Below are 57,671 nucleotides of genomic sequence, written 5' to 3'. Positions count from 1 at the left end.
ATCAAAATTGTATGAAGGAACTACAGCTTTACCAAAAGAAGCTTTATTTGCTTCGATAATACCGCTGTAAGAAACAGCATCGTATTGTACATGATTCGCTGTAGGGAATTTCGTTGCGAAAGCAGCGATAGCTGCCAAAGTTGAAGGACTGTTTACTGTATTAGAAACGATCGTAATTTGTTTACCAGAAGATGCAGCAGCAGTCAATGCTTTAACAACTTCCCCATCCAATTTAGACCACTCAACATCTTGACCTTTCAATTGCGCTTGCTTCAATTTAGATTCATCATATAAATCCAATACCGAAGCAGCAGTCGTTGAATCCAAACCTTGGTTCAAACCAATTGCATTAGGGTTAGGTTCAACATTGATAGGACGACCTTCACGAGTTTTAACTAAGATACTTTGACCATTGAATGTCGACGTATAATAGTTAGGGATACCTGGAGTTACCTCTTCAGGTTTAATCAAATAAGGAACTGCCTTATGCACAGGAGTACGGTTACAAGCCGCTAAAGAAACAGCACCCAAACCAAAACCTAATGCTTTCAAGAAGTCACGGCGAGGAGTTTTAGTACTCAAGCCAGCTTCGTTTAATACATCTTCTACAGGAATAGATTCGGCAAACTCACCCTTGCTTCCCTCAACGAAAGCAGGAGTTTGATTTAACTCTTCCAAACCTTTCCAATATTTTTTATTGCTATCCATTTAAGCTGTATATAAGATTGCGTATTTCAAATAATTATTAATAGTGACATTTACCACACTCAAGACCACCGATCATGGCTGCAGTCATTTTCTCACCTTTCTTAATTCTTTCGTGTGCCTTGATCAAATCTTCATAATATTTATTATCTGATTTGATATCTGTCTTTTTGTGACAATCAACACACCATTTCATCGTCAATGGAGAGTATTGGTACACTTCTTCCATATTTTGGATCGGACCGTGACAAGTCTGACACTCTACTCCTGCTACCACAACGTGTTGTGAGTGATTGAAGTAAGCGAAATCAGGCAAGTTGTGGATACGAACCCATTGAATTGGCTTAGGATTGTTACCGTAAGTACGCGTCTCAGGATTCCAATCCAATGCACGATAGATTTTAGCAATTTCTGGAGAGATCTCACCATCATAGTGCTCTGATGCAGTGACTGTATTGTGACAGTTCATACATACGTTAGCCGATGGAATAGAAGCATTTTTAGATTTAAATGCACCACCGTGACAGTATTGACACTCAATTTTATTTACACCAGCGTGGATTTGGTGTGAGAACTTGATTGGTTGAACAGGTTTGTAGCCTTCGTGAACACCTACGTTCCACATCGTCTTCCAACCACCTACTGCCAATAAAGCAACAAGCATCAACACGGTAAATCCAACCAATTTTTTGTTTTTAACGAATGCTTTCGCAAACTTCACAAAACGTTGATTGTCTTCAGGTTCTTGTTGCGCTGCAATAGCTTCCTGATTCTTAGCAATTACATTTTCTAAGGTACGGATCACACGGTTCAACACCACGATCACAACAACCGCCAAAACAACAACAGCGATCAAGCCCAAGATCATGAACATTGACGCATTATCATCTTTTGCAGCAGCGCCACCAGGAGTATCACCTTTCGGTTTCTCTACTGAGGCATCTTTGATAAACGCAATTACAGATTTAATCTGATCATCAGATAGATCGGTAAAAGAGGTCATCACAGATTTGTTGTACTCTTCGAAGATTTTAACCGCCTCAGCATCACCTGTAGCAATTAAAGCTTGAGAGTTACGGATCCATTTAATCAACCATTCTTCAGATTTAGTATCTGGAACTCCTTTCAAAGCAGGACCAACTACTTTTCTGTCAATGGCGTGACAGGATGTACACTTAGATTTGAAGATTTTTTCACCTTCCTTGACATCTTGCGCATGCAACGTCGTAACGGCAAATAATAGCATCAAACTCGTTGACACCACCCTCGCAAGGCTTCCCAAAACGGATGAGATAGTTCTCATATTTAGCACTTTATACTATTTATTTGTGAATGTAAAAAATTAACTCCCATGGTTAAAGGAGCCACTACCCCCCTAACAATGCCACAAAAGTATGATTTATTAACAAATCGCTGACAATTTTGTGACCTTTAATATCAATTTATAATCATTCTAAACAATTGCGTTTAAACCACATTAAATCCCTATTATGTGAACGAAGTACATCAATTACCTTAACTTTTCATCACGCTACGCCTATCAAATATAAGACATTACTATGACAATTTAAAATACCTGAATATCAAGATCATTCCGGGCTAAAAAAACATTTTCCCATATTAATTTCGTAACTTTATAGGTATGAAAACGCTATTATATAGCTACTGTATCTGCTTGTTCCTAATAGGCTATTCCTGTCAGGGTCAGCAGAACATTAAACAGACTACGAAAATGGAAACGAATAAAAAACACAACCCGTTAAGCAAAGAAGAGGAATATGTGATTGTACATAAAGGGACGGAGCGTCCTTTTACGGGTGCACTTTTGGATAACAAGGTGAAAGGAACTTACATTTGTCGACGTTGCGATAGTCCACTATACCGTTCGGAATCAAAATTTGAATCTGGTTGTGGCTGGCCGAGCTTTGATGATGAGATCCCTGAAGCAATCACGCGGATCACGGATGCAGATGGACGCCGTACAGAAATCCTGTGTACTAAATGCGGTGCGCATTTGGGGCATGTTTTTCTTGGCGAAGGTTTCACGGCAAAAAACACGCGCCATTGCGTCAATTCTATTTCAATGAAATTCGTAGCGGATACTACAAAGTAACCTTTGCTTTCGTCGACTCACGAATTTTCAATTCACAAGGCAACACCATCTTACGTGTTGCTTTTATTTTGCCCTGTAGACGGAGCAAAAGTATATTGATCAGATTTTCTGCTATCTCCTTGATCGGCTGTGAAACGACAGTGATGGAAGGCTCCAGTAATTTAAATACGGTATGATCATCGAAGGCGATCATTGCCGGCATGACAAAATTATATTTCTTCGAAGCTTTTAATCCAGAAATCGCCAGATAATTGGTCGAAAACAAAACAGCATCCAAACGATTTTCACAAATAAAATCTTTTAGTGACTCCATTGCTTCGTCATCTGATGCATCCATCTGCACCTTCTGAATAAAACTCTGCTGCTTATTATTATCCATTGCTTTCAGATATCCCTCCGAACGCTCCTTCATCTGGGTCTGATCCGAGTATAAAGACACAAAGCCGATACGCTTATACGCCTGTTGACATAAATGGCTTGTGGCATCAAAAGCACCCTGAAAATTATCTGCGCCAACATAGTCTGTCTCCAGATCCGGAAAATAGCGGTCAAAAAGTACAACAGGAATATTACTTTGCTGCAATTGTTTGACAGTATCCTCCAAACCATCTGAAGGCGTAATGATAAAACCGTCAACCTGACGATCGTAAAACATTTGGATCAGTTCCTTCGCCTTCTCGACATCATTGTTGGTACTACAATAAATAATGCGGTATCCCTGCTCGTATACTTTGCTTTCGATCAAACGTGCAATATTGCCAAAGAAAGGATTCGAGATGTCTTCGATAATCAAACCTAAAATCTTGGTTTTTCCGGTTCGCAAGCTCTTCGCCAATTCATTTGGCTTATACCCTACTTTCTTGACATAATCCAATACGCGCTTGGTCAACGCCTCGCTGATACGCTTCTCTTTTGCCTTGTCATTCAAAATAAAGGATACTGTAGTTACAGAAATTCCCAACGCCTTTGCGATATCACTGATCAGAATACGTTTCTTCATGTAGAGTAGGTTTGTTAAGTTTTTATTTCGAAGATTACTAAAGTAAAAAATTTAACGACAATTTACTAAAATAATAATAAAATTGCGCTAAAAGGTTTTATTTACTAATTTTAAGCAGTTTCAAATACCCGAACACAAAACCTATGACAGGAAATAAACTCATCACAACAGTGTTGGGCACGCTAATTTTACCATTTTGCGTTCAAGCTCAGCAAAATTTAACACAATATGTCAATCCATTTATTGGATCAGCAGATCACGGACACGTCTTTGTCGGAGCCAATGTACCTCTAGGTGCGGTACAACTTGGGCCAACGCAGATCCCACAGATCTGGGACAAATTCAATGGCTGGGATTGGTGCAGCGGCTACAATTACAAAAGCCAGGAAATATTGGGTTTTACCCACACCCACCTGAGCGGAACAGGCATTGGCGACCTCAATGATCTTATGATCGTTCCGGCGAATGGCAAGCTACAATTGACACCTGCAGAATTCAACAAAATGAATACTGGCTATGGCTCGTCATTCAAAAAGGAAAATGAAGTCGCTAAACCCGGATTTTACAGTGCCTATCTGGATGACTATAAAGTTCAGGCCAATCTCACAGCAACAGAAAGAGTTGGTTACCACCAATACCAATACGAAAAAACAGACAATGCCCATATTTTAGTTGATCTGGGTTATCACATCAATTGGGATAAACCAACTGATACCTATATCAAACAGATCAATGATTCTACATTCGTTGGTTATCGTTTCTCCACAGGCTGGGCCAGTGACCAAAAGCTATACTTTGCTATAAAAACTTCGCAGCCTATCCAAAAGGTTAGATTCTTTGATGGCAAAGACGAAAAATTCGGTCAGACGACCTTCAAAGGACAAGCGATCAAAGCAGCGCTTTTCTTTGATGCAGCTAAAAACAAGAACATTGAACTGAAAGTCGGTATTTCGCCAGTCAGCTCGACCAATGCCTTAAATAATATCAATGCGGAGATTCCAGGCTGGAATTTTGAGAAAGTAAAGCAAGAAGCCGATCAACGTTGGAATAAAACCTTAAACAAAATCCAGTTTGAAGCAGATAAGGATACAAAAACAATCTTCTATACTGCTTTATACCACACCTACTTCGCCCCTACAATTTTCAACGATGCAAGCGGTGATTATTTGGGTACGGATAAACAGGTTTACGAAAAACAGGATTTTGTAAATCATACTGTATTCTCCCTTTGGGATACCTATCGCGGGCTTCATCCACTGATGACCATCCTTGAAGACCGTAAAATCAATCAGGATTTTATCAAAACCATGCTTGCTATATATCAACAACAAGGGAAATTACCGATGTGGCATTTGCAGGGTAATGAAACCAATACCATGGTTGGCTTGCCGGCCATTCCGGTCATCGCAGATGCCTTCTTAAAAGGAATCATCGACGAGAAGGATTATCCGTTGGTATGGGAAGCTGTCAAAACAACCGCTATGGGCAATGACCATGGGTTGAAATTTGCGCGCGACCTGACTTATATTCCTATCGACAGTATGCCGAATGAATCCGTTGCTTGGGCATTGGAATATGCTATCGCCGACTTTGGCGCTTATAAAATTGCCGAGAAATTAGGAAAGACAGAAGATGCTGCTTATTTCAAAAAACGCTATAAATTATATGAGCAATATTTTGATAAAGAAGTAGGTCACTTTGTTGGTAGAAAAGTCAATGGTGACTTCCGCAGACCTTTTGATCCATTAATGGCTAAGCACCGTGAAAATGATTACTGTGAAGGGAATGCATGGCAATACACTTGGTTGGTACCACAAGACGTGACAGGTTTGATTAATCTTTTTGGCGGCGAACAGCAATTTTTAAAGAAACTGGATTACTTCACAACCATGTCTTCGGATCTCGGTGGAGAGGCTTCTCCAGATATCTCAGGACTAATCGGCCAATATGCACAAGGCAACGAGCCCAACCACCATATCCCTTACCTATATGCCTATGCAGGACAGCCGTGGAAAGGTGCCGCATTGGCGCGTAAAGCGATGACCGATTTCTATACAAATACACCGGCAGGACTTTGTGGTAACGATGACGTCGGTCAGATGAGCGCATGGTACGTATTCTCGGCGATGGGATTCTATCCATTGAATGCTATGAGCGGTGTATATGTATTTGGTTCGCCGATGATGGAACATGCCAACATCAATTTGCCAAATGGTAAGACTTTAGCGATAACAGTCAAAAACCAAGGTAAAGCAAACCAATACATCAAATCGATCAAATTGGACGGGAAGCCTTACACCAAGACTTTCATCACACATGCACAATTGCTACAGGGTGGTCAGATGGAAATTGAGATGAGTGCTACGCCGAATAAAAACTTTGGAAAAAACAAAGCAGACAGACCTACAAGCGTTGACAATAATTAACTGAAAAATTGTCAGCAAAACATTCATGGATTAATATTTGTTAACACCTTATTATATAAATTTAAGGAGAACAAAAAATGGCAGATTACAAAAACATCAATATACAAGACATCCCTGATGGTGGCGAGAATCCAAAAGACTTCTATGAAAGCTTCAAAGAAAGATTAGAAGATTTGGAGACCTTTCCAAAAGACTATACCTATAAGTTTATCTTACCAAAGGATCAGGATCATTTCAACCAGATCCAACGTGTATTTGATGATACTGATGCACGGTTTGACTTCAAGGATTCCAAAACAGGGAAATATACCTCAATCACAGTCAACCTGAATGTAAAAGATGCAGATCAGGTCATTTACTTCTACAAAGAAGTCGCCAAGATAAAAGGTGTTATTATGTTATAAAAACTAAAAGAGGCTGTCGAAATGACAGCCTCTTTTGTTTATGGTCCAAGAAGTTCCTGCGTGAACAAATCCCCTCGAACAATCAATTCCTCCATTTTTACCTTATCAAACAATTCTTTCGGAACTTTGAGTTTCAAAAGATAACATATCGGGCGCCCGGATTGAATCCCTGGGCTCCATCTTTTTTGCTTTCTTAGAAAATCAATTAGAACGGGATCTTTAGAATCACTTTTCCTGTCCAATAGTGTCCCGTCTTTTGTGACGATTATCTCAAATATATGATCAGCATATATCGCTTTATCCAACCGACTTTCCCTCATAACTTCTTTTAGATAGTTTAACCAATGGATCTTAAAATTATGCATACCGCCCTTCGGTTCAAGAAAAATTTCCACTGCATTATACATACGGACTGTATCAGTATTTTTTAATACTTGTGCCCCAACAGGACCATATAATAACAATAGGAAGAGAAAACAATATATTCGAACCAAAATTTAAAGAATATCAACAAGTTAATCAAATAAATCCCACAAAAAAGCCCGCTATTAGCGGGCTTTTCTATATGAGTTCAAGATCAAGTTTATTCCTGACCGGCACCAGCTACTGGAGCTTCACCATTCGGGTTATCTTGTTTTGGCTTATCTTCTCTTGGAGGACGAGGCAATAAAGCTTTACGTGAAAGTTTCATTTTACCTTGTTTATCAATATCCAATAATTTAACTGTTACTTTATCACCTTCTTTGAAGATTCCGTCCATTGTTTCAAGACGTTTCCAGTCAATTTCAGAGATGTGCAATAAACCATCTTTACCCGGCATAATCTCAACAAATGCACCAAATGGCATAATTGATTTTACTTTACCTTCGTAAGTTTCACCGATCTCAGGTTTAGAAGCAATCGCTTTGATACGACCTACAGCATCATCAATTGCAGCTTTATTGTCTGCAAACACCTGAACGACACCTTTGTTATCAACCTCCTCGATAGAGATTGTTGCACCAGTCTCACGTTGCATTTCTTGGATGATCTTACCACCTGGACCGATCACAGCACCGATAAATTCTTTATCAATCAACAATTGAACGATACGAGGTGCATGTGGTTTGTAGTCTTCACGTGGAGCAGAAATGGTTTTCTTCATTTCACCTAAGATGTGTAAACGGGCTTCTTTCGCTTGATCCAAAGCCTGTGTCAACACTTCCCATTTCAAACCATTGATTTTTAAGTCCATCTGACAAGCAACGATACCTTTTTCAGTACCAGTTACCTTAAAGTCCATATCACCTAAGTGATCTTCATCCCCTAAGATATCCGATAAAATTGCATATTTACCAGTTTTCTCATCAGAGATCAATCCCATTGCGATACCAGATACAGGGGCTTTCAACTTCACACCAGCATCCAAAAGAGCCAATGTGCCGGCACATACTGTCGCCATGGAAGACGAACCATTGGATTCCAAAATATCAGAAACTACACGGATTGTATATGGGTTTTCATTATCTGCAGGTAATACTTGTTTCAATGAACGCATCGCCAAGTTACCATGACCAACTTCACGACGACCAGGACCTCTATTTGGTCTTACTTCACCTGTAGAAAATGCTGGGAAGTTGTAGTGAAGGATAAATTTGTTATAACCGTTGATAAAAGCACCATCAATCATTTGCTCATCGTCTTTAGCGCCTAAAGTAACCGAAGTCAAAGATTGTGTTTCACCACGTGTGAATACAGCAGAACCGTGTGCTGCTGGCAAGTAATCCACTTCAGACCAGATCGGGCGTACCGTACGTACGTTACGACCATCTAAACGCATACCTTCATCTAAAACTAGATTACGGACAGCATCATACTGAACATCGTGGAAATATTTTTTGAATAAGAATGCAGTGTCATCATCCAATTCTTCAGGCATTGTTGCTCTGTATTCCTCCGCAATTTTTGCAAAGTTTTCAGAACGGTCATGTTTCGCAGAAGCTGATTTTGCAATCGCGTATACTTTATCATAAGTAGCAGCAAAAATAGAATCTCTCAATTCAAGATTTTCAGGCTCGTGATTATACGCACGTTTCACAGTTTTACCAACCAAATTAGCCAATTCTACCTGTGCAGCAACTTGTTTTTTGATAGCCTCGTGAGCAAAAGCAATTGCTTCAACCATTTCAGCTTCTGAAATTTCTTTGGCTTCACCTTCCACCATACCGATATCCTGAGCAGAACCAGCAACGATAAATTCTAAAGTTGCATTTTCAAGTTCAGATAACTTTGGATTGATGACCAATTGACCGTCAATTTTCGCTACACGAACTTCTGAGATAGGACCGTTAAAAGGAATATCAGAAACTGCAATTGCAGCAGATGCTGCCAAACCTGCTAAAGCATCAGGCATGATATCTTTATCAGCAGAGATTAAGCTGATGGCAACTTGTGTATCTGCGTGATAGTTTTCAGGGAATAATGGACGTAATGCGCGATCTACCAAACGAGAAATCAATACTTCATAGTCTGACAATCTAGCCTCACGACGTAAGAAGCCACCCGGAATACGGCCAGTAGCCGCGTATTTCTCTTGATAATCTACTGAAAGGGGTAAAAAATCAACACCAGATTTAGCTTCTTTGGCAGAAACGACAGTTGCAAGCAACATCGTATCACCTTGTTTTAATACTACAGCACCATCAGCTTGTTTCGCTAATTTTCCTGTAGACAATTCGATCTGGGTGCCATTACCCATATCGATGGTTGTTTTAATTTCGTTGTAATTCATTTAATCTTGTTTTTGACACGCTTTTCATCTTGTTGGCAGCGTGCCGATATTTTAAATACGTTAGATTTCAGCACAAAGGTAAATTAAAATATTAAGATTAATGCAATTAACATAATGCTAAATCATCAAAACGACCAAGATACGACAAGCGATTATTCTTGCACCCAGAACAATAAGCATATCAAAGTCCCTTCAAGTCCCCTCAAGTCCGCTTAAGTCCCTTCAAGTGCCAACAGTGTTCGAATCCGCTAGGCACCCGCTTCGGGAAAACTGTGACACTGCCTCGGGAATGCTTCGCCCCTTGTTTGACAGTTGCTCGGTAGCGCGTCGGTTGTTTACCAACAACAAGGCAAACAACAGTCAAAGAACAGCCGAACGAGTCCCAAAGTTGTCCCGACTCAGTCCCGAAGCAATCTCAATGCACTCACGAAGAATCGCCGAACAGCGCCCGAATCCCCGTCGAACGGTTGTTGCTTGGATCAATCAATATGAGCTACCAAATGACCTTTTGCCAAAGTAAAAACCTCCGCGATTCAAAAAGAGCTTGCACAAGCTTTCTGGACTGTTTCCATCGTTAAAAACAAACAATGGGGTAATGAAACGAAGAAAGCCATCCAAAATTTGGATGGCTTTCCTAAAAACCTTTGTACAAAAGCTTATTTGATGATATCACGTAGACCTAGACCTTTGATGATCGCACGGTAACGGTTAATATCAGTTTTGTAAAGATAAGCCAATAATGAACGACGTTTACCTACCAACATTTGTAGGGCACGTTGTGTACCGAAATCTTTTCTGTTCTTTTTCAAATGCTCTGTTAAGTGAGCAATTCTCTTAGTGAATAAAGCAACTTGACCTTCTGTAGATCCAGTGTTAGTAGCTGATCCAGCAAATTCTGCGAAGATTCCAGCTTTGTACTCTTTACTTAAATACATCTCTTGAATAATATTAAAGCGTTAAAAAATTTATTAATTGCGTGCAAAGGTAGTATTTTTTTTTGGATCAGCAAATACACCGTCCTAACCTCTTCGCTTTCACTATACTTTTACGTATATCTTTTTCTTGTCCAGCCAGTAGCAGATTACCCACATCAGCGTTAAAAAACACAGTGAATAGACAAAAGAACCAACTTCAGGGATACCTGGAACTTGGGCACAGACATATTTATAAAACCAGCCAAAAGCGTCAATATATTTTTGTGTTCCATCGTCAGCCAGTCCATCCGGGATCCGGAATAGCCCCAGAAAACGAGGTAAAATTCCGCTCAGTACAAATATAAATAAAGGGTTTTTGCCGAATACATCAAAAAATTGAGTCAACTTATTTTTAACACCTTGCACCTCTATAAACCAAATCATACCTCCAATGGTCATTGTAGCAAGTCCTGTGGTATACAGCACGTAGGAACTGGTCCAGATTTTTTTATTGATCGGAAACCCAAGCGCCCAGATCCATGCCAAAACAACAAGGATAAAACCTGTCACAAACATCCCCGACAACAGCTTAAAATGAGGTTCGTTTGAAGTGGGCACCTTAGACCAAAGCCAGTCCACCTGGCCTTGTTTTTTAATAAATACACCCACCAGATAACCAAACACAACCTGAACTACTGCCGGCAAAGTACTCATCAATCCCTCCGGATCGAATGGAACACCTTCACCTTTATAGATATGCGGCACCCCTAAAATAGCGATATCGTACTTTGTCCCAAACCACCCTTCTAAACTATATGGGTCCGCTCCCCCCATCAATGCACAAACAGCCCAGTACAGCAATAGTATACCAGCAGAAATCCAGATAATTGCCTTTTCTTTAAAATAATAAGCTAATATAGAAGCAAAACAATAAGCGATGGCAATACGTTGCAATACCCCAAGAATACGAATACCTCGACTTGGATCATTTGGATCTACCCATTGTTTAAAAACCAGTTCTGCTCCTTCCCATTTAATAAAAGGCCACCAGTTAATAAAAAGACCAATTGCAAAAATTAACACTGTACGCTTAAGCACTTTTTTCCAGAAAACTGCTGGACCAGCTTCCTGCAAGCGAGGAATCACAAAGGACATCGCATTCCCTACAGCGAATAGAAAAAACGGGAAAACCAGGTCCGTGGGTGAGCATCCATGCCAGGCTGCATGTTTAAGCGGTGCAAACATATGTGCCCATGTCCCAGGATTGTTTACCATAATCATCAGTGCTACAGTAGCCCCACGAAACACATCCAAGGAATAATAACGTTGTTTCATCATAAATTAAGTGATTAGCTAGTAAATATAGGTATTAGCCAATTCATATTTATGCATAAAAAAAATAATAATGGCACAAACAGGATTTCTTTTTATTTTTTTTTAAAAAGTATTTGGAACTTAATAATAAATACCTAATTTTATGTAACGAAATTTATACTAACCATATTTTGTTTTTTAAACATAACGATCCGGAACAATAAGCCAGATCATACGGATTATTAACTAGAGTACCTAAGATTAACATTTAACCAAAAACTATAGCTGATCCCAAGGATTGACATAGTACTAAACAATTTAATTAACCTTAAATAGTAGAAAATGAGTGTCTTTTACAAAAAAAGTGCAGGCTTAGCCCTATGCACACTGTTTAGCGCAACAGCACTTTACGCGCAACAAACGGTTTCTGGCAGTGTGTCAGACAAAACAGGCCCCCTTCCTGGTGCTACTGTATCCGTTAAAGGCTCAATTGCCAAAACACTTACCAATGAGCACGGATCATTCAAAATCAACGCTGAAAAAGGACAAACGATCCGAATTTCTATGATTGGTTACAAACCTCAGGAAATCGTTGTCGGTTCGGCGAGCGCAATTAAAATCTTATTGGAAAGCGACGAATCTTCATTAGATGAAGTTGTTGTAACAGCTTTAGGCATCAAAAGAGATAAAAAATCGTTAGGTTATGCAACAGCAACCGTTACCTCCGACGACCTGCTAAAAGCAGGGGCAACCCAGAACCCTTTTCTAGCAATGTACGGAAAAGCCGCAGGTGTGGGCATCAATATAGGTTCAGGTGGTCCAACAGGTGGCGTCAATATTCGTATTCGCGGAGCCGCAGGATTGGAATCTGGGACTAATACACGACCACTATTTGTTGTAGACGGTGTACCGCTTTATGACGAAAGTACTTCAATGGAATCAAGGGGATATGATCCTTTGAATTCTTTTGATATGGGATCGGGAATAAATGACTTAAATTCTGAAGATATTGAGTCAATCGAGATCCTAAAAGGGGCGAAAGCCACCGTGCTTTATGGTAGCCAAGCTTTAAATGGTGTTGTTTTAGTAACAACAAAAAGTGGACGAAAAACACGCGGGCTAGGAATTCAAGTGAACCAGCAGATAAGTATTGACAAACCATTTACTTATATTGACTTCCAAAATGACTATGGATCTGGAGCATCTACCAATGATATCCAGTATGCAGATATTAATGGTAAAAAAATTAGAAAGTTACCACTGAGTAGATTTAGTTTCGGGCCTAAATTTGATAACTCAGACATTATGCTTTATGATAGCACCATGAGTACGTATCATGCCTATCCGGACAACTTTATCAATTTTTTCAAAACAGGAATTAATAACAGGACTAATATAGCCGTTTCAGGGGGAGGCGAGATTGGTAGCGCCCGTGCATCCTACACCACCAATACCTACAACGATATATTACCTGGGTTTAAACAAAAGCAAAATACATTTAGTTTCAATGGGAATTTTATGCCATCGAAATTTGCCAGTTTCGAATTTGTGAACAATTTGTATAGCGTCAACACAAAAAATAGAAGGCCCAATATTCAACAATGGGTGGCTACAGGCCTAAATCGCGACTATGATTACAATTGGATTAAAGGATTTTATCATGACGCACAAGGATACAGAAAAGATCTTGAGCCCTATGGTTTAGCGGGCGGTTCACCGGGCTTTTGGCCTAATGCCACCTCTAATATTCTTTGGGAACAGAATGATAATCTAGATAAAGACACCAAATTCCACTTAGTCAGCTCAATCAAAACGACATTACAATTTAGTCCACATGTTTCATTTATTGGACAAGCGTCTATTGATTACACCAATACAGATGTTGTTACTGAAAATAAAATAACCAGAATGGTTCCAGATAGAATTGGAGGCGGATATAAATGGACCAAACGCAATACAACCGTACAAAACTATCAAGGACTCATGAAATACGAAAATAGTTTCAACAAAGATTGGAATGTTTTTGGATTTATAGGTGGCGCATATCAAAAGATTACCGACAACAATATGTTTACTTCCACAGGGAATATGGGCTTATTGTATCCAGACTGGTATTCATTAAACAATGCCAATATTGCAAATTGGCCTACTGCAGGAGCCCGAGGTCAGGTGATGGGAAATGGAAGAGGATCTGATGTTTTATATAGCATGCTCGGATCGGCTACAATATCTTATAAAGAAAGTCACTATTTGGAATTGCAGGCCCGAAACGACTGGAATTCTACCTTACAATCACCTAATAACTCCTATTTTTATCCTGGACTTTCCTATACATGGAACTTTTCAAACGACTTTAAAATACCCAAGCTACAGTATGGTAAACTTCGCGTAGCCTGGGCAAATGTCGGTGGAGGTCCATCGACCGCTACCGGAGATCGATATTTTGCAAATAACGTTTTTAGTGTGGGACAGTTACCATACTCTTATGGCCCAGTTACTGTCACTCCACCATCCAGTCTCTTCCTAGAAATGATAAAACCGTTTAGAAAAAGAGAAATAGAGATCGGATTTAATACAAGGTGGTTCCAAAACAGTAGATTAGAAATTGATTATTCGTTTTATAACAACAATACCTACGATCAGATTATTTCTCAGCCCTTATCTTCCTCTACAGGCTACTCGTCTGCCAAAATTAATACCGGAAATTTAAGGAATTGGGGACACGAGATATTTATCAAAGCTGCTCCAATTGCGAACGAAAAATTTAGATGGGATCTAACATTTACAGCTGCTAACCAATTTTCAAAAGTCATCGCATTATACCCAGGAATCACTCAAAAATACATCACTGGAAATAGTGGTTTCCAAGTATTTGCTGAAGAAGGAAAAAGAATTGGCGAGATTAAAGCCTATGACTATAAAAGAGATGATAGCGGAAACAAGATTATTGGCCCAAATGGATTATACCAATTATCTGACGATGTCTCCTACATTGGAAAAAATGTCAATCCCGATATTTTCGGCGGTTTTATGAATGATTTCTTCTTCAAAGGGTTCAATTTCCACCTCGGATTGGATTACAAATTCGGGGGATCTGTATTTTCTTATACCAATAATTATTTAATGGGTACAGGAGTGATCAAGCAAAGCTTACCAGGGCGTGACGAAGAAAATGGAGGTGTTGCTTATTACATCGATAAAAACAACAAATTTATCCAAACGCAACATAACGCAGCTGCTCCATCGGATTCCAAAGATGGGATAATTTATCACGATGGTATAATTTTGGACGGTGTAATGGAATCAAATGGATCATACGTCAAAAACAACCAAATTGTAAGCGCGCCCACCTATTATGGAACTTATATCAATGACCTTGGCACATCTTGGCCGCCAGATCGTTTATTCAAAAACGACTATATCAAATTTCGAGAGATCTCGGTTTCATACACCATTCCGCAACAATGGGCTAATAATTTAAAACTCCAAAAGCTGACTTTGACGGCTGCTGCTAGAAACCTCGGATATCTTTACAAAAGTATACCAAATATTGATGCTGAAGCGGCTCTTGGTGCACAATCCTACATTGAAAATTCGTTTTATCCATCCGTCAGAACATTCACTTTCGGTGTTAACGTTAGTTTTTAACCAATTAGACATTCAATCATGAAAAAAATATCAATAGTAATTGCATCGGTTTTTATCCTATTTACTGGATGTAAAAAGACATTAGATAAGGAATTTACCAATCCGGAAATATATGACAAAACAGGAAATCTTTTTAGTGGATTATTTACGTCTACACTGTACCAATGGAAATTTTATGTTCAAGACTACGGCGAATGGTGGTGGGATATAGCGGGAACAGGTGCCATGGGTGTTTCCGGTTATACACAAGTCTCACAACGCTATATAACGGATCGCTATGCTTGGTTTAGTCTTTATGATGACTTATCAGGTGTTAACGGGTTCGGAAGTGAAAACCAATTATGGCAGAACAGAATGAAGGCGTTTTATGAGCGCGCGAATGCTTGGGCTGTGATCAAAGACAACCTAGCTAATGTATCCGGGCAGGAGCTTGACGATAATATCATATACTATCATTTAGTGACAGTTGTTAAAGATTATGCAGCTCTATTAACTGTTGATTTTTACAATTCGATACCATATTCAGAAGCCTTTCGTGGCAAGGATCGTTTATTTTTTCCAAAATATGATGATCCAAAAGAAATCTATCTAAGTGTATTGGGAGATTTAAAAAAGATCTCAGATGAACTTCCTGCTGCATACGGCAAAATGAGCCCTGCTGCTGTTTCAACATTTAAAAATCAAGATATTGCATTTCGAGGCGACATCAATAAATGGCTTCAGTACATCAATGCTTTGCGCCTAAAATATGCATTAAGGATATCCGGAGTAGACGAAAATACGGCGAAGACGCACATTAATGAAACGTTAGCAAAGAACAATCTACCTACAACAGATATGGTTTGGCAAATGCCTTATGACTTAGATCCAAGAAACGGTGGAGAATGGGTTAGAGGATTATTTGAAGGTTGGGCAGGCACATTCATCCCTAATATAATAATAAAAAGGATGAACTATGGCACTTCTGCGTATGAAAAAGGTGTAGATGACCCTAGACTACCTGTAATTGCCTTTCCAACTAAGCATAGTAATTTTGCCGAATCCATCGGAGACTATCGTGGAGTCAGTATGAATGCAGATGCCCAAAAACCAATTTATGATGGCGGAGAAAAATATTACACAGGTGGACCTAACGGGAATATAAGTGACCATTTCAACCAGAATTCAAAATCTCTTTATAACTTTGCCAACATTACTATGAACAAGAAGTTCCCAGTCTATATGATGTCACAAGCAGAAGTAGACTTGATCTTGGCCGAAATTACTTTAAAAAACTTAGGAAATACCGGTCGTACAGCTGATGCACATATTAAAAATGCAATTTCTAACTCTACTAATTTTTGGTATAATAGAAGTGATGAAAGTGACTTCCAAAAAAGTCAACTGATATTACACCCAGCCAAACCAGCCGCGAGTGATGTCACAAAATATTCTGACTTCATCGCAGCTAAATATAATGCTAAAACCAATGCCGATGATAAACTGGAAATTATTATGCAACAAAAATATATCCATTTAAACATCATGTGCCCATACGAATTATGGACAGAAGTCAGAAGAACAAGACATCCAAAACTGGAACCAATGACTTTTAATGGAAAAGTAATGAAACCGTTCCCTGAAAGATTAAGATACCCTACAGCAGAACAACAAAACAACCCAGATAATTATGCGAAAGTCAAATCGGATGACAATTTCACAAATCCAATCTTTTGGGTACCGCAAAATCTAAGAAATGTAAATCCTTATTGGAGCAATTCCAATTTCGAATAACACTTAGCTCAATATTTACCCGCACAGAAAGCCTAGAATCAAGTCTAGGCTTTCTACTTTTTAAAAATATTTAAAAAGTATTTTGAACTTATACACAAAATACTTTATCTTTATATTACAATTATAACCGATTCTTTCACAAGCCAATTATACCGATGAAAGCCGACATATTAAGATTATTATATTATAATGAGACGCAATCAATTGCGGATATCTCAAAAAATCTTTCAAAAAGCACTCCAATCGTTACAAAAAACATTAACGAGTTGGTTAAACAAGGACTTATTCTTGATAACGGTTTAGGCGAATCAACCGGGGGACGCCGCGCTTCCAAATATGGTCTAAATAATACACTTCCCTACCTTATCATCAGTATCGCCATAGATCAACATTATAGTTCCTTCACGATTTCCAATTTGGCCCATAACATCATTGCCCAACAAAAAGATGTACCTATTAATCTCAAAGAACAGAATGCTGGCGAAATTATCCTCCAAAAGCTAGAAGATATTGTCAAGGAAAGTAAGATAGAAGAAAAGAAAATCATCGGCGTAGGCATCAGTATGCCAGGATTCGTTAATCCCGAAGAAAAAATCAACGATTCTTATCCTAAAAATTCCTCCCTTCACCACCTCTACAAACAAATTGAAGAAAAACTAAACATAACAACTGTCATCGACAATGACTCCCGCTGTATCGCTTGGGCAGAAAAAGAATTCGGCCACGGTGTGGACATCGCGCATACACTCGTTATCAATTTAAACTGGGGTGTTGGTTTAGGAATCATTATAAATGGTGAGATCTTTAAAGGTGCAACAGGTTTTGCTGGCGAATTTAGCCATATCCCGCTATCTGACAAAAATACGCTCTGTTCTTGTGGGAAAAGAGGCTGCCTAGAGGTTGAAGCATCTTTGAACGCTGCAATACAAAACACGGAATCCGATATTGAGAATGGTGAATATTCAATTTATTCAACCTTTGTTAAAGTAAATTCCAACAAAGCAGATGCATTGATCGAAGCAGCAAAATTAGGCGACCAAATTGCAATTAATAACCTCGGGAAGATTGGCTATATGTTAGGGAAAGGTATTTCCACATTACTTCATATTCTCAATCCAAACAAAATAATCATTAGTGGCCGTGGAGCAGAAGTAGGTGACATCATAGCACCCCAAATTCAAGTTGCTATTAATGAATTCAGTATTCCTAAGATAGCAAAAATGACGAAAATAGAAATTTCGTCACTACACAAAGATGCGCAGCAAATGGGAACTGCAGCATTGGTTGCTGATCACTTGATTGATAATATTATTAACTAAACTATTTTCATACAAACACCTACATTATGAGTCTATTTCAAAAACGAGCTGCAGGTTTAGCGTTGTGCACCATATTTAGTGTCACATCGCTATATGCACAGCAGTCCATTACGGGTACAGTAAGGGACGCAAACGGACCAATTGCTGGGGTATCAGTCTCTGTAAAAGGAACAAATCGAGCTACCCAAACCAATGAAAACGGAAGTTTTACGATCCAAGCAAGTCAAGGAGAAACGTTACGTATATCCATAGTCGGATATAAACCTCAGGAAATTCAAGTCAATGCAACAAAGACTATCGATGTAACCCTCTCTAACGATGATTCAAGCCTGGATGAAGTTGTCGTTACAGCATTAGGAATCAAACGTGAAGCCAAATCACTGGGCTATTCAGTACAAAAAGTTGGTGGTCGTGAACTTACCCAAACAAATGCACCAACTGTTGCCACTGGACTAATGGGAAAAGTTTCGGGAATGAACATCAGCATGTCTAATGGTGTTGAAGGGGGATCGCAACGCGTGGTTATACGTGGTGCAGCCTCATTAACCGGAGCAAATCAACCGCTCTATGTCATTGATGGTATGCCCATAGATAACAATCAAATTACAAGTAAAGGAAATGACATTACCAAAGCAAGTGGATCCTATCAGGACTGGGGTTCGATATTAAATTTTATCAACGCGGATGATATTGAAGATGTAAGTGTATTGAAAGGACCAACTGCGGCCGCATTGTACGGCGCACGAGGTGGTAATGGTGTTGTTTTAATAACAACAAAAAAAGGAAAACTGAAAGAAGGACTTGGAATTGACTATAATTATTCATTTCGTTCCAATGACCCCTATCGTTATCAAGAAATGCAAAACAAATACGGATACGGCGGAGCGATCGCGCTATATTCGGCCATTCCAACCTTACCTGTAGACGCTAATGGTCAATTAAGATACCCAGGTGCAGACCCTTGGTCCGGAACAAATATTACTGACCAGAAATGGCTTAGTCACGGTACTGTCCCGGGAGGGAAAAATACCTGGGACTACTTTAGCTGGTACGGAACAGGTGCTTCATGGGGAGCCGAAATGAAGGGTCAAGAAATCCTATGGTGGGATGGCACCAAGAGAAACTACTCACCACAACCGGACAATATTCAATCATTTTACCGTACAGGGAATACACAAACCCATAATGTCGCATTTAGTGGTGCAAATGAACTAGGAAGTGTACGTTTATCTTACACACGCCAAAACAACACCTCTATCATTCCCAATAGCAACTTTAACAATAACACCTTCAATCTAGGAACTAACGTCAAAATATCGAAGAAAGTAACAGCAGACGTCTCGGCTAGTTATATTAACTTTTATCGTCTTAATTCTCCAGATGTCGGTAATAGTGATAACTCCTGGGGTAAATTTTCAACCTACGGTATGTCCCGGGATTATAAAAATCTTGAAAAAGACATTTACAGAAATCCCGATGGCAGTAAAAATTTATTAGATGGCTCTGTCTACAATATGGGGTATCCTTATGGTGGATATGGAAGAAATCAATATTGGAACATTTTCATGAACAATACTGAACTGAACCGTGATCAGCTATTAGGAACCGTAAAGTTAAATGCTGAATTAACAGACTGGTTAACTTTAATGGGGAGAGCCTCAGGAAATTTCTCTTCTGACGAATTCGACAAGAAATCCTACCCAACGGACAAAGAAGGCTTACAAGGGAAATATGGACACGAACTTTATAAAACAACAGACCGAAATCTTGATTTTTTAGCGACTGTGCATAAGGAGAACTTAAATGGATCCAAATTTAGTGGGAGTTTTTCGTTCGGAGCAAGTTCCTGGAAATCCAATTATCGCGGTATACAAGGATTTAATGACGGTCCGTTCAATGATCCATTCTTATTTTATTTAGCAAATATCAATAAAAACGGTTCGGTTTCAGGTTTTATACCTACCGAAGAACGGATGGAACAGCAAATAAATTCTTTGTTTGGAATAGCCAATATCTCGTATGATAACTTCCTGTTCTTTGAGGGAACATTCAGAAATGACTGGGCTTCAACTTTGCCTAGCAAAACAAGGAGCTATAATTATCCAGCAGCTTCCTTAAGCTACGTCTTTACCGAAAAATGGGCAAGCAAACCCAGTTGGTTCGACTATGGAAAATTAAGAGCCGCATTTGCGAAAAGCGCGATTGGAACAAAACCTTACCAGACCTCATATATCTATGGTACCGGAACATTTAATGGCCAACCGATCCGCAAAATTTCAAATAATTTATTGCCTGTAGATTTACTGAAACCACAACGTTCAACTTCCTATGAACTCGGAACAGATCTGAGCTTTTTGAAAAACCGCCTGGGATTGACCTTTACTTACTACAAAGTCAATTCCACTGATCAAATTATCGACCTAAACGTTGCTCCTTCTTCAGGCGTTACTGGTGTACGAACAAATTCAGGAGAACTCCAAAACCAGGGTATTGAATTTACTTTACGGGGAACACCGATTAAAACGCAGGATTTTTCGTGGGATCTGACATTAAATGGCGCGCATAACAGGAACAAGCTTGTTAAATTGGCTCCAGGCATTAACGAATATTACTTAGATGAGATGTTCGGGAGTTATGGAGTCACGATGAAAGTGAAAGTAGGTGACAATTTTGGAACAATCTATGGATCGGACTTCGAATACTATGAAAACAGCGATAGAAGGCTTGTAGAACGTGTATTGGATGGAAAAGGAAATCCTACTGGGACGAGGTATAAAGTAACTGGCGATCAGGTACCAATTGGTAATGCTAATCCAAAATTAACAGGTGGTCTGGGAACCAATCTACGCTATAAAGATTTTTCACTCTATGCATTGGCTGATTTCAAATGGGGGGGTGATATTTGGAGCGGGAGCTATTCCACAGCCATGGGTAATGGTCTTTCACCACAGACCCTATTGGAACGCGATGGCGGAGGCTTGCCATACACCTATCCAGATGGATCAAAAGCAAATCATGGTGTAATTTTGGACGGTGTATTTGCTGATGGAACGGAAAATAAAGATGTCGTTCACTATATGTGGAAATATGCTGGATCTTATGCTGCTTGGTCAGATATCAAAATGCCTAGAAGTTTGGCTGTTTTAGAAAATTCTTGGGCTAAACTACGCGAAGTCAGATTAACCTATCAAATTCCAAAATCTGTGGTTCAAAAAACTAAATTCTTCCAAGGGATGTCCGCATCGCTCATTGGTCGTGATCTATTTTACATTTACACGAGTTTACCAGAGAATTTAAATCCTGAAGCGATCAATGGTATTGGTAATGCACAAGGCATCGAATTTGGCGCCCTTCCGGGTGTCCGTTCCTTCGGATTTAGTATTAGTGCATCATTTTAAAAATTGGAAATCATGAAAAGAAAATATCTAAAAACACTCTTATATAGTTCACTATTTTTGGGGACAGCTATAGCAACATCATGTACCAAAGATTTTGATGAAATGAATGCGCCCTGGAAAGACGCGCAAACAGCAGACATAAAAAGTCTCTTTAATGGGGTTGTGGCCAGCATGGAACTTGGAGCTCAAGAACAAGCGACTTCCAACACTTGGATTTATCCAATCACTCAATTGGCGACTACTGTAGGGAATTCGGCTTATTCGAGACAGAATGCAGCAAACGAGCTATGGGAAAATTACTACCGGGCGCTTATTTCCATTCGATTGACTGAAAAATTGATCAATGAATCTCCGGATAAGGCTAAATATCAAAATTTGCAGGCCATGCTGACGATCCTAAGAGCCTACAAGACATTCAAGATGACCGACATCTTTGGTGACATCCCTTATACAGAGGCGGGGAAAGCTGATCAAGGACCAAATAACTACAGGGCAGCATTTGATAGTCAAAAAAGTATTTATGAAAGCTTATTGAATGACTTAAAAACTGCGGTGGCAAGCCTAACAAGCTCCTCTGATCAAATCTCCATCGGTGCATCCGAATCGCTGCTGAATAGTGATATTGCCTTATGGAAAAAATTTGGCAATTCTTTACGTTTACGCTATGCACTACGCATGAGTGACGCAAATGGAACAGTTGCAGCCACCCATGTGCAAGAGGCTTTGGCCTTACCACTTCTAGAAAATATTGAAAATATAGGATTGACACCCGCTGTCCAAAATTTTACTGGCGAATGGCGTGAATGGTCATTCTACGCCGGAATATATTTACGCATGGGGAGTACCGCATGGGAAATGCTGAGCAACAATAACAACAAAGATGGTTCTGGAATCTTCGATCCAAGAGCCAAAATCTTTTTTGAAACAAATGCTAAAAATGAATGGGTGCCCAAGCCGCAAAACGTCGCCATGTCCGATGGTGGCGAACCTTATAACCGGAGAAGAGATGATGACTGGTCAGATAAGGGTGCCGGCAATTTATTGTCAAACGTTAATTATTATTTTGGCCGTGATAAAAATATCCCGGAATTGATTATTACTGCAGCAGAAGTCTACTTTCTAAAAGCAGAAGCAGCGGCAAAAGGGATTGGATCCTCTGCAAACTTAGCTGCAGCTAAAACAGAATATGAAAATGGCGTCAAGTCATCAATAAATTTTTGGACGACGATGGCAATGAAAAGTGTGGTCTGGAAAGAGAATAAACCCACTTCTTTACCTTCTGGGGCACAACTAAATACCATCTTAGCCAATCCGAAAGTTGCATTTTCAACTTCGGCTAGCACTACGAATGCGTTAAAATTAATTTATGCACAACGTTGGTTGGACAACTTTAGACAACCATATGAGGCCTGGTCGCTTCTAAGACAAACGGATGCCACGCCAAAAGCAACTCTAAGTGACAATCTGTATGAGAATGACTTCGGCATAATAAAAAGATTAAATTATGCAGAAAAGGAATACCAGTACAACTTGGACAATGTAAACGCTGTCACTAAAAAAATGGATATTAATGACTGGCAAAAAACAAGGGTTTGGTGGGATGTAAAATAAAACCATAGATACCTATTCATTCTAAACGCCCCCAAATTTGGGGCGTTTTTTCTTTTATACAAAATAAAATTAGGCACATAAAACAGAATACTTTTTAAAAATATTCAAAAAGTTATTTTCACTTAACACAAAAATAACATATCTTTAGCGCTCACTAAATGGGAAAACACTAACGCATCCCCACATAACGTAATGGAATTGAAGGAGAAAATCCTTGTACATCTGTATTATCTGAAGGAGTTATGTATTGCAGAACTTTGCAAAAGTCTCGCAAAAAGCACCCCTATAGTTACAAAGGCAATTAATGAATTGTTAGATCAGCACATTATTGCAGACAAGGGTTTAGCCGCATCCACTGGCGGCAGAAGAGCTGCATTATATGCATTAAATGATGAGGTCGATCAACTCATTGTAAGCATATCCATTGATCAATTCTATACATCCATCCATATCTGCAATCTGAGACAGGAGATCCTATATGAGCAAGTAGACATTCTAATAGACCTCAACGAGTCCGCTGCTGGCCCTAAGATTATTGAAGCGCTCAAGATGCTTATCAATAGTCACAATGTAAACAAGACCAAAATTATAGGAATAGGAATTAGCATGCCTGGTTTTGTCAATACGACCCTCGGTGTCAATGATTCATTTGCTGATCATGAACCGATCCATCATCTCAAGGATTTAATTGAAAAAGAATTAAATATTCCAACGATAATCGACAATGATTCTCGTTGTGTCGCTTGGGCCGAAAAGGAATTTGGTGGTGGAGTCGACAGTACCCATACCTTAGTCATTAATCTGAATTGGGGAGTAGGTTTAGGGATTATCATTAATGGTGAAATTTTTACTGGTGCTACGGGTTTCGCTGGTGAGTTTAGTCATATCCCGCTTTCGAACACCAACAGTCTATGTTCTTGTGGAAAAAGGGGCTGCCTCGAAGTAGAAGCATCTTTAAAATCTGCCATAGAGCAAACGGAGATAGCCATCCAACAAGGAGAATACTCTATCTACAGTACGCTCATCAAAACCATGAGCAACAAAAATAACGCACTCATTGAGGCTGCAAAAATAGGCGATCAATTGGTTATTTACAATATCGGAAAGATCGGTTTTATGATCGGAAAAGGCATCTCTACCCTGCTTCACATCCTCAATCCGAATAAAGTTATCATCAGTGGTCGAGGGGCCGAGATCGGAAATATATTAGGACCGCAAATCCAGAATGCCATCAATGAATTTAGTATTCCGAGAATAGCTAAAATGACTGAAATAGAAATTTCCGGACTACACAAAACTGCACAACAAAAAGGGACAGCTGCATTAGTTGTCGAACATTATATCAATCGCATTTTAACGAATTAAACTCTTTACTTAATTACCTAAAAAATGAGTCTATTTTACAAAAAAGCAACGGGCCTAGCATTATGCACTATATTTAGTGCTTCAGCCCTCTATGCACAACAAACTATTACGGGTAAAGTATCTGATGACAAGGGACCTGTTTCAGGGGTTACTGTAGCAGTCAAAGGAACTACAAAGGCAACACAAACGAACGCCAGCGGATCATTCAATATCGATGCCGCTCCAGGAGAAACAATCCGTCTATCAATCGTCGGATACAAAACTCAGGAAATCGTTGTTGGCTCGACTAAAACGATTAATGTTACATTGACCGCAGATGCTTCGACATTAGGAGAAGTCGTCGTGACAGCAATGGGTATAAAAAGAGAAAAGAAAACATTAGGTTATTCTTTTCAAGAGGTTAAATCCGAACAACTTACAGATGCCAAAGAAACCAACGTTGCGAATGCTTTAGTTGGTAAAGTTTCTGGACTTCAGGTGATCAAAGGTTCTGCAGGTCCAGCATCTTCGACTAAGATCACGCTTCGTGGTAACAACTCACTTACAGGAGATAATCAGCCATTAATCATTGTTGACGGTGTGCCGATGAATAATTTCCTTGGCGGTATGAAAGGAAATGGTGATAAAAACAATGACATGTGGAATCCAGCAACCGATATGGGTGGCGGATTGGGCGATATCAACCCCGACGATATCGAGAGTATGTCTGTCCTTAAAGGCGGTGCAGCATCAGCGTTATATGGATCAAGAGCTGGTAATGGTGCCATCGTCATCACAACCAAATCAGGTAAAGCACAAAAAGGTGCTGGTATCACATATTCTTCCACCATTGGTCTTGAAACTATATTCATGACACCAAAGCTTCAAAACAGCTATGGTCAAGGAAAAGATGGTGTTTACAATCCAATAAGCACGACAAGCTGGGGCGATAAAGCAACTAAAGTATATGACAATATTGGTGCATACTTTAACACAGGTGTTAATCACACACAAAATCTTGCTTTTCAACAACAGCTGGGTGAAACCAACATCTATTCTTCTGCAACCTATCTAAATGATCAAAGTAAGATCCCGGGTTCTTCATTAGAGAGAATCAATTTGATGACGAAAGTTACCTCATCATTTGGCCCTGACAAACGCTGGACCACTGATGTCAAAGTGCAGTACATGAATATGAATGCCAAAAATAGACCTATTTCGGGCCAAAACAATTCAAATGTTTATAGCACTTTGTTTACCATGCCTCGTTCCATGAATATTCTGGATTTTAAAAACCCATTGAATGCAGTGGGGGATATGGCTTGGTATGGAACAAGTGAAAATAAAACAATGAACCCGTACTGGTTGGAAAAATACCGTTTGAATAACGATATCCGTGACCGTTTTATCATGAATGGAAACATCAAGTACAAATTCAATGATTGGTTGGATGCTGAAGCAAGATTTGGGCGTGATCAGTATACAACCAATTATGAAAACAAAACTTACGGCGGTAGCCCATTGATTACAGGTGGTAGTTATGGAGTTGGTAAAAATACATTCTTTGAGAATAACTTCACTGTAGCTTTAAATGCACGTAAAGATAACTTGATTGGAAAATGGGGTGGATCTGCTTCTGTATTCGGACAAATTATGAAAACGAGATCTACTGGGATAGATGCAAGTACAGGAGAACTTCAGGTTCCAAACTTGTTCTACATCAACAACAGTAAATCTTTTCCTACGATCGAACAGAGTTTACTGCAAAAACAGATCAACTCACTATACGCTACCGCGGAAATCAATTACGACAACTACCTATTCTTTAATGTGACTGGAAGAAATGACTGGTCATCAGCGCTAGGATTGGACAACAGATCTTTCTTCTACCCTTCCGTAAGTGGATCATGGGTAATTTCGGATATGATTAACAAAACTGGGGGTTCATTACCTAGCTGGTTATCTTTTGCGAAATTGAGAGGATCTTATGCTGAAGTTGGTAACGATCTTCCATCTTTCCAATTGTATAATGTTTACAACATTGGAAAAGATCCAAATGGTAATACCACCGCTGGTATGGGGAATACCAAATATAGCCCTAGCATCCTGAGCGAGCTAATCAAAACCATCGAATTTGGTTTCGACACCCGATTATTCAACAACAGATTGGGGTTGGATTTTGCTTGGTATAAAACCAATGCAACCAACCAGTTGATTGATCTTCCGATGAACCCTTATAGTGGTTATGAATATGAAAAAATCAATGCTGGAAATATTCAGAACTCAGGGTTTGAAATTGTATTGGACGGAAGGATATTAACCAATAAAGATCAATTAACCTGGAATTCAAGCCTGAACTTTTCAAGAAACAGAAATAAGATCATCAGTCTTGCTGACGGTGTAGATATGTACCCATTAGGATCTTATGACAACGTTTCTATCCGTGCCCTTGAAGGTGGATTATATGGTGATATTTATGGCACTAAATTTCTAAGAGTTGAAGATCCGAATAGTGAATTTAATGGTCAATTGATCTTAAATGGCAGTGGACTGCCACAGGCTGCAAGCGGCTTGCACAAACTCGGAAACCAAGCCCCTAAAGCATTGGTAGGTTGGAACAATAATTTTGCTTACAAAAACTTTGGGTTGAGCTTCCAAGTAGACGGAAGATTTGGCGGTGAATTCTTCTCCGGAACAAATCTAAATCTACAGGCAAATGGTAATGCTGAAGTCACAGCTCCAAATGGCGAGCGCAATCCGTTTGTCGTAGATGGCGTGATCGCATCTAATGGCTCTTACACAAAAAATACAATTCAAACCACGCAACAATTATATTGGACGCAAGTGACTTCCACTTCAGGAAACTACGGTATTACAGAACAAAATGTGTATGACGCAACCAATATCCGTTTGAGAAATGTGACATTAAGCTATAATTTCCCAAAAAGCATACTGGGCAACAGCATTGTACAACGCGCTAAAGTTAGCTTGACAGGAAATAATCTTTGGATGATTAAAAGTTATGCAAATGGTGTAGATCCAGAATCTGTATTTGCAATCAATTCGAATGCGACAGGCTTTGAGAACTTCTCTACGCCAACATCCAGATCATTCTTCCTTAATGTCACTTTAGGCTTCTAATCAATAAAAACGATAAATCATGAAAAATATCATAGCAAAAATAGGTTTTGCAGTACTTCTGGGAGGAGTAATCAGCTCATGCTCTAAATTTGAAGAGATGAACGTCAACCCTTATAAGGCCAATGACGATCAGGTCAAAATAGAATTCTTTTTTAACAATTCACTTACGGGTGCGCAACAAGATCCCAATATCGCTGAACGTATCTTTGTCCTCGACTGGAAGACCACTGGAAGACAGCATATGACCAACGGTTTAGCTACTGGAACAGTAAATGATGATTGGTCTAAAGAGTATTATAGATATTCAGCTGAATGGATCAAAAATGCAACCAAAGGAATTGAAGTTGCTACCAATGAAATCAACGCTGGATCCGCAAAAGATTATACCAATAATTTATTACAGATTTCCCGTATCTGGAGAGCATACCTGATCAGTGAGGTAACGGATAATTTTGGTCCTACCCCTATTGCATTTGCAGAAGGAGTCAATCCTAAATACAGTTCGGTGAAAGATGTTTACTACTATCTTTTCGAGGAACTTAAAGATGCGACATCCAAAATAAAACCTGGCATTAAGGTTCCTGATGATGTCGTGAAATTTGACCGTGCCTATGGGTTTAACGATGAGAAGTGGATCAAATATGCTAATTCAATGCGGATGCGTTTGGCGATGCGCCTATCTGAGGTTGATGCAAACAAAGCAAAATCAGAGTTTGAAGCCGCTGTCGCTACCAATAAGTACATCAGCAATACAGCGGACAATTTCACTGTTGCCGAGAAAGACGGTTGGGATCCATTGACTGGCGTTATGAGCCGCAGCTGGAACTACCAGGCGCTTTCAGCGACATTAAATAATCTATATCTTGGATTAGGTGGTATTCAAACAGAAAAGCAAGTTGCTCAAGATTTGAAATCTTCAATAAAAGCAGAGAACTACATTGGTAAGCGTTACAGTAACCATTTCACCAGCATGACTAATGATCCTTCTGCTGGTTACTGGCTGGATGGTCTTCCAAATAAAATAGACCCACGCGCATTGAAGGCATTCTTTATTCCTGGAGATTTTAACAATCAAAATTTCTTCGACAATGGAGATGACTCTAAAAAAACGGTAGATACCTTAGTGAATGGTAATACCAAAATTGCGGTAAATACAAAGTATACCTGGAATGCATTTTCATTAGGAGACTGGGCCGCAAAGGGAACAAACAACCGTTTAAGAAGCACATTAGTTGGTAAAGTTCCAGCAATCGCGGTTCAGTTCAGAAGAAGTGCAAATAGTCGCATCTTCTTTGCCAACTGGGAGACCTATTTCCTTTTAGCTGAAGCATCTCTAAAAGGATGGGTAACTGGAACAACAGCACAGGCAGCTTATGAAAATGGTGTCAGAGCTAATTTTGATTACTGGGGAGTAGGTCAGTTTGCTTCGGAATACCTAAGCTCTACAGACTATAACAGAGTGGGTACATCAGTTAGTTTCACACATATTGCGGAACCAGGTGATGCACATACCATGGATTATATCGATGGTTATACCAATGCTGCCGGTACAGTAAGCATTAAATACCCGGTCAACTCACTTTACAAAAATGGTACAGTACGCAATGACTTATTGACGAAGATTATTACTCAAAAATTCATCGCTAATTTACCTTGGTTACCATTAGAGTCCTGGAATGATCAAAGAAGATTGGGTTTACCATTCTATGAAAATCCTGCGATTGAAAATGCTTTACCGAACTTGCCTGATCTTACATCAGCAAACTTTATGACAAGCAATATCAAATTCTTTCCACAACGATTAGCATTCCCTTCTTCATTTAGGGATACTGATCCTGCTGAATACCAAAATGCGGTATCGCTATTGGGTGGTGCTGATAAAGTCTTGACACCACTTTGGTGGGCAAAACAGAAATAATTTTTTTAGACGACAAGTCAAATTTAAAGGAGGTGTATCATAGATACACCTCCTTTTTTTATATAGCCTTTATGCCCGAATTTTTCAATACGACCATTTTGAATTTATCTGAGTCATCAATCTAATCATAATGATGCGAATATCCGATATGTTACCAATTAGATCGTCCTGAAAAAATCACTTGAGCCTACATCTTGGTAATTGTCGTATAAGCCCAATTTGTCCAAACCCCATCTTTATTTTTTACCCGCGCCGAAACTGTATATGTACCGCTATTAGAAAATTGTATCCGTACACCAGTATGGTTTTCCAAGAGACAATCCAATCCCGAATCATATGTAATTGTTGCCGAAGGTGAAACCTGCCATTCCGTATCTACGGCATCAGTGCATCTATTGGGGTATAAAGCAACGAAATTCATAGCCGGCATCGGACCTGAACCTATTGTGGCCGATTCGCTCCATATCCCATTCAGTACCGTTGGCAGAGCTGCCTTAATAACCATTTTCGATTTTGAAGAAGGAGCCGTTAAATAGCGTTCGGCATTGGAATTTAAATCTGCCTTTGTGAAGCCAAAGCTTAGGATAGCTCCTAAGCATAGCAAGCTTTTGAAAATTTGATTTTTTTTCATAATTGTTTATTTATAATTGAAGGTAATCGGCTTGAAATCTGATCAAACCCTATATAAATATAAACAATTTGTTACATATTATATTCTCAATTTCACAATAAGACACAGCCATCTTATGTATTATATGTATAATTTTAACATTTCTTTTTAAAAAATTTAAAAAGAATTTTGAACTTAATAGAAATACTACATATCTTTATCACATCAACATAGTCTGGATCGCAGCTCATTCAGTTATTCGGACTTGGGAAAGACTAACGTTGTGCATACTAACTTAGATATTAGGTAAAATAATATCTGTTTAAACTTACAAACCAAAATCACCACTCACTGAAGTTGAACTAATATGGTTGTCGATATATTAAAAAATTTGTATTACCGGCCGATGCAACCGATTGCGGAAATTGCAAACACCCTATCCAGGAGCATACCTTCCGTTACAAAACAGCTGAATGGTTTGTTGACAAAAGACATCATCGTCGAAAAAGGATATGCCGCATCTACCGGGGGGAGAAAGGCTATTCAATATATGTTAAATGAAGACTTACCTCATATCGTCATCAGTATATCGATTGACCAGTTTTACACTTCAATAGCATCAACGAATTTAAGAGCGGAGGTACTTTGCGCTGAAAATAACATCCCAATTGATCTAAAGGATCCAAAAGCTTCGAACTTAATTATAGACGGCCTGGCTCATTTTCTTTCAACACATCACATAAATACGCAATTGATTATAGGCATCGGAATTAGTATGCCCGGATTTGTCAATTCTGAAACTGGACTAAATGAATCATATAACGAATATTCTCCCTTATACAACATCCGTGAGCAAATTGAGTTTAAATTCAATATTCCCGCTACTATAGACAATGATTCCCGTTGTGTTGCATGGGCAGAGAAAAAATTCGGTGCCGCACAAGCTTCCCAACATTCGCTGGTTATTAATCTTAACTGGGGGGTTGGCCTAGGTATCCTTATCAACGATGATATATTTAAGGGAACTTCAGGATTTGCTGGCGAATTCAGTCATATCCCGCTTTCTGATACATTGACATTGTGTTCTTGTGGAAAAAGAGGATGTCTCGAAGTCGAAGCGTCCATTAGTGCGGCTATTCGCAATATTCAAAATGACATCAAAAAGGGTGAATATTCAATTTATGAAAAACTTGAAGGGGAACATAACAATAAAATTGAAGCACTCATAGAGGCCGTCAAAATCGGAGATCAAGTTGCCATTAATAACACGGGGAAAATCGGTTATTTACTAGGGAAAGGAATATCCACACTAATTCATATCCTCAATCCTCACAAAATAATCATAAGCGGAAGGGGGGCTGAAATAGGTCAAATATTAACACCGCATATCCAAGTTGCTATCAATGAATACAGCATTCCAAAAATTGCAAAAGAAACAATGCTCAGTATCTCCAACTTGCACAAATGCGCTCAACAACTGGGTACAACAGCATTGGTAATCGAAAAATATATAGCACGCATAATAAACTAATAATTTACACAAATACCTAAAACATGAGTCTATTTTACAAAAGAACTGCCGGATTGGCCTTATGTACACTATTTAGTGCCACATCCCTTTACGCGCAGCAAAGCATTACTGGAATTGTTTCAGACGCTAATGGGCCTATCTCTGGGGTGACCGTAACGGTAAAGGGAACGACAAAGGGTACACAGACAATCGCCAATGGATCTTTTACTATTCAAGCCGCCCAAGGTGAAACATTAAGAATTTCGATTGTTGGATACAAAACACAAGAAATTGTCGTTGGATCAAATAAAGCGATCAATGTTACATTGACCTCCGATGCAGCGGCACTCGATGAAGTCGTTGTAACGGCGATGGGTATAAAACGCGAATCTAAAGCCCTGGGATACGCGGTAAGCAACATTAAGGCTGATGAAATTACAAAAGCAGGAAATACCAACTTCGGTTCCGCATTATATGGTAAAGCACCTGGCGTAAAAATTACCACCGCACCCGGTGGTTCAGCCAGTGCTGTAAATGTGCAGATTCGTGGTATCAATTCATTAAACTACCAACGCCAGCCGCTTTACGTTGTGGACGGAATTATTATCCGAAACGATCAACAAAATGGTGCCGCCGGGGCCAACAACAACAACTTCGATCGCGATCAAAGAATCCGAGGAAACGGGATGCTGGATATCAATCCTGCAGATATTGATAACATCTCCATTTTAAAAGGTGCAGCAGCCAGTGCATTATATGGTTCAGATGCTGCAAGTGGGGTGATTGTGATTACAACAAAAAAGGGAACAAAAGGACGTGGTCTAGGAGTCGATTTTAATTATACTGGATCATTGGAACGCGCAGCGTTTTTACCGAAATTTCAAAATGAATATGGCCCAGGCTATGATGCTGGTATCAACGTGACCAATGGCGCTACTGCAGAAGGTTGGATTCTTGATCCTAAATCCCCGAGCGGCCGGAGGCCTTACTTTAGATCCTACGCAAGTTTTGGCCCAAAATTTACGGGAGAAGACGTCCTATGGTGGGATGGTCAGGTTAGACCTTATGTCGCACGCAAAAACAATTACTATGATGTCTTCGACAAAGGATACAACTCCACCGCAAACGTTGGAATATCAAATCAGACTGAAAAACTCAATTATCGTTTGAGTGCGACCCGTATGGATTACAAAAGTACCAGTCCTGGAAGCAAACAAACAAAAAACACGTTTAATTTAAATAGTTCTCTAAAGCTAAGTAACCGTTTATCCACTGATATCGTAGCGAATTATATCAACACCAATACACATAATAGAACGTATTTATTGGGTCAGGTACTTGGTAGTTTTGACGGCTTCTTCAGTCGAACTGAAGATATGGCCGCTATGAAAAAAGCGTATCAAACATCAGATGGTTATAAGTATTCTAAATTAGGAACAGGACGACCAGAAGATTTTATCTACACGATGCGTGCATCAAATCTATTGGATTATTTCTGGAATCAATATAAGAACAGTTATGATGAAGTTGAAAACCGTATCTTAACCAGTGCTACGTTAAACTGGGATGTGGTTGATCACCTCAAATTCAGAGGTAGAATAGGAAATGACTTTACATCAGCCACCAGTACAAATAAGCAGTATACTGAGAATGCAACAAAGTACAATTCGCCATCAAGCAGCACGGGAGGTTATTCAACAACCAAAGGAGCCTACTCAATTTTATATGGCGATTTAATGATGACATATAGCAATAAGATCAATGAGAATTTCGACTATTCTGCTAGTGTTGGTTTTCAATCTCGATCAGAAAATTATGATGATCAATCGTCAAGCACCGCTTCCGGACTTGTTACTGAGAATTGGTTTAGTTTAAGTAATAGCTTAGCACAGGCAACAACGACGAATGCTCGAAAAGAAATGCTTAAATACGCTTACTTTGGTTCATTAAACATTGGCTACAAAGGCTTTGCTTATCTAGACGGAACATACCGTTCAGAATATTCATCAACTCTTCCTACACAAAACAATAACTATCAATATGGTTCCCTTAGCGGTAGCTTTATTTTTAGTGATGCATTTAATATCAAATCCGACAAGTTTACCTATGGTAAGTTACGTGCTTCGTATGGTATCGTAGGTAATGATGCGGCTATTTATGAAGCAAATATCGCCTACACTCAAGCTCCTTTATTAACTGTGAATGGAGCTATACCAGCATTAACCTACAAAAATCGATACGGTAATCTAGATCTCAGACCAGAGAGGAAATACGAAATGGAATTCGGTTTGGAATTGAAATTTCTAAAAAATAGATTAGGACTAGATGCGAGTTATTACAACAACTACATCGAAGATCAAATTCTTGGGTTGACAACACCTGCATCAACAGGAGCGACATCTCAACTCCTCAATATTGGAAAAATAGCCAACCACGGTTTAGAACTATCTATTAACGGAACACCTATTCAAAACGAAAATTTCACTTGGACTTCTAGACTAAATTATTCTTTCAACCGCTCTAAAGTCAAAGAACTATTGTCTGGTGTTGACGAATTGGTTTTTTATTCGGCTGATGCCAATTCATTAAAAATTACGGCAAAAGCAGGAGAAACTTTGGGAAATATCTATGTATACGATATCGCTAAAGACGCCAATGGCAATAATCTTATTTCGGATGAAGGGTTCTATGTAATGGATAAATCCAAATACAAAATGGTCGGTAATATTATGCCTAAAGCGATTGGTGGATGGACGAATACCTTCAATTATAAAAACTTTAGCTTAGATTTTACAGCTGATTACCGTTTTGGTGGTAAAATGGTCTCTGAAAACCTTAAATATGGAATGGCTTCTGGGCTTTATGAGAATACGCTTCCATACAGAGAAAGTGGCATTACACTCCCAGGTGTTAATGCGAACACAGGAAAAACCAACGATGTACATTTAAGCGGGGCAGAATACTACTTCAATACGTTTAACTGGGGCGATGATTCTTGGTCTGAAAAAGGTGCGGTCTATGACAATAACTTTATCAAATTAAGAGAACTCTCCATTGGCTACCAGATACCGGACAGTTTTACAAAGCGTATCAAAATGAACAATCTTAGATTTTCATTAATTGGAAGAAATCTATTCTATTTCTATAGAACATTGAAAAATCTCGATCCGGAAGCTCCAGTAGGAAATGCATGGTGGGCTCAAGGTGTTGACGTAGGTTCTTCTGCCGCTACAAGAAGCTTTGGATTTTCATTACACGCTAATTTTTAATCACTTTTTACTGAAATCATGAAAAAAATATTTTTTACCATATTTACACTGGCAACTGCATTGACCTCTTTGGTGGGTTGTAAAAAGCAATTGGATGAAAAATTTCAAAATCCAGATGCTACTGAAAAAGCCAGTATTTCAGCGTTCTTTGCTGAATTGTTAAATAATGACCGAGTGAGACCTTCCTATTGGCATTATAGAACCTTCATTTTATCAAATCAGGCAATCTATACACAAACCGCATCATTTATCCCTTCCAACTCAATGTATCAGCCAAATGATGGTTATTCATACGATTACTGGGTAGATTTCTATTCGCCGGGTGTATTGGGTATTTACAGAGCGATGGAAAAAGCCTATGCCGCACTTCCTACAGAAGAACAAGCCAATGCCAAAATTATCTTACAAGCAGCAAAAGTAGTTGTCGTAGACGAAGCTTCGAAGCTAGTAGACAACTATGGCGATATTCCGTTCAGTGAAGCTGGTAGCCTGCCTGCAACAAATGTGATCAAACTTCCAAAATTTGATGAGCAAAAAGAGTTGTATTATCAATTTATATCAGATTTAAAAGAGATAAACAATTATTTCGGAACCGTAGAATCTAATCCAGAATTTGCAAAATATGACATACTAAACAGCGGTAATGTTAGCAAATGGAGAAAATACACAAACTCCTTGAGACTTCGTTTATTAATGCGAATCTCCAATGTTGATGAAGCCAAAGCTCGCACAGAGATTTTAGAGATCCTAAATAATCCAAGCCAATTCCCGTTAGCAGATGGAAATAATGTCGGCAGTTACGATCCAAAAACAGAAGATATCCTTTTAGCGCCGTTGACAAACTATACGGGTACATTAAGACAAGGGCTGATAGAGGGGCCTAATCACTATGCTACTGATCATATGTTAAACAAGGTGATGTTACCATCAAAAGACCCTCGTATTCCAGTATTCTATGACAAATTTGGGGTAACCGTAAATAACAAATTTATACCGAACAAGGAGTATAAAGCGATGCCGATTACCTTCACGTCTACTGAGATGGAAAAGAACTATCAAAGTTATTCTGTTTTGGACTCCACAACATTTGCTGACAATAAAGAACTTCCTGGCATTGTATTTTCCGCCAGTGAAACCAACTTTATTAAAGCTGAAGCTCAATTAAGATGGGGGTCAAGTGCAACAGCAAAAGAGGCTTATAACACTGCCTTAAAACAGTCCATATCTTTCTACTACTATTTGAACAATATAAATAAGTCTGGTTTAAAAACCGAAACTAAACCTGCTGAAACTATAATCAATGATTTCATTGACAAATCCACGGTAACATTCACAGGTGATAAAAATAAAGACCTTGAGTTAGTCTATACACAAAAATGGCTACACTATGGTTTTCTACAGGCACAGCAAGCTTGGTCCGAATTAAGACGGACAGGCTATCCAGTTTTAACCTTTCCGGTAGCCGGACTTGTGAACTTTGCAAATCCACCTATGAGGTTGAATTATCCTTCTTCTGAAGTCTCAAACAACAGTAAAAATTATGAGGCTGTGAGGGCAAAAGACACAAGAACAACCAAAATTTTCTGGGACGTCAATTAATCGACACTACATCTACCAAATAGAAAGCCACTCTCGGGTGGCTTTCTTATGTTCATTTTCATTATATTTATACATGCAAAAACTGACAACCATTATATCAACCGCATTGCTGGCAACAACTTCTACATTGACCTTTGGGCAAGCACACAATGTATCGGGTGGCTACCAAAAACCCACAGACCCCTTAGTGATCGAAAACCTCGAACAATGGCAGGACATGAAATTCGGTCTTTTCATGCACTGGGGAACCTACAGTCAATGGGGAATTGTTGAAAGCTGGAGTATCTGTCCCGAAGATGAAGGCTGGACACAACGCAAACCAGAGCATGGCAAAACCTATTTTGAATACCTCAAGAATTACGAAAATCTGCAGACAACATTCAACCCGACAGATTTCAATCCTCAAAAATGGGCCGACGCAGCAAAAGCAGCCGGAATGAAATATGTGGTCTTTACAACCAAACATCATGATGGATTTGCAATGTTCGACACCAAAGAATCGGATTATAAAATTACTTCTACCAAAACACCTTTCTCCTCCAATCCCAAGGCAAATGTGACCAAAGAAATCTTTAATACATTTCGCAACGACGGGTTCAAAATCGGAGCCTACTTCTCCAAACCAGATTGGCACTCCGAATACTATTGGTGGCCCTATTTCCCACCAAAGGACAGAAATGTAAATTATGACCCGAAAAAATATCCTGAACGTTGGCAGAAATTTAAAGATTTCACCTACAACCAGATCAATGAACTAACGTCGGAATATGGTAAAGTGGATATTCTATGGTTGGATGGTGGACAAGTACGTCCCCTAGAAACTGTAGACAAGTCAGTAGACTGGCAGCAGACGATCAAGGTGGATCAAAATATTGACATGGACCGTATCGGTGGTATGGCCCGAAAAAATCAACCAGGTCTTATCGTGGTAGACCGTACTGTTCCCGGAAACTGGGAAAATTATGTGACACCCGAACAGGCAGTCCCTGAGCATCCATTGGATATTCCTTGGGAAAGCTGTATTACTATGGGAGACTCCTTTAGCTATGTTCCCAATGACAATTACAAACCAACAAAGAAAATCGTCGAAACGCTTGTCAAGATTATTTCCCGTGGTGGCAACTATTTACTTAACATCGCCCCAGGCCCCAAAGGTGACTATGACCAAGCAGCATATGATCGTCTAAATGAACTATCAGCTTGGATGAAAATCAATCAAAGCGCAGTATATGCAACACGTACCGTTGCCCCTTATCATCAAGGCGACTACTATTACACCAGAAGTAAGGACAGCAAGATCGTCAATGTATTTCACCTTTCAGCGGGAGACGCTTATCAACAGCCTAATGAATATGTCTTTCAGGTTCCAGCGGATTTTAAAGTGAAAAAAATCACAATTTTGGGCCATAAAGGTCGCTTGGATTGGTCACAACATGATAATCAGATCACCCTGAGAAGTCCGGGCACCAGATTCAATTATGCTACCGCGATTCAATTGCAAAGCAAATAATAAAAAAGCAGCTGAATTACATCAGCTGCTTTTTTATTATCCGATAACGATGATCGACTTCAGGTATTTTCAAAGACTTTCATTTGCCTATTGAAAAACAGCAAATACAAATCATCCCGATCTCCATCCTCCATTAATACCCGAATAACTAAAAACACTAGCTATAAAAAAACAGCACTTGTGAACTTAGCAGCACATACTAACAGAATGAAACAAATAACCTTATTTTTAGCATTATTACTCCTAACATTTTATTCATGTAAAAGCTATAAGCCCCAGATAATCTCGTCTCAGCAGATCTTCCAAGAGGGACAGGTCCGCTTCAAACAATGCCATGCATCAACTATACAATCCATCGGCAAAGACAGCCTCCTGGCCTGCTGGTTTGGTGGTACACATGAATCCAATCCCGATGTGGTGATATGGAGTTCTCATTATACAAACGGCAAATGGCAACCAGCAGTCCAAATCGCAGATGGGATTCTTGCTGATAAGCGTTATCCAACCTGGAACCCTGTACTCTATCAACAGCCAAAGAACGATACCCTCTATTTGTTTTATAAAATTGGTCCTAATCCACGCGAATGGAAAGGCTACGTCAAATATTCCATAGACAAAGGTCATCACTGGTCAGCAGCACGGGCATTACCCGATGGTATTTTAGGTCCAATCAAAAACAAACCATTTACATTATCTAATGGGGATATATTATCCCCTTCCAGTACTGAATCAAAAGACGAAATCTGGAAAGCACATATGGAAATCAGTCACGACCACGGCAAAACCTGGTCTGTTCATACAATTCGGCCTGACACAAGTATTCAAGTCATTCAGCCGAGTATTGTTCAACATAAAGATGGCCGCCTCCAGGTACTCTGTCGCAGTAAAGAAAATAAGGTAATGAGTGCTTTTTCCTCTGACCAAGGCAACAGTTGGGGACCTTGGAAGGCGACCAACCTGCTCAACCCCAACTCGGCTACTGATGCCATTCGATTGAAAAATGGACTATTTATGATCGTTTACAATCCAGCAATCGCTGGAAATGACTGGTGGGAAGGACGCACAAAACTCCATGTCGCAACGTCTCATGATGGTCTTCACTGGCATGATACACTAACTTTGGAAGATGGGGTCAAAGGAGATGAATATTCTTATCCGACCATTATACAGGATAAAAGTGGTCTAGTACATATCACCTATACCTGGAATAGAAAGAGTATCAAGTATATCCGATTAAAATAAGTCATCAGTCTGTAGCAAATTAGGCTTCATTACGTTATGCTATAAAAAACTAATTATGAACCCATTAAAAAACTTCTTTTTCTTTGTGGCTTCGCTCGTTTTTATCAGCTGCTCAAAGGAAAAATCCGAAAACAGAACAGTCCTAGAGGGAAGTTATTCAGGAATATTTACTACCTATAACAAAACTAATGGCGAAGAATTTACTGGAGATGTCATCGTAAAATTTAAAGCGGATAGTTTCTTTTCCTCTGCAAATAAAAACAGACATCCAGCTGGTGGCTCAGGAACCTATGAAATTCTTGGAAACAAGATTATTTTCAAGGATCAAAATGCCTGGACGGCGGAGTTCGATTGGGGATTGATATTGGCTCACGAATACAGCTATATCTTGAAGAGTAAAGAGCTTACTTTGACAAAATCGAACAAGTACACGACCTATACCTATAAGTTGAAGAAGGATTAATTAATAATCCTTCTTTAGCTCCATCTCCCCTTTTAGTCGAATATCATCGGATGATGTACCTACTAGCAATTTGAATTTCCCTTTTTCTGTTTTCCAGGCATTAGTTGCATTCCACAATTTGAGGTCTTCTTTGCTCAACTGGAAAGTGTACCGCTCTTTCTTTCCTGCTGGAATAGCTCTACGTTCAAATTGTTTTAACTGCATAATGGGTGTTACTACCGAACTGACTTCATCGACAACATATAATTGTGCTACCTCATCGCCAGTCACACTACCCTTATTTTCGACATCAAAGGATACTGTACATACAAAATCATCTGCGCCTTCGGTCAGTCCTACCTGTAGGTTGCTGTATTCAAACTTACTGTAACTTAACCCATAGCCAAAAGCATACAAAGGTTTGGCGGACATCTCCACATAATCATGATGTTTAGGTTTTGTATGATTATAATGTACCGGAAGTTGACCCACAGATCGTGGTACAGAAATCGGTAACCGGCCGGCTGGATTATAATCGCCAAACAAGACATCAGCAATGGCTAATCCTCCCTCCTGTCCGGGATACCAGGCATTCACAATTGCAGGAATATGCTCCGCGGCCCAATTTAGATTAAGCGGTCTTCCCATAATGGTCACCAGCACCACAGGCTTACCTGTTGCCTGGATCGCTTTCATAAGTTTTAATTGATCACCCATCATATCCAACGAAACACGGTCAAACCCTTCACCACTTTCCATATCACTGACTGTATTGGGATCTACATTCGCCGCTCCTGTTGCCTGGTAGGAAGTTTTAAAATCCCGTGCACTGGAACCGCCGAGAATCAAAACCACAGCATCGGCTTGCTGTGCTGCTGCCACCGCTGCCGCAATATCAGAATTTGTCGTGTCACGGATAGCGCAACCTTTTACATAATCAACTTGCGTACCTTTACCTACCGCTGCGCGAATGCCTGTCAATACCGTCTGTATCTTACCATCAGCCTGTGGAGCCGTATAGTCCCCCAGTTGATTGTAAGCATTGTCGGCATTCGGTCCGATAACCGCAATGCGTTTCAACGATTTGCTTAATGGTAAGATATTTTTTTCATTTTTTAGCAAGATAATAGATTCTCTAGCAACCGCTCTGGCAACAGATTTATTCTGCGCTGTGGCAACTTTCTGGATCACCTGCTTCTCGTCTACATAGGGACGATCAAATAGCCCAAGATTGAACTTCATCCGTAATACACGGGCTACTGCGGTATCCAATACAGCAGGCTCCACTAGACCTTGTTGCACAGCTTTTAAAAGATTCGGACCATATCCCGATCCGCTCAGGTCAACATCCAATCCCACATGTATACTTTGTGAAGCAGCTTCCTCCGCTGTAGCGGCTGTCGCATGTCCCCCATTAAGGCCGGAAATGCTCAATAAATCGGATACCACAAATCCAGTAAAGCCCCAATCTTTACGGAGAACATCTTTTAACAACCAGGGATTTGCAGAGCATGGAATTCCATCAATACTATTATAAGCTGTCATGACCGAGCCTGCGCCAGATTTAACGGCCTTTTCGAAAGGTGGTAAAAAATAGTGTCTTAGACTCCGTTCACCAAATGATACCGATTCACCGTTGTGCCCACCATCTGGTGCAGCATAAGCGACAAAGTGTTTTAATGTACCAATGATTTTATCCTGTTGTCCAAGTTTCTCACCTTGAAAACCACGGATCATTGCAGTTCCCATCTTGCCTGTTAAATAAGGATCTTCGCCATAAGTTTCTTCTGTCCGCGACCAGCGTGGGTCGCGCGCGAGATCCAGGACCGGCCCATAGCCATTTTTTCCACCCACAGCGTAGGTTTCCAGCGCTATTGTTGATGCCATACGTTGAATCAGATTTGGATTCCAGGTACTCGCTTGCCCTATTGCCGTCGGAAATACCGTAGCACCGATAGCCATATGTCCATGTGGAGCCTCTTCCGACAGCAGCAATGGGATTCCCAAACGGGTACTGTCCAGCATATACCGCTGAATGGCGTTGGTCGCACGTGCAGCCTCAATCGGATTAAGACCATTCAAGAGTGTTTTTTGCGTCCAGGGATCAGCACGCAATGTTGCCCACAACAACCCGATGTGCTGCTCTTTGACCGCTTTCTTTAATTTGTCGCTCACCCCTACATACTTCTCCTTCTTTTCATACATTTCCCATCCAAGCAATTTGCTCAGCTGCCCCACCTTCTCTTCCACGGTCATTCGCCCCAAAAGATCATTGACACGTTGTTCGGTAGTGAGACGGCTATCCTTATAAGGCAATTGTTGCGCTTGGAGTTGTGGATAAAGCAATGTTGACATCGCTGTCAAAAGTAATATTCGGAGTTTCATTTAGTTTAAAGTTAACGGGGTTATGCAACCGGTTTCCAAAAGACTAAAATAAGGATTTAAAGATAATAATCAAGATAATTTTTCTGTTATAGAAATTTAAGTAATAGCGTCAATAGAACCAATCAACTGCCAACACTTATGCAGTAATTAAAAATGATTTTCAATATGAATATTCAATATTATGGTGAATATGGTTAAGAGATCAGTAGCAAACATGTACAATTCATAGTATGTAAAAAAAAATTGTTTACATCCCTAAATAAAAAAAGACGGCAAGCCGTCTTTCCATTCATGTGTTATAGGAATGCTACTTATTTTTTTCTTTACTTTTTCCCTTAAAATAATATGCCCTGGGAATAACAAAAGCAAGGGGATCGTTATTTCGATAGGTTAAGACCAAATAATCTCCGTCCACAAGGACACCATAGCTTTCGTACTGATCGCTATCAGCAAACTTAATGCTCTTTTTCTCTTTGTCATAGGTAAAAGATCGTTCAGACTTTCCATCTAAAATAGACTGTTCAAAGGTTTCCTTATTGGCTCCACAAAGCTCTTTTCCTGGCTGCAGCTTTAATTTTTGAAAATCATTGCCAAAAGAAAAAGAATAATTATTATCCTTTTCGCAATCTTCCGGTTTATAATGATACAGCTCATCTTTCGTATCACTCGTAGAAAATGCGGGAATCCAATCATAGGCTTCCAATTGTTTTTTCACATCCTCTGGTGCTATTTTTTCTGGACTAATGGTATCCTTACTGCAACTGCAAAACAAAATCAATACTAGAATTCCGCTAAATAATTTACTCATCTTGGTTCTCATTTAGTTATAATTTCATAACGTTTCAATATAGCTGGCCGCTACAGCGCACAGATACTTTTTAACCAAATAGATAAAAAATAGTTATTTTTTTAATAAGCTCGTCCTGTAGACAGTCCACAGGCAGCATACAAATCTAAACGGAGTAATATATGGCTAAGAAATCACCAATTACCCTCCGTCTTTTTCAAAAAAATCATCTCATCAAAAACAGGATAAAAATGTTAATAACAATGTTAATTAACTGGATATAAGAATCATTTTTGTTAATAACATTCCAGCAATTTGAAGTTTTTGACGAGGAAAAGAAACCAGTTTAAAAAAATTATACTGATCACTAAGGGTAAAGTGAAAGTTAGCTGTCATAGAGATAAAGCTTAATCAATATGAAACTAACATCAATCTTAATAATTGCGCTGGCGACTCAGGCCACGCAATCACTTGCCCAGGCACAAGATTCGACGAAGACAAACCGACGGGTCGTGACCGAGACTGTTAAAGGTACTATCCTGGACAAAAATACAAGACTTCCAATTATTGGTGCCACTATTGTACTGTCCTCCAATGGCAATACAAAATCTGTGAGTACAGATCAGCAAGGCGAATTTAGGCTGCTGCAAGTTCCTGTAGGACGCCAGGTCCTACAAATACGCATGGCAGGCTACAGGCAGGAAGAATTATCAGAGTTGCTTATTACCTCAGGGCGCGAGAATGTACTCAACATTGAAATGGAACCACAGGCAAACACGTTGAACGAAGCTGTCGTCTACGCCAATACGGGAAAACAACCTTTAAATCAAATGGCCATGACCAGTGGACGCTCATTTTCACCTGAGGAGACCAATCGATATGCTGGCGCTTTTTTTGACCCCGCAAGAATGGCACAGAGTTTTCCCGGAGTCGTTGCTGGAGGTGATGACAATGAGATAATTGTGCGTGGAAATTCGCCTAAAAGCCTACAGTGGCGATTGGAAGGGATCGAAATTGTAAATCCCAACCACTTTGGAGCCGAAGGAGCCGCTGGTGGGGGGATCAGTATGCTCAATACCATGGTTTTGGGAAAATCTGACTTCTATACCGGTGGACTTGCCGCTGAATACAACAACGCGATATCGGGGGTGTTTGACCTTAGATTTAGAAAAGGAAATACCGATAAACGCGAATACACATTCAATGTCGGCGTGTTGGGAGTAGGTGCAACTTTAGAAGGTCCTTTCAAAAAAGGGAGCGATGCATCGTATTTAATCAGCTACCGGTACTCCTCATTGAGTCTATTAGAAAAAGTAGGTGTAAAAGTCTCGGATACCGGTATCCCAAAATATCAGGATCTCTCCTTTAATTTTGTATTTCCAACCAAGAAAGCTGGAACATTTTCACTGTTTGGGATTGGCGGCCTCGGAAAAATAAAGGAAACTGCCAAACGCAATTTCCAAGAATGGGAGGAACGAACAGACGCGCAGGACATGAACTTGGGATTTAACGCTGGTAGTGCCGGGCTAAAACATCAATATATCGCCAATGATCGATTGTATTTCACAAATATTATTTCGGCATCGGTCAGCCGCAATTCCAATAAAACAGATACCCTGACACAGGATTATGTCACTAGCCTATATCACAAAGATAAATTTACAAATACCGCAATCCGTTATGCTGGAAGCCTCAATTATAGAGCCAGCAGCAAAAATACGATCCGTGCGGGTATCAATGCCAGCCTGCTTCGCTATGATCTCTATGCGCTAACCTACGATACCAAACTCGCGGCATTAAAAGAAAGGATCAATGAAAATGGAAGTACCAGTACGTATGACGCCTTTGCACAACTCAAAACTGAGCTGTCCGACCGTCTGACATTAAACACGGGTGTACATGCCAACTATTTTTCCTTAAGTAAAAGCTGGACTGCAGAGCCCCGATTGGGATTAAACTGGAAGGTCGCTCCAGACCAGACGGTATCCTTTGGTACCGGACTTTACAATCGTTTAGAACCCCTCAGCTATTATTTTGCCAAGAGCGGAACCGGACAAAATACAACAGATAATACCGCGCTATCTCCTACCAAATCTGCTCAAGCTGTCATTGGATATGAAAAGAATCTGAGTCGTACACTCCGGGTTAAGACCGAAGTCTATTATCAACATTTATATAATGTCCCGGTTTCTTCAGATCCAGCAATGAATTTCTCCCTGCTGAATGTGTCAGATATTTCGGCAATTGGTACATCGACCTATCGTCAACTCGTCAATAAAGGTACAGGCAGAAATTATGGCGTTGAGTTAACGGTTGAAAAATCACTTAGCAAAGGCTATTATTTTATGGCTACCACTTCGGTATTTGATTCCAAATTCAAAGCACTCAATGGGAAAGAATACAATACAACATTCAATACACGCTATGTCGGTAATCTATTATTGGGAAAAGAATGGACAGTAGGAAAGAATAAAAATAACCTATTTGGTATGAATGCCAAACTGATCTATGCCGGCGGAAGAAAATACTCTCCGGTATTGGAAGATGAATCCTTGCGTTTAGATGAGGAAATCATCGATCAAAGCCAGATTAATACCTTAACTGCCGATCCTTATATTCGACTTGATTTTTCATCCACCTATCGAATAAATCGTAAAAAGGTGAGTCATCTCCTTATTCTGGATATTCAAAATATCCTCAATAGAGAGAACACTGTCGGGATGCATTACAATTTCAGCAAACGTATCATCGAGCCGCAAAAATGGACTGGTATCATACCAACCATTAACTATAGGATCGAATTCTAAACGCTGTATATAATAGGACTTACAAAGAATTGATACGAGAGCCCATTCCCAACTGGGCTCTTTATATTTACCCCTATAGTCCATTCTCTGAACGAAAAATATTTCCTTTAAAATCATAAGCCTTTTCGCATTGTAATTCCTAGAGAATACTTCATTATTGAAGGCTATTGTTACGAAAACGATTGCGAGGAAATGACAGAATCGTTCATACTGAATGCTGTAAATTCACAGTACAGAAAATTCATTTTTTCATCCAATTAAATCTAACAAAGCCTATGATCAAGATCCAAAACGCATCCGTTGCGAAAAATCGCTGGGTGCACGCGGCAATCCCATTATCCTGCCTGTTGGTCGTATCCAATCTGGCAACTTCCCACGCCGCCCCGTTGACCCCTAAATTTACACATAGCAAGCTTTCGCTAGCCATACAACAGAGTTCCATCCAAGGTAAAGTCGTAGATAGTGAAGGTAAGGCCATTGCAAACGTGACGATCCAAATCAAAGGGACCAATCAAGCTACTTCAACTAATGCAACCGGTTTATTTGAACTCAATAGTCAACAGAAAGATGTCACTTTAGTGGTAAGAAGTATTGGTTACAAAACCATCGAAACTGTTGCTCATGCCGGTTCACCCTTAACAATCACCCTGGATAAAGAATCTAAAGGGCTTGAAGAGGTTGTTGTCGTTGGTTTCGGTACGCAGAAGAAGGAGAATGTGACAGGTTCGGTCTCCACTGTTCAAATGTCTGAAGTGCTGGAAAGCAGGCCCGTTACCTCCCTGTCTGCAGGTTTAGCAGGTCAGGCACCAGGACTATATGTCAATCAAGGTTCAGGTAGACCAGGTAGCGATGGCGGTACTCTGCGGGTGCGTGGTCAGGGTACATTAAACAATGCGAATCCACTTGTTGTGATCGACGGCGTGATCGGTGATATGAACCTGATCAACCCGCAGGACGTCGAAAGTATGTCGGTATTGAAAGATGCTGCTTCGGCTTCCATCTATGGTTCACGCGCAGCCAATGGTGTCATTCTCATCACGACGAAAAAGGGAAAGATCGAACAGTTTAAGGTTACCTATAATAATTATTTCTCCAGCCAGAAACCATCCAATACCATCCAAATGGTTTCCAACTACGCCAATTATATGGAGCTGATTAATGAAGGCTACAAAAATGGCGATCCAAATGCAAAACCTACATTTTCACAGGAGAAAATAGATCTTTGGAGACAAAATGCTGGCCAGGATCCACTGAAGTATCCCAATACAGATTGGGTTTCTGATCTCTTCCAAAACAAGATCAGCCAAAACCACAATTTGTCCTTTACAGGCGGAAGTGAAAAAATTAAATTTTTCGGTTCCTATGGCCTATTGGACAATCCCGGCATTATTGAACAAGCTACCTACAAACGTCATACGGGTCGCATTAACCTAGAAGCTGATGTAAAACCCTGGCTTACGCTGGGAGCAAATATCAATGGAGTCGTGTCAAAGACCGATATCGGCACCAATATTATCAATGATGTATTTACCTTTGCAGGCGCTAGTACACCAGGTATGGTGCTAAGGGCTCCAGATGGCCGATTTGGTTCGCCCAACAATCCAGAGGACGACCCGCAATCCAACAATGTGCTTCATCGCCTGTATGGACAAAAAGGGAACATTAACAAAAATCGCTTTGTATCCCGCTTTTATGGAAAATTAAAACCTATCGAAGGTCTTTCCATTGAGGGATCATATACCTACACCTATGATGATGATTTTATCTATTCGCAGCCTGTTTTTAATGACCGTTGGAATTTCTTGACAAATACCGTCGCCACTGCAGGTACTGGCCGTTCCTCAGTAACCAACGAATCTGTTAAATCGTACCGTTATTATATGGACGGAGTTGCCAAATACAAAAACAAGTTATTTGAGAAATTAAATTATGAGGTGATGGTGGGTGCCAGCCAGGAATATTTTAAAGATGGTTGGTTTGCGGCATCCAAGTTGGATCTCGTCGATCCTTCACTGACGGTGTTAAATGCGGCGACAATGGATGCTTCGGCCTCTGGCAACATCACGGATTGGGCCATGCGCTCTTTCTTTGGGCGACTTAACCTCTCCTGGGATGATAAATACCTATTGGAAGCCAATCTCCGTACCGACGGTTCATCACGCTTTATGACCGGAAAAAGCAGATGGGGTACCTTCCCTTCAGCATCCTTCGGTTGGAAGATTTCTTCCGAAGAGTTCTACGACGTCAAATGGATGCCAAGTCTTAAGTTTCGTGCCTCCTATGGTGCTTTGGGCAACAATGGTACTTCGGATGTATCCTTCCGCAGGGATGATCAGCTCACAGGGGCAGATAAGATCAACAACTACGAATATTTGACACTGTACAATCCAGCCAACTACATCCTGAACAATCAACTGTATGTCGGATTTGCACAGACGGTGTTAAGCAACCCCTTTTTGACCTGGGAAAACACCTATATCCTGAATGCAGGCCTAGATTTTGACCTCTTCAACTATAAATTGAATGGTTCAATTGATGTTTTCAATAAAGTAACAGACAATATTCTGATCAATCTTCCCGCACCTTTAGTTGTCGGAAATGCCACCATACCACGTACGAATGCGGCAAAAGTCCGCAATAATGGTATTGAGCTTAACCTCAACTACCGCGACAAAATTGGCGATGACTTCAAATTCAATATCGGTGGTAACTTCACCTTCATTGACAATAAGGTGGTCAAATTTAAAGGCAACGACAAATCTATTTCAGGAGCAAATCTTCTACAGGAGGGTTATGCCATCAACACGCAGTATATTTTGTTGACCGATCGCATCTTGCAGACAGACGCAGACATGCAACTTGTACAGCAAATGATTGACAATGCGCCTACTGATCCAAATACGAATCAAAAAGTAAATCCATTTGCGTCCTATGGGACACCAAAAAAAGGTGATTTACTATATAAGGACGCCAATGGCGATGGTATCATTAACGACAATGATCGGGTGCCTGTCGGACATGGTACTGCACCAAGGATCACCTATGGTTTTAATATGGGATTTGATTATAAGGGTTTTGACTTTTCAGTTTTCCTGCAAGGCAATGCAGGCAATAAGGCTATTTGGATAGATAATTACTACACACCAACCGTACGTTGGGGCTACCAGATCAACCAGGAAATCGCGGATGGCAGATGGACAGAGGGAACTACCGATGCCAAATTCCCTAGACTATTACCATATACAGATACCAGAAACACAAAAAACAGTGATTTCTGGCTACAGAACAAAGCTTTTATCCGAGTAAAAAATATTCAGCTCGGTTACACGATCCCGAATGAAATTACCAAACGGATACAGGTACAGAATCTACGTGTTTTTGGTTCACTGGAAAATTTCTGGACGATTACCAGTTACAAAGGATTCGACCCTGAGGTGAGTGGCACCAATTACCCAACAATGAAACAGGCCGTCTTCGGTCTTAGTTTAACATTTTAAGTTGTCAAATATCATGAAAAAGATTTCACTACTCATAGCTGGATGCATTGCATTATCATCTTGTTATAAGCTCGATACAACACCTTACAGTCAGGTCAGTGCCGATACATTCTGGCAAAATGAAGACCAGGCACTCGCAGGCATATTAGGTTGTTATAATGATCTCAAGAAGGAAGCGACCTTCGGTTTACAATTTTCTTATGACGGACTCAGTGACAATGGATTAGGCTATGATAATCAAGGCCTAGGCGAAGTCATCAGCGGTACATTTACAGACCGCTCACCCATTATTGTGGATAGGTGGCAGGCCGGATATGACCTGATCCAACGCTGTAACCATGCCATCGCTCATATTCAGCCGATGACCATAGATAAAGCCAAACAGGAAGGTTTTATTGCCGAAGCAAAATTTCTCCGTGCGCTGATGTATTTTCAATTGACAAACCTCTATGGAGCTTTGCCTATATATGACGAGACAGTTGATCTGAACAAAGATTTTAGTTCACTCAAAAATAGCCGTTCTTCCGTTGAAGATGTCAAGAAATTCATCCTTACGGACCTCAACTACGCTGTCGATAAATTACCTGTAACCTATGAAGCAAAACACTATGGCCGAATCACAAAGGGTGCAGCCTATGCTTTAAGAGGCAAAGTGGCCCTATACAATAAAGATTGGACTTCGGCAATCCGGGATTTTGAAGAAATTGTTTATAACAAAACCAACAACTACGGTTATAACCTCAGTGCTAATTATGCAGCATTGTTTACCATGGAAGGGGACCAGGCCCCTGAGATGATCTTTGCCATACAGAACATGGGTGGAACAGGATTTCCTTATGGGATGCCTATGGCTTGGTATATGGGGACAAGATCAACTTTTGGTAGTGATTGGAACAACTGTATGCCGAGTACACGGCTTGCAGACCGTTATGAAAACCGGGACGGAAGTCCTTTCAACTGGAATGACCATTTCCCAAATTATAACACAGACAATGCCGTTAAAAAGCAATCAATGGAATCCACACAATCCGGTGGTGTGCTGACGAAAGTACCTGATACAGCCAAACTACGTCAGATCTATGCAAACCGGGATCCACGGCTGAATCAGACACTTATTGTCCCTTATTCACACTATTTGGGCTGGAACGCCAACAAAGAGCGTGATATGCAATTTATTCTTGCAACAGGGGTAAATGAAAATTTCGGGCAGATCCGTAATAATCGAGGCTGGTATACCTACCTATGGCGCAAATTTGTACCTGAAGGTAACCTCAAAGGAGCGATTACTGATCGTACCCATACACCAATTAACTTCCCGATCCTTCGTTTGGCAGATGTGTTACTGATGCTCTCCGAAGCCTATAATGAAACCAATCAGCTGGACAAGGCAATCACGGAACTCAATAAGGTACGTGCACGTTCAAAAATGCCGGGGCTAAACAGCGGCAGTTCATTCCTGGTCGTGAACAGTAAAGCGGAAATGAGCAAACGTATCCAACACGAACGCGCAATAGAACTCGCGGGTGAGGGTTGGCGTTATTTTGATCTCAAGCGTTGGAATTTATTGGAAGATGTGTCAAAGGGCGTTATTGAAAAAGGTATTACAGGTGATAATCTCGTGACAAGAGGGTATCAACCCCGACATAAGCTTTGGCCAGTACCGGGACAAGAAATAGAGATGAATGCGGCTCTTCTGCCACAAAATCAAGATTGGTAAACATGAGAATATATCTAATCCTATTCTTCTTTCTCAGTAGTCTCTCTTTTCAGGGGCTACTGGGAAAAGAATTAAAGCTACTCACAGGGACTTTTAAACAGGAAGATCTCAAGCTCAACCTGAGTCGGGACAAGTCCTGGGTTCCCTATCCAAGTTATTCCGATCGCAAAGCATGGGATCAGCTGATAGCCCCCTTCCGTGAGGAGGTTATTGCGAAAGGTGACAAAGCACTCGACTATCAATGGCAGGTAGTCAAGGCAACTGATTATCTGGAATATGAACGCTCAGGCAATCGCGGCATGATGGAAAAGCCGATGAACGAAAACTGTACAGCGCTCACAAACCTGCTCTTAGCTGAATTAGCAGAAGGAAAAGGACGCTATATCGATCAGATTCTAAACGGCACCTGGCACATGACCGAGATGTCTACCTGGTCATTATCGGCCCACTTACCCGCTTTCCAATCCAGCAAAAGATCCCTACCACAAGAAAGGACACATGTCATTGACCTCATGGCTGGTGATGTAGGATCCTTACTTTCGTGGATACACTATTTCTTTCGGGACAGCTTCAATACCATCAATCCGGAAATTAGCTTACGCTTGAAACAGCACATCCAACAACGCATTATACAACCTTATCTCGATCGCAACGATATGTGGTGGCAGGGCTTTGAACTCAAAGGAAACCAATTGGTCAACAACTGGAATCCCTGGTGCAATTTTAATGTGCTCACCTGCCTGCTACTGATAGAAGACAATCCGGATGTTCAACTGGCTGGCATCTATAAAACAATGACTTCGGTCGATCGCTTTATCGATTATATCAAAAAAGATGGTGCCTGTGAGGAAGGTCCTTCCTATTGGGGGCACGCCGCCGGTAAGTTGTACGATTATCTCAAGATACTTGCCCTTGCAACACAGAACAAGGTCAGTATCTTTGACAAACCTCTTATCCGCGATATGGGTGAATATATCGCACAATCTTATATTGGTGGTGACAGATGGGTGGTCAATTTTGCCGATGCCTCAGCCAAAGGTGGTGGAGACCCGCTTCTCATCTATCGTTATGGGCAAGATGTACACAGTACCGAAATGATGCAATTTGCGCGATATATGACAGATCTTGGCGGTAAAGGTGCGGACTTCAAACCCTCACGGGATATCTTCCGTGCATTTGAAGACTTACGCTGTTTTCCGCAGCTTCAGCACACACAGGCAGCACTTCCCCAAAATGCATTTAAGTGGTATCCGGAAACGCAGTTTCTCTACCTGAAAAAAGGAGGTTTTTTCTTCGCCGCCAAAGGTGGTTTTAATAATGAGAGCCACAATCATAACGATGTCGGGAGTTTTATTCTATACCAGGATCAGCAGCCACTTTTTATTGATGCGGGTGTGGGAACCTACACGAAGAAAACATTTAGCGACGATCGCTATAGTATCTGGACCATGCAGGGTGCCTACCACAACCTGCCGCAGATCAATGGTACTGATCAGGCTTTCGGTAAAGAATTCAAAGCCGAAAATGTTTTATTCTTACCTGAGCAGAATAAATTCCAGCTCGATATCGGGAATGCCTATCCAAAGACAGCCAATATTGAACATTGGAATAGAAGCTACCGCCTCACAGCCGATGGTCTGACCATAGAAGACGAGTTCAAGATCAAAAACCCGAACCAGTCCAATATGGTACATTTTTTAGTTTCAAAAGAACCTCAGATCAACAAGGGAGTGATTGCCATGGGCGACGGTCTGGCCGCATTGCATTTTAATCCTGCACAGTTCGTTGCTTCCTACGAGGCCATCCCACAGGATGACCCTCGTCTGAGCCAGGTATGGGGCGAGCGGCTTTACCGCATCAGCCTCAAAGCCAAAAGCATCAAATCGACAGGAAAATATAGTTTTATCATTAAAAAAGCCAAATGAAAAGAAGAAATTGGATTCAAGCCGTAACATTAACTACCGCAGGAGCGCTAATGAACAGTCCCCTACTTGGTCGCAGTCAATCCAGGGGTTCAGCGGCGCAACCTTCTACTGACGACCGTGCGTACTGGGTGTCTATTTTAACAAAAATGGCCAGTCCTATTCTCGATCGTATCAGCAAAGAGCGTTTTCGCGCAGAGATGCCAATTGTTAAAAGTAAAACTTATGACTATATAGATCCCAGTGTGGGTTATCTGGAAGCATTTGGTCGATTATTGGCCGGTATGGCTCCATGGTTGGCTCTGCCAGACGATAAAACCGCAGAAGGAAAATTGCGTGCTAAATTTAAACAACAAGCCTTACTGGGCATACAGCATGGTGTAAATCCTGCTTCGGCAGATTATTTCTCCTGGCGTAGCAAGTCCAAGCAGCCTCTGGTTGATGCAGCACATTTAGCCCAGGCATTTATGCGTGCCCCAAAAGCATTATGGGATCCATTACCGCAGGTGACAAAGCAACAGGTTATTACCGAATTTAAACACTTACGCTGGATCAAACCCAACGAAAGCAACTGGCTATTATTTGCCGCAATGACTGAAACTTTTCTCTACAGTATCGGTGAAGACTGTGTCCGTGAGAAAATAGACTATGCGGTAAACAAATTTGATCAGGAATGGTATGTCGGCGACGGATGGTATAGTGACGGTGCGCGATTTAGTTTTGATCATTACAATGGATATGTCATCCATTGCATGCAGGTAGAAACTTTAAAAAACAATCTTAGTGCCGATGCGAAGTACCAACCCATGTATGACCGCGCTTATAAACGTATGCAACGCTATGCACATCATCTGGAGCGCATGATTTCACCCGAAGGCACCTACCCTGTTGTTGGGCGGAGTGCAACGTATAGAAATGCAGCATTTCAACCGCTCGCTTCGGTCGCACTCGATGGAAAGCTCCCCACGGATCTCTCCAATGGGCAAGTGCGCGCAGCATTGACAGCAGTCCTCAAGCATATCTATGCTGATCGCATTTTTCATGAGGATGGCTGGATGGCCTTAGGGTTTCTCAATGCCGATCAGGGAAATATAGCAGACAGTTATACCAACTCGGGTTCGCTCTATACTGCTTCCCTCTCATTTCTACCCTTAGGGCTTCCACCAACGCATGCTTTTTGGTCCGACGCTGCTGCACAGTGGAGCTCACAAAAAGCTTTTGCAGGTTTACCCTTTCCAAAAGATTATTATGTAACTTACTAAGAATATACGCTGTTAGGAAACCTTAGGTGGTCGTATGAGCCGGGTGAAACGAACGATTGAGCTCACGAATACCTTAAAATACCAATTTAATGAGTAAACGAGTTTATTTATACCGACGAGGCTAACACATATACCGTCGAAGGCAGCGTGAAACGAGTGAACCAAACGACGAGAGTTCATGAATACCCTAATCCTAAAATAATAGATGAACAAATAATTTATGCAGATGAAAAAAAGAAAAACCAGTTTAAAAACAATCCTTCTTATCGCTTCGGGACTTTTTGCGCTCAGCTTTATTGACCAAAAGGCAAAATTTATCGACGCTAGCTTCAACGCTGCGGAGAAACAATATCAATTTTTGGCCAAGGAAGCTGACAAAGACCATAAGTTCCCACGTACATTGACTCCTTCCGGACAATTGCGCGGAACCGATGAATGGGATTGGACAGGAGGTTTTTTCCCTGGCTCACTATGGTATATCTACAACCACACACACAATAAAGAAACGGAGAAAGAAGCGATAAAATGGACCGAAGCGCTCGAAAAAGCGAAGGACCTGGATCAACATCACGATATTGGTTTTGTTATGTACTGTTCCTATGGAACAGCAATAAAATACCTCAAGGATCAGAAAAAAATTGCCGATTATAAAGCCATCCTTGTCCATTCGGCCAATACCGCATTAAAGCGCTTTAACCCGCAGGTTGGTGTCATCAAGTCATGGAATGAGAAAAAGTCATGGGATGGCAAAACACTTTGGAAATATCCGGTCATCATTGACAATATGATGAACCTTGAAATGCTTTGTTACGTTTCCGATCTGACAGGTGATCCTAAATATAAGGATGTTGCTATCAGTCACGCAACGCAAACCATGAAAAACCATTTCCGCACAGACTATAGTACTTACCATGTTGTAGACTATGATGCCAGCGGTAAAGCAATCCATCAACAGACAAACCAGGGCTATGCCGATAATTCAACCTGGGCACGTGGACAGGCTTGGGCTATCTATGGATTTACCATGATGTATCGGGAGACAAAAAAACCAGAGTTTCTCAAAACAGCACAGGCAGCAGCTAAATTTTACATGACCCACAAAAATCTTCCAAAAGATAAAATCCCTTACTGGGATTTCAATGCTGGACAACAGGGATATAAATCAGATGCTGATTTTTCAACGTTAAAACTCAATTACATCCCTCGTGATGCCTCCGCAGCAGCAATTGTCGCTTCGGCACTCGTTGAACTATCGACCTTAACTTCAGGAGCAGAAAGCAAATCCTATTTAGCTTTTGCTAAAGAAAGTCTACAGACACTTTCAGGAGCAGGTTATTTTGCCAAATATGCAAGCAACGGTGGTTTCTTGCTCAAACATAGTGTTGGCAGTCTGCCACATCACTCTGAAATTGATGTCCCTTTGACCTATGCAGATTATTATTATCTCGAAGGTTTAACACGCTTGGAACAACTCAAAAAATAATAAAAACAGGCTGTATCAAAAGCTAAATTCTGGCAAACAACGCCAACTAATCTTTAGAAACCTCAGTCGAACGAATGAATAAGGTCCAAGTTCCTTACAGATCCTGGACCTTATTTTTTAATATTCAAGGCAATTCGAAAGAATTAAAACCTTATTTATTATCGGTCGGGATTGTTGCTGATACAGTACTACCCGCGTACTCAGCCTGTGGAAGCTTTATCTCGACAGTTTGATTTACTTGTGCACGTTTATTGATGAGATGAATACGTACGGCTTTTTCCTGTTGCAGTGGATCTGCTACATCCAGCTTGAAGGCTTTATCTCCCTTTGTGATTTGCAGAATGACCGGCTTATCCACCTGAATAGACCAAGCCCCAATTTGATAGGTGCCTGACTGATGAAACACCGCCTGAATAGTGAGCAGCCCCTGATGTTCTACAGCTTGAATCGCAGGCGTATTGTACCAGATTTTTAGCTGCTGCATAGCCCGCTTATCGATCTGATCCACACCAGGTACCACGATATAAGCATAACCTCCATTTACAGGTTTCGCTGCGTGCTCTAACCATAGCTTAAAGACCTTACCATGGACAGCATCTTTTGATCGGGAACGATTGATGCGGTACCAAGAGCCCGATTGTTCTTTTGCCGTCAGAGCGACTTTCATCGCTTCCGGAAAATAATAGCCGACCTGATTGTGCATCACATATTCACCTTGTTTTACATTTCGAACCAGTGAATCGGTTGAAATCTTCTCTTTTCCATTCCATACGACAGGGCCATTCAACCAAGTCTGATTCAATGTTGTGACGACCGGTTCAGTAGCACTACTGCTAATTCCACTGCCCAGGCAAACAATCTCCTTATCAAAAAAGAACCATGCTTTTTGCGCAGCCAGGCCATCGTATTGAACAGACATGGCCGATGCGCCGATTGTACCATTGCTGACCCCACCAGAGAAACTATTGGCAGCCAGTACACCCCACTGTTCTTTGAGTTCCTGATCACCCTGATAATCTCGGGTTGTTGTCCCTGGAATTTTGTCCCACTCCCATACCGGCATGATATTATAATATTCCGGACCAAATACCTGAATATTGGTTACACCATCTGTCATATTTTTACCAAGCATATTTTCACCGTTTCCTGATTCCGACTTGTTGGTTCGCTTGCTTGCCAGACGCAGGTTGAAATGAAATTGTTTTCTGAGGTGTGTTGTATAATCTCCTTTCCAATAATGTCGATGCAGAGATTGATCTTCCGCATTAAAAGCCTGTACACTATCTAATTTTGCCAATCCTTTCTTCCAGATCTCATTTTTAGCCGGATCGATCAACTGCATTTGCTGCAGTATGGCGACTTCCTGATCCTTGCGCAATATATCTGGTCGCGATATCCCACGTCCATGCACATTAAAATCAATATAACGTGAGCGTATGATCGGCAAGTAGGTTTCCAAAAGAAATTTTTCAAAGAGATCCAATTTCTCTTTATTAACGGCATAAGGCGTCTCGCGGACATAGGCCATTACCTTAGAAATTCCCTTTAAAAACTCTTCGCCATAACCCGCAATATACAATTGTGGCCCGTGCTGTAAGTAGGAGAAATCATATTGCAAACCCTCTTTCCCATCCACCAACTGGATGGGAAAAAGCAGCTGTTCCATAGCGGCAGCCAGTAGAGCGGTATCTTCCAAGATCAGTGCACGATAGAAATAATGCATAGCAATATCACTTTTGTTCGCGCCCGTTTTCTTATAGGGGTCCCCTCTTTCCATCAACTTGACGAGTGCTGTTTCCACTGCAGCCGGGATTTTCTCCTGACCAAATTT

The 57,671-nt window shown here is 40.4% G+C and carries 34 protein-coding genes (2 of these 34 running past the window's edge); 23 read left to right on the top strand and 11 right to left on the bottom strand.

Features of this window, described 5'->3' with window-relative positions; all coding sequences use genetic code 11:
• Both DFQ12_RS23420 and DFQ12_RS23415 read right to left on the bottom strand, forming a co-directional pair.
• On the bottom strand, positions 1 to 708 hold the beginning of the coding sequence (locus DFQ12_RS23420; protein WP_120261483.1) for a TAT-variant-translocated molybdopterin oxidoreductase. The gene continues 2,307 nt to the left of window position 1, outside the view; 708 of the gene's 3,015 nt are visible here — the first part of the coding sequence; its start codon is at positions 706 to 708; the stop codon falls past the left edge of the window.
• A 37-nt stretch (positions 709 to 745) separates the two neighbouring features.
• A complete protein-coding gene (locus DFQ12_RS23415; RefSeq protein WP_120261482.1) occupies positions 746 to 2,008 on the bottom strand; it encodes a cytochrome c3 family protein in 1,263 nt (420 codons plus the stop codon).
• A gap of 339 nt (positions 2,009 to 2,347) precedes the next feature.
• Between DFQ12_RS23415 and DFQ12_RS23410 the strand changes: the two genes are divergently transcribed.
• Entirely contained in the window at positions 2,348 to 2,818 is a 471-nt protein-coding gene (locus DFQ12_RS23410) for a methionine-R-sulfoxide reductase (RefSeq protein WP_120261481.1), read from the top strand.
• Here the strand turns inward: DFQ12_RS23410 and DFQ12_RS23405 are convergent.
• Positions 2,808 to 3,818: a LacI family DNA-binding transcriptional regulator gene (locus DFQ12_RS23405; RefSeq protein ID WP_120261480.1), complete on the bottom strand. Its 1,011-nt coding sequence runs from the start codon at positions 3,816 to 3,818 to the stop codon at positions 2,808 to 2,810. The two genes, DFQ12_RS23410 and DFQ12_RS23405, sit on opposite strands and share 11 nt — an antisense overlap.
• 143 nt (positions 3,819 to 3,961) lie before the next feature.
• On the opposite strand from DFQ12_RS23405, the gene DFQ12_RS23400 reads away from it, so the two are divergent.
• Complete coding sequence (locus DFQ12_RS23400; RefSeq protein ID WP_120261479.1) at positions 3,962 to 6,244, top strand: GH92 family glycosyl hydrolase; 2,283 nt, start codon at positions 3,962 to 3,964, stop codon at positions 6,242 to 6,244.
• Between the two features lie 77 nt (positions 6,245 to 6,321).
• Entirely contained in the window at positions 6,322 to 6,648 is a 327-nt protein-coding gene (locus tag DFQ12_RS23395) for a DUF493 domain-containing protein (protein WP_120261478.1), read from the top strand.
• A gap of 38 nt (positions 6,649 to 6,686) precedes the next feature.
• Here DFQ12_RS23395 and DFQ12_RS23390 read toward each other — a convergent pair whose 3' ends face one another.
• The 4 genes from DFQ12_RS23390 to DFQ12_RS23375 form a co-directional block, all read right to left on the bottom strand.
• Positions 6,687 to 7,055: a hypothetical protein gene (locus tag DFQ12_RS23390; protein ID WP_120261477.1), complete on the bottom strand. Its 369-nt coding sequence runs from the start codon at positions 7,053 to 7,055 to the stop codon at positions 6,687 to 6,689.
• Positions 7,056 to 7,231: 176 nt separating this feature from the next.
• On the bottom strand, positions 7,232 to 9,418 hold the full coding sequence (gene pnp, locus DFQ12_RS23385; RefSeq protein WP_120261476.1) for a polyribonucleotide nucleotidyltransferase: 2,187 nt from the start codon (positions 9,416 to 9,418) through the stop codon (positions 7,232 to 7,234).
• A gap of 656 nt (positions 9,419 to 10,074) precedes the next feature.
• Entirely contained in the window at positions 10,075 to 10,353 is a 279-nt protein-coding gene (rpsO, locus tag DFQ12_RS23380) for a 30S ribosomal protein S15 (protein WP_120261475.1), read from the bottom strand.
• 102 nt (positions 10,354 to 10,455) lie between these two features.
• The gene (locus DFQ12_RS23375; protein WP_244211832.1) at positions 10,456 to 11,670 is read right to left on the bottom strand and encodes an acyltransferase family protein; all 1,215 of its coding nucleotides are present in this window, start codon (positions 11,668 to 11,670) and stop codon (positions 10,456 to 10,458) included.
• 318 nt (positions 11,671 to 11,988) lie between these two features.
• Here DFQ12_RS23375 and DFQ12_RS23370 point away from each other — a divergent pair, with 318 nt between their 5' ends.
• From DFQ12_RS23370 to DFQ12_RS23335, 8 genes are all read left to right on the top strand, one after another.
• On the top strand, positions 11,989 to 15,294 hold the full coding sequence (locus tag DFQ12_RS23370; protein WP_120261473.1) for a SusC/RagA family TonB-linked outer membrane protein: 3,306 nt from the start codon (positions 11,989 to 11,991) through the stop codon (positions 15,292 to 15,294).
• Positions 15,295 to 15,312: 18 nt separating this feature from the next.
• The gene (locus DFQ12_RS23365; RefSeq protein WP_120261472.1) at positions 15,313 to 17,067 is read left to right on the top strand and encodes a SusD/RagB family nutrient-binding outer membrane lipoprotein; all 1,755 of its coding nucleotides are present in this window, start codon (positions 15,313 to 15,315) and stop codon (positions 17,065 to 17,067) included.
• A gap of 155 nt (positions 17,068 to 17,222) precedes the next feature.
• On the top strand, positions 17,223 to 18,386 hold the full coding sequence (locus tag DFQ12_RS23360) for an ROK family transcriptional regulator (RefSeq protein ID WP_120261471.1): 1,164 nt from the start codon (positions 17,223 to 17,225) through the stop codon (positions 18,384 to 18,386).
• 26 nt (positions 18,387 to 18,412) lie between these two features.
• The gene (locus tag DFQ12_RS23355; RefSeq protein WP_120261470.1) at positions 18,413 to 21,784 is read left to right on the top strand and encodes a SusC/RagA family TonB-linked outer membrane protein; all 3,372 of its coding nucleotides are present in this window, start codon (positions 18,413 to 18,415) and stop codon (positions 21,782 to 21,784) included.
• Positions 21,785 to 21,796: 12 nt separating this feature from the next.
• Complete coding sequence (locus tag DFQ12_RS23350) at positions 21,797 to 23,395, top strand: SusD/RagB family nutrient-binding outer membrane lipoprotein (protein WP_120261469.1); 1,599 nt, start codon at positions 21,797 to 21,799, stop codon at positions 23,393 to 23,395.
• 198 nt (positions 23,396 to 23,593) lie between these two features.
• Positions 23,594 to 24,760: an ROK family protein gene (locus DFQ12_RS23345; protein ID WP_167457343.1), complete on the top strand. Its 1,167-nt coding sequence runs from the start codon at positions 23,594 to 23,596 to the stop codon at positions 24,758 to 24,760.
• A 24-nt stretch (positions 24,761 to 24,784) separates the two neighbouring features.
• Positions 24,785 to 27,880, top strand: a complete 3,096-nt coding sequence (locus tag DFQ12_RS23340) for a SusC/RagA family TonB-linked outer membrane protein (protein WP_120261467.1) — start codon at positions 24,785 to 24,787, stop codon at positions 27,878 to 27,880.
• Between the two features lie 19 nt (positions 27,881 to 27,899).
• Positions 27,900 to 29,798: a SusD/RagB family nutrient-binding outer membrane lipoprotein gene (locus tag DFQ12_RS23335; protein ID WP_120261466.1), complete on the top strand. Its 1,899-nt coding sequence runs from the start codon at positions 27,900 to 27,902 to the stop codon at positions 29,796 to 29,798.
• A 187-nt stretch (positions 29,799 to 29,985) separates the two neighbouring features.
• On the opposite strand, the gene DFQ12_RS23330 is transcribed toward DFQ12_RS23335, so the two are convergent.
• Complete coding sequence (locus DFQ12_RS23330) at positions 29,986 to 30,429, bottom strand: hypothetical protein (RefSeq protein ID WP_120261465.1); 444 nt, start codon at positions 30,427 to 30,429, stop codon at positions 29,986 to 29,988.
• 385 nt (positions 30,430 to 30,814) lie between these two features.
• Between DFQ12_RS23330 and DFQ12_RS23325 the strand changes: the two genes are divergently transcribed.
• The 6 genes from DFQ12_RS23325 to DFQ12_RS23300 all read left to right on the top strand — a co-directional run bounded on the left by DFQ12_RS23325 (position 30,815) and on the right by DFQ12_RS23300 (position 40,001).
• Positions 30,815 to 31,939: an ROK family protein gene (locus DFQ12_RS23325; protein ID WP_167457342.1), complete on the top strand. Its 1,125-nt coding sequence runs from the start codon at positions 30,815 to 30,817 to the stop codon at positions 31,937 to 31,939.
• Positions 31,940 to 31,962: 23 nt separating this feature from the next.
• Positions 31,963 to 35,187: a SusC/RagA family TonB-linked outer membrane protein gene (locus tag DFQ12_RS23320; protein ID WP_120261463.1), complete on the top strand. Its 3,225-nt coding sequence runs from the start codon at positions 31,963 to 31,965 to the stop codon at positions 35,185 to 35,187.
• A gap of 18 nt (positions 35,188 to 35,205) precedes the next feature.
• The gene (locus DFQ12_RS23315; protein ID WP_120261462.1) at positions 35,206 to 36,786 is read left to right on the top strand and encodes a SusD/RagB family nutrient-binding outer membrane lipoprotein; all 1,581 of its coding nucleotides are present in this window, start codon (positions 35,206 to 35,208) and stop codon (positions 36,784 to 36,786) included.
• A 73-nt stretch (positions 36,787 to 36,859) separates the two neighbouring features.
• Positions 36,860 to 38,296, top strand: a complete 1,437-nt coding sequence (locus tag DFQ12_RS23310) for an alpha-L-fucosidase (protein ID WP_120261461.1) — start codon at positions 36,860 to 36,862, stop codon at positions 38,294 to 38,296.
• A 207-nt stretch (positions 38,297 to 38,503) separates the two neighbouring features.
• Complete coding sequence (locus tag DFQ12_RS23305) at positions 38,504 to 39,538, top strand: sialidase family protein (RefSeq protein WP_120261460.1); 1,035 nt, start codon at positions 38,504 to 38,506, stop codon at positions 39,536 to 39,538.
• Positions 39,539 to 39,593: 55 nt separating this feature from the next.
• Positions 39,594 to 40,001: a hypothetical protein gene (locus DFQ12_RS23300; RefSeq protein ID WP_120261459.1), complete on the top strand. Its 408-nt coding sequence runs from the start codon at positions 39,594 to 39,596 to the stop codon at positions 39,999 to 40,001.
• Here the strand turns inward: DFQ12_RS23300 and DFQ12_RS23295 are convergent, their stop codons facing one another.
• Positions 40,002 to 42,365, bottom strand: coding sequence for a glycoside hydrolase family 3 N-terminal domain-containing protein (locus DFQ12_RS23295; protein ID WP_120261458.1), 2,364 nt, complete (start codon positions 42,363 to 42,365; stop codon positions 40,002 to 40,004).
• A gap of 307 nt (positions 42,366 to 42,672) precedes the next feature.
• Positions 42,673 to 43,173, bottom strand: a complete 501-nt coding sequence (locus DFQ12_RS23290; RefSeq protein WP_147420468.1) for a hypothetical protein — start codon at positions 43,171 to 43,173, stop codon at positions 42,673 to 42,675.
• 395 nt (positions 43,174 to 43,568) lie between these two features.
• On the opposite strand from DFQ12_RS23290, the gene DFQ12_RS23285 reads away from it, so the two are divergent.
• The 6 genes from DFQ12_RS23285 to DFQ12_RS23260 all read left to right on the top strand — a co-directional run bounded on the left by DFQ12_RS23285 (position 43,569) and on the right by DFQ12_RS23260 (position 55,840).
• Positions 43,569 to 45,959 (top strand): TonB-dependent receptor, encoded by a 2,391-nt coding sequence (locus DFQ12_RS23285; protein ID WP_120261456.1) that lies wholly within the window; start codon positions 43,569 to 43,571, stop codon positions 45,957 to 45,959.
• Between the two features lie 275 nt (positions 45,960 to 46,234).
• Complete coding sequence (locus tag DFQ12_RS23280) at positions 46,235 to 49,456, top strand: SusC/RagA family TonB-linked outer membrane protein (RefSeq protein WP_120261455.1); 3,222 nt, start codon at positions 46,235 to 46,237, stop codon at positions 49,454 to 49,456.
• Positions 49,457 to 49,469: 13 nt separating this feature from the next.
• Positions 49,470 to 51,173, top strand: coding sequence for a RagB/SusD family nutrient uptake outer membrane protein (locus DFQ12_RS23275; protein WP_120261454.1), 1,704 nt, complete (start codon positions 49,470 to 49,472; stop codon positions 51,171 to 51,173).
• 2 nt (positions 51,174 to 51,175) lie between these two features.
• Positions 51,176 to 53,098 (top strand): heparinase II/III domain-containing protein, encoded by a 1,923-nt coding sequence (locus DFQ12_RS23270; RefSeq protein WP_120261453.1) that lies wholly within the window; start codon positions 51,176 to 51,178, stop codon positions 53,096 to 53,098.
• Entirely contained in the window at positions 53,095 to 54,357 is a 1,263-nt protein-coding gene (locus DFQ12_RS23265) for a DUF2264 domain-containing protein (RefSeq protein ID WP_120261452.1), read from the top strand. The genes DFQ12_RS23270 and DFQ12_RS23265 overlap by 4 nt, the downstream gene beginning before the upstream one ends.
• Positions 54,358 to 54,583: 226 nt before the next feature.
• Positions 54,584 to 55,840: a glycoside hydrolase family 88 protein gene (locus DFQ12_RS23260; protein WP_120261451.1), complete on the top strand. Its 1,257-nt coding sequence runs from the start codon at positions 54,584 to 54,586 to the stop codon at positions 55,838 to 55,840.
• Between the two features lie 151 nt (positions 55,841 to 55,991).
• Here DFQ12_RS23260 and DFQ12_RS23255 read toward each other — a convergent pair whose 3' ends face one another.
• Positions 55,992 to 57,671 carry the 3' portion of a polysaccharide lyase 8 family protein gene (locus DFQ12_RS23255; protein ID WP_120261450.1) on the bottom strand. The gene runs 420 nt beyond the window's last position, so 1,680 of the gene's 2,100 nt are visible here — the last part of the coding sequence; its start codon lies off the right edge, out of view — the gene reads right to left on this strand; it ends in the stop codon at positions 55,992 to 55,994.

It is taken from the genome of Sphingobacterium detergens, assembly GCF_003610355.1.
GTDB lineage: Bacteria > Bacteroidota > Bacteroidia > Sphingobacteriales > Sphingobacteriaceae > Sphingobacterium > Sphingobacterium detergens.
This window is presented reverse-complemented; position numbering and strand designations above follow the sequence as displayed.

Excerpts from the sequence above, each read along its gene's own strand:
- DFQ12_RS23415 (WP_120261482.1), bottom strand. The coding sequence starts at position 2,008 with ATGAGAACTATCTCATCCGTTTTGGGAAGCCTTGCGAGGGTGGTGTCA.
- DFQ12_RS23410 (WP_120261481.1), top strand. The coding sequence starts at position 2,348 with ATGAAAACGCTATTATATAGCTACTGTATCTGCTTGTTCCTAATAGGC.
- DFQ12_RS23405 (WP_120261480.1), bottom strand. The coding sequence starts at position 3,818 with ATGAAGAAACGTATTCTGATCAGTGATATCGCAAAGGCGTTGGGAATT.
- DFQ12_RS23400 (WP_120261479.1), top strand. The coding sequence starts at position 3,962 with ATGACAGGAAATAAACTCATCACAACAGTGTTGGGCACGCTAATTTTA.
- DFQ12_RS23395 (WP_120261478.1), top strand. The coding sequence starts at position 6,322 with ATGGCAGATTACAAAAACATCAATATACAAGACATCCCTGATGGTGGC.
- DFQ12_RS23390 (WP_120261477.1), bottom strand. The coding sequence starts at position 7,055 with ATGTATAATGCAGTGGAAATTTTTCTTGAACCGAAGGGCGGTATGCAT.
- pnp (WP_120261476.1), bottom strand. The coding sequence starts at position 9,418 with ATGAATTACAACGAAATTAAAACAACCATCGATATGGGTAATGGCACC.
- rpsO (WP_120261475.1), bottom strand. The coding sequence starts at position 10,353 with ATGTATTTAAGTAAAGAGTACAAAGCTGGAATCTTCGCAGAATTTGCT.
- DFQ12_RS23375 (WP_244211832.1), bottom strand. The coding sequence starts at position 11,670 with ATGATGAAACAACGTTATTATTCCTTGGATGTGTTTCGTGGGGCTACT.
- DFQ12_RS23370 (WP_120261473.1), top strand. The coding sequence starts at position 11,989 with ATGAGTGTCTTTTACAAAAAAAGTGCAGGCTTAGCCCTATGCACACTG.
- DFQ12_RS23365 (WP_120261472.1), top strand. The coding sequence starts at position 15,313 with ATGAAAAAAATATCAATAGTAATTGCATCGGTTTTTATCCTATTTACT.
- DFQ12_RS23360 (WP_120261471.1), top strand. The coding sequence starts at position 17,223 with ATGAAAGCCGACATATTAAGATTATTATATTATAATGAGACGCAATCA.
- DFQ12_RS23355 (WP_120261470.1), top strand. The coding sequence starts at position 18,413 with ATGAGTCTATTTCAAAAACGAGCTGCAGGTTTAGCGTTGTGCACCATA.
- DFQ12_RS23350 (WP_120261469.1), top strand. The coding sequence starts at position 21,797 with ATGAAAAGAAAATATCTAAAAACACTCTTATATAGTTCACTATTTTTG.
- DFQ12_RS23340 (WP_120261467.1), top strand. The coding sequence starts at position 24,785 with ATGAGTCTATTTTACAAAAAAGCAACGGGCCTAGCATTATGCACTATA.
- DFQ12_RS23335 (WP_120261466.1), top strand. The coding sequence starts at position 27,900 with ATGAAAAATATCATAGCAAAAATAGGTTTTGCAGTACTTCTGGGAGGA.
- DFQ12_RS23330 (WP_120261465.1), bottom strand. The coding sequence starts at position 30,429 with ATGAAAAAAAATCAAATTTTCAAAAGCTTGCTATGCTTAGGAGCTATC.
- DFQ12_RS23325 (WP_167457342.1), top strand. The coding sequence starts at position 30,815 with ATGCAACCGATTGCGGAAATTGCAAACACCCTATCCAGGAGCATACCT.
- DFQ12_RS23320 (WP_120261463.1), top strand. The coding sequence starts at position 31,963 with ATGAGTCTATTTTACAAAAGAACTGCCGGATTGGCCTTATGTACACTA.
- DFQ12_RS23315 (WP_120261462.1), top strand. The coding sequence starts at position 35,206 with ATGAAAAAAATATTTTTTACCATATTTACACTGGCAACTGCATTGACC.
- DFQ12_RS23310 (WP_120261461.1), top strand. The coding sequence starts at position 36,860 with ATGCAAAAACTGACAACCATTATATCAACCGCATTGCTGGCAACAACT.
- DFQ12_RS23305 (WP_120261460.1), top strand. The coding sequence starts at position 38,504 with ATGAAACAAATAACCTTATTTTTAGCATTATTACTCCTAACATTTTAT.
- DFQ12_RS23300 (WP_120261459.1), top strand. The coding sequence starts at position 39,594 with ATGAACCCATTAAAAAACTTCTTTTTCTTTGTGGCTTCGCTCGTTTTT.
- DFQ12_RS23295 (WP_120261458.1), bottom strand. The coding sequence starts at position 42,365 with ATGAAACTCCGAATATTACTTTTGACAGCGATGTCAACATTGCTTTAT.
- DFQ12_RS23290 (WP_147420468.1), bottom strand. The coding sequence starts at position 43,173 with ATGAGTAAATTATTTAGCGGAATTCTAGTATTGATTTTGTTTTGCAGT.
- DFQ12_RS23285 (WP_120261456.1), top strand. The coding sequence starts at position 43,569 with ATGAAACTAACATCAATCTTAATAATTGCGCTGGCGACTCAGGCCACG.
- DFQ12_RS23280 (WP_120261455.1), top strand. The coding sequence starts at position 46,235 with ATGATCAAGATCCAAAACGCATCCGTTGCGAAAAATCGCTGGGTGCAC.
- DFQ12_RS23275 (WP_120261454.1), top strand. The coding sequence starts at position 49,470 with ATGAAAAAGATTTCACTACTCATAGCTGGATGCATTGCATTATCATCT.
- DFQ12_RS23270 (WP_120261453.1), top strand. The coding sequence starts at position 51,176 with ATGAGAATATATCTAATCCTATTCTTCTTTCTCAGTAGTCTCTCTTTT.
- DFQ12_RS23265 (WP_120261452.1), top strand. The coding sequence starts at position 53,095 with ATGAAAAGAAGAAATTGGATTCAAGCCGTAACATTAACTACCGCAGGA.
- DFQ12_RS23260 (WP_120261451.1), top strand. The coding sequence starts at position 54,584 with ATGAAAAAAAGAAAAACCAGTTTAAAAACAATCCTTCTTATCGCTTCG.